Here is a 55393-nt window from a genome sequence, read left to right as displayed (position 1 = left end):
GATCCGGAACGTCGACTTGTGGCCGAGGATGTTGCCACCGATCGGCTGAGTCGGATCGCCGAAAAAGGAATCTGGGTTCGAAGCGACCTGGTTCGTGACGATGACGGCCGCGTTGTAGAGGTTGCCGACCTTGTCGAGGTCGTGGAGGTGCTTGTTGAGCTTCTGCTGTCGGTTCGCGAGTTCACCACGACCGACGTACTCCGCGCGGAAGTGGGCAGTCAGCGAGTCGACTGCGAGGAGACGGACGGGATACTCCGAATCCTCGTGTTCGCTCGCGAGTTCCTTTGCCTTCTCGGCGAGCAGCATCTGGTGGTTGGAGTTGAACGCCTTCGCGACGTGGATCTTGTCGAGGATGTCCTCGATGAGTTCGTCCACCGCCTCCTCGTCGCCGGCCGACCCCTCGATTTCGCGATCCTCGAGCGTCGCGTCGATCGCTTCGTCCGGCAGCCCGCGGACCATGTCGTCGATTCGCTCGGGGCGGAAGGTGTCCTCGGAGTCGACGAAGATCGCGCTGCCGTGGAGACCGCCGACCTCCTTGGGAAGCTGGACGTTGACGGCCATCTGGTGGGTGACCTGCGACTTACCGGAGCCGAACTCGCCGTACACTTCGGTGATCGACTGGGTCTCGATCCCGCCGCCGAGCAGGTCGTCGACCTCGTCGATGTGCCAGGTCAGTTTGCCGATCTCGTTCCGGCGCTCGAGTACCGTCGATCCGGTCTCGAAGCCGCCGATGTCGGCGGAATCTCGAGCGGCACTGACGATGTCCGCGGCCGTGGACTCGCCGACGTCCGCCGTGTTCGAAAGTTCCGACGGGGAGGCGACGGCGAGACTCTGGAAGGAGTCGAAGCCTGCGTCCTGGAGTTTGTCTGCGGTTGCCGGTCCGACGCCGGGGAGCGTCTCGAGGTCTGCTTCTGGCATACTCCGACGTTGTTCCGGACACCCCATAAAGGCTCGTTAACAGGGGAGTGAAAGTGAAAGTGCCCGAGGGCGAAGGGACGCTCGAGAGCGAAACGGAGAGTTTAGGTGTGAAGGGGAATGCGCGCGGACGGCTCGAGTACCACTCGAACACTGCCTCCCGTCGCTCACCACACCAAAAGTTAGCATCCTAACGTTTTTTACGATTGGTTGCGAACCCAATAAACGCGCACGAAAGTGCGCTGAGCCGGAGTTATCGCCACCAAGCAACCACTCCGGCTCATACACGACTCCCGCGTAGCGGGAGCAATCCACCATTGACGCTGGCGAAATAAAGACCTGCCGACGTACCGTCGGCTCGGAACCCGTCGGCGGCTCGCCGGGTCAGCCAGGACGACTGCGGCGTTTCGGGTGGGTTGTGCTCCGCTGTGTCGGGTCAGACGGAGAACACATGGTCACGAAACTCACCATCCATTGCGACTGTGGAACCGACGTCCGAACCGAGATCACCGACGGGACGATCGCCTGCCCCGACTGCGAGTCGGCGTTCGAGACGCCGATCGTCGAGTTCGTCCCCGACCGCGATACGCCCGGCCTTCGCTCCGGCCTTCGCTCCTGTCGCGGCCCGTGAGCAGCGCCGCTTCACGGTCCTTTCGCCGCGCCAGGGTTTCGCCGCGTCAGGGCTTCGGCGCGCCGGGCGTCCACTCGAGGCAGTACAGCCGCTCGCCGTCGGTGCCGGCGTAGAGGCGGTTCTCGCCGACCGCAGGTGGCCCCGTGAGCGATCCCTCGAGCGGGAAATGCCACAGGTGGTCGTACTCGTCGGCGTCGATGCCGTAGAGCGACCCGGTCGAATCGCCGACGCAGACGACATCGCCGACGACGACCGGACTCGAGCACACCTCGCCGTCGAGTGCGATCCCTTTCTTCGAGAACAGCCAGCCGCGCACCTTTCGGCGACCGAAAGACGTGTCGGTGACGTGGAGGTAGCCGTCGTCCGCGCCGACGAACGTCGTGTCGTCGTCAGGAACGTCCTCGTCGTCGTCCTCGACGACCGTCGCCGAGGTAGTAAACGAACCGCGGATCTCGTAGGTAAACCACGTCTGGCCGGAGTCGCCGGAAAGCGCGAGCAGCGTTCCGCCGTCGTCGCCGACGTAGACGCGGCCGTCGGCGATCGTCGGACCGGCGGTGATCGCGCCGTCGGCCGGTGCCTCCCAGACCTGTTCGCCCGTCTCCGCCTCGAGGGCGAGGACGGTTTCGTCCGCGGTGCCAGCGAAGATCCGCGGTCCGTCCCACTCTCGGTCGTCGTCGATCGCCGGGGAGCCGCCGACCGGCGCGTCGGTCTCGTGGCTCCACAGGAGTTCGCCCGTCTCCGCCTCGAGCGCGGAGATCCCTTCCTCGTGGCCGGCGTAAAACCGGCCGTCCGAGTACGAGAGGGGGGTCGTGGCCCCGCCCGGAAGGTCGGTTTCCCACCGCGGGTCGCCGGTCGCCGGATCGACCGCGTGAACCGTCCCGCCGGCCGTCGCGAACGCCACCAGATCCCGCGTGACGATCGGGGCGAGGTCGGTCGCACTGATCGTTTCGACCACCCAGCGACGACGGCCCGTGTCGGCCTCGAGCGCGTACAGGGTACCCCGGCTCGTGCCGACGAAGACGGTGTCGCGGGCGAGAACCGGCGATCCGACCGACCCGGCGAGGTCGGTCGTCCACCCCTCCTCGATTCGGTACGGCCCCTCGAGGTCCCGGGCGAGACCGGCGTTTCGACGATCGGCCTTGAACTGGGTCCACTCCGTCACTGGATCGACGTAGTGAGCGAACCGACATAATGGATCCGACGTCCGACGGGACGTCGGGACTGCAATCCGTCCAGCTGTGGATGCCAGTCACTCCCACGGGTAGGTACCGTTCTGACTCGGCCACAGCGGGTACCAGTACTCCTTGTCGCGTTCGATCTCGAGTTCGCCGTCGAGCGCCGCCTCGAGTTTGAACTCCGCGCTCGAGTCGCGCTCGCGGCCCGACTGCGGTGCGAAGGGGTAGAACGCGCCGCGACGGAAGGAGTAGATCCAGTAGGCCGGATCCCCGCTCCGGCGTTCCTCGTAGCCAAAAACGGCGGCGAGTAGCCGCGAACCGTAGCCGTGTTCGACGAACGTGTCCGCGGCGAAGTGCATGCTCGTGATCAGGTCTTCGGGGTCGTCGTCCGTCAGGATCACCCAGTGATAGCCGTGGTCGTCTTCCGAGACGGAGAAGTCGGTCCCGGTTTCTTCCCGGCCCGCCTCGAGGATCGCCTCGACGTCGTCGACGGCCTCGTGAAAGCTACTCGAGTCGACGCCGGAGAAACAGAGCGCGCCCACCCCGATCGAGTCGTAGCCGAGTTCGGCCTCCATCGTGAGGTAGGCGGTGCTCATCCCGAAGAGGTCGTCGGGATCGGCGTCGCGTCTGGCGTCGGCCTCGGCGCGCAATCCGAGGGCGGCACGGAGTCCGTCCAGCAGTCCCATAGTGGGAGAACGGCCGCGGACGTTTAGAAAGCACCTGTTGGCGGTCAGCCGCGGGATCGCACGACTACCGAAGCGATAATCGCGTTTCATACGGATTACTGTAACTGTGTACCGGCGCACCCGTCACCCGGGTCGCGGGTGCGCCGGTAATGATTTACAGTAAACCGTATCAGGCCGTTTCGCCGATGTGAGCCGCATCTCGAGCGCCGTCCTCGAGGGCTGGAAGACCGTCGAGGAACGCCTCGCGAACCCGCTGGTCCGGCGGCTACTGCGCTCCCGGGCCCACCGGATCGCCAGCCACGCGCTCGCGGTACTCGCCTACGAGGGACGCGTCAGCGGGCGAGGATACGAAATTCCCGTCGCGTACGCCCGCCGGGACCGGACGGTCGTCGTGCTCACGCCGCGGGAAGCGACGACCTGGTGGAAAAACTTCCGCGAACCGTCGGAGTGTACCCTCCACGTCCGGGGGCACCGACGCTCCGCCGTCGGCGAGGTCGTGACCGATCCCGCCGAGGGACGCGCGCTGGGGGCGATCTACGCTCGACAGCGGCCCGTGCTGTCCCGACTGCTCGGGGTCGACCCCGCTCCGAATCCGTTCGAATCGCGAGTGACGCAGGATTTCGCGATCGTTCGATTCTCGCTCGAACGCCGATAGCGGCGTTCAGGAATCCGTGAAATACCGGCGGTGTGACGGCCAGCGTGGCCGTTATACGCCTCGAGCACCTACCACGGTCGAATAGCCAACCGACCGAATTCACGTCGACTATCCGACGCAACCCATGAAAACAATAGCGTCACCGAAAGCACCGCTTCCCGTTCCGACCGCCGATCACCTCGAGGAGCGCTCGCGCCGGGCGCGGGCCGAACCGATGTCCGTCCTCCCGCTCGGCGACGGCCTCTACGAGGTCGAGTCGGCCAGCGACCACACCTACCTCGTCGACCTCGAGGCGGGCCGCTGTACCTGTCCCGATCACGTCTTCCGCGGGGCTCGGTGCAAGCACGTCCGGCGAATCGCGATCGAAATCACCGAGGGACGAACGCCGCCGCCGGGAGAGGTCTCCGTCCAGTGTCACGACTGCGGCGAGACGACGTTCGTTACCGAGAGCGATGCCGCAAAGCGGCACCGAGGAGACGGCGAAGCCGTCGCCGGTCCGTTCTACTGCGACGCACACGCCATCGCGCCGGGCGATACGGTCAGGGATCGCGAAACGGGCGGCCGCCTCACCGTCGTCGACGTCTCCGACCGCCGGGCCGACGCCGTCCGGATTCGGGCGGCCGACTGCACCGTCGCCGAGTACGAGACGAACGCGGCGTACGATCCGGACGTTCCGGTCGTCGCCGCGGTGTACCCCCACGCCACCGTGAAGCGAAACGGCGTCGTCCCGTCGTCGCTTACGGTGTACGTCTTTCCGCGGACGCGACTCGAGGCGGTCGTCCGCGACGAGGTGACGGGCTGAGACGGACCGTCGTGGTTCTTTGCCGGTGATCGCCGACTCCGTCCGAGTGATTACCGAGAGAATACGACAACGATCCGTATGAAACGGTCTATTGGAACGATGTACCGGACCGCAAACGGGTCGCGGTTCCACCGAAAATAGTAGTCCGTACGACCACCCCGGCGCGATCACTCGAGTAACTCGGCGGCCTCCTCGACGTCCATTACACCCTGTTCGACGGCGTTCAGGACGCGGAGGACGTCCTCGTCGGGACCGTCGTCGCCGCTGGCGTTGGCCGCTTCCTCGAGAGTTACCTTCTCCGAGCGACCGACGAACTCCGGGAAGTCCGTGCCCTCCGCGATCGCGGTTTCCTTCTTGACCCGGTAGTTACCGCCGTCGGTGACGTGGAGGTCGGCCGGATGGAAGAAGTACCACTCCTCGCGGTCGAAACGGACGCCGATACGGGGTTTCGCGCCGAAGTTTTGCGCGAAGTAGATCAACGCCTCGACCTCCTCGCCGGAGAGGTAGATCGGGTCGCCGGAGCTCGATTTGGCCTCGATCGCGTAGAAGATTTCGCCGTCGCCGGCGAGGACGTCGGGGAGTTCGCGCTCTGTTGCCGAACCGCTCGCGGGCGCACGCATCACCGCGAAGCCGGCCTCGTCGAGTTCGTTGACGAGTTCCCGCTCGCGGCGGTCGCCCTTCGCATGGGACATGTCCACCACTCGCCTGCGGGCGATATTAAAAGGACGGACGCGGGTCCGCCGGAGCTGGCAAGCGAACGCGGAGTCGCTGTGAGGATAACCGGAACCCGGAGGGTGTCATAGAAGGCTTCTCATGGGATTAATTTCTACCTCTCTCAGACGAATAGCACGGTCATTACACGTGCGTATATACCAGCAGGAGGTCGTTGTCACGTCCCTCCGAAGACGCTACGACCTCACACGCCCCCGGTGCCATCAATAGTAGAGGAGTCGGAAACTACGACTCGTTCGAGAGGTTCGCACATGGAACGTATAAGAACGAAAAACGGTCGTGTACAGCATTAAAATCCCGATTTTCGTCTGTTTTAGGGGGAACTGTTTTACTACCTCGTATTCTCACTCTCGTATGGCTGGCGAACCCGACCCAGATGAGGAAGCAACGTCTAACGTGTCCGCGTCTACGGAAAAACAACTGCCACCGCCCGCCGTTTTGGAAATCGAACCGGTGTACGAGGCGTTGGGACACTCCCGACGACGCTACCTATGCTACACCCTCTTGGAAGACACCGAATGGTCACTGACCGACTTGGCGACGAAAATCGCCGCGTGGGAGAATGACGTTTCCGAACACGAAGTAACGGAAAACCAGCGCGATAGAGTGTACGTTTCGCTGTATCATGCTCACGTCCCGAAACTGGTGGATGAAAGCGTAATTACGTTCGACGAGGCGACCGAGACGATTACGACCGCCGAACACGCCGAACAGGTCATGACCGCTCTCGAAGGATTAGGTGCCAGCCTTGACGCTAATCAGGAAACGCACGCCCGGAGTGAGATGGATGAGTAAGCGGACTGATGATGGAATCATGAACGGAGACGGCTCCACCAGTACCGATACGCACTGGTCACAGCTAGCACAGCGCCATTACGAACCCAACGGACAGGGAGAACTCACGACCGCGCTCGTATTCGCCATCGCGGAGGCGAAAGGCGTCTCCCCGCCTGAGGTGAAATCCCCACCGGTGTACGAATCTGTGGACATACCAGCGATTGAAGACGCGTTCTTCGGGCCAGACCTGGCCGGTGATTCTCGGCAAGGTGTCGGCACTGTCGAGTTTCAGTATACAAATTACCTCGTGAAAGTTCGGAGCGACGGGTGGATTCAGGTCTACGAGCCAACCGAAGCAGACCTATCGTAGAAAGTCGCTGCGGAGCCACTACGTCCTCGCACGTCGGATACTCGGGCACTCAATGTGTTTGTATAGCACCTTTTTGCTGCGGGTCCTCGTTCGCTTCGCTCACTCGAACCGCTTGCAAAAATCTACGCTAGAAAGGCCACCTCCGCGGGCATCGCTCGCTTCGGCAGTGAACCGCTCACTTCATTCGTGGATGCTGGCAGCGGTAAGTCCTTCACCTGTACTAACCGTTCGTCGGGTAGTCCCAAAGGGAGTATGCGCACCGTTCTATGACACCCTTGGAACCCGATCTACACTGGAACGACCGCGAGCAGGTCGACGAGCAGCGACTGTACGGGTTCGCCGGTCTCGAGGTCGAACTCGAGGGCGAGATAGACGAGGCCGAACTGGAACGCGTTGAACGCGGCGTGGGCCGCGGTCGGAACGACGAGGTTGTCGGTTTTGGCGTACACGTAACCGAAGATGACCGAGCCACCGAAGACGACCACGAGCGGGACGGTGGTAGCAAGCAGGTCGGAGGGACCGATCGCGAGGGGGTCACCGGAGGCGGCCAGGTACACCGGGAAGTGGATCAGGGCAAAAATCGCGCTCGCGACGAGGACGGCCTGGAATCGGCTGAACGCCTCGTAGAGTCGTTTCTGGATGACGTTCCTGAAGAGGAACTCCTCGGCGGGGGCGTTGAAAAAGAAGACGATGAGGATCATGACCAGAATCATCGTCTGATCGCCGGCGATGTACTGCATCACCTGATTGTCCGTGGCCGGTAACGAGAGAAGTTGAATCAGGATACTCACCAGAAAGTAAAACACCAGACTTCCGACGATCCCCGCGAGAACGTAGAGCCAGCCGCGTTTCGTCGGCATGCGAAGATCGACGTACGACCAGCCCCGATCGGTCGCGGCGAGGTAGATCGCACCCGCGAGAGCGAACCCGAGGAAGTTGAGTGTCATGAGAAGTGCTCGCGCGCCGATGGACGTGTCGCCCGGTGACTCGATCAACGCCGGCTCGAGGAAAATCGCCGGTAACGTGGTAAACTGGGTCGCGACGATACCGAAGACGGCGAGACCGAACGCGACGAGCGTCGCCCAGAGAGGGCTGGCCGAACGCACACGGGAGGGAGTTTCCATGCGCGGACTAGATCGGCGATGTCCTTGTGCGTTCCTTTCTTCGACGCTACGTGATTCGAATCGTCGTCGAGTCGGCGGGCTGATACCGGCCCTCGTGAGTCGCGACGAACGCCCGAATTTCGTACTCCCCCGGCTCCGGCACGACGGACTCGTGGCGGCCGCGCGTGCGCTCGAGTCGCCCGTTCCAGGTGAACCTGATGCGTTTGCGCTCGCCGCCGCCGAAGGAAAACGACGAGGGGCGATCCCTGACGTACAGCCGTTCGTCGCTCGCCTCGAGTTGCCCGTCGATACTCCATCCCCATCGTCGCTGACGCGGCGTCGGGATGTCGACCGGAAGCGGTAGTCGGTTCTTGAAGTCGATCGCGATCTCGATGGAGTCGTCCCGTTCGTAGACGTCCCGATCGGTGTCGATCGACACCGCGATGGCTCGCCGCGCGAGCGTCACCGGAACGAGCGCCGAGAGGAATCTCGCGATCGTCCACCGCGACGTATCGAGTCCATCGTCGCCCCTCGAGGACGATCCAGCGCTCCCACCGCGTGGCTGCCGTGGGCCGACCATGCGCCGAAGAAGTGATGCGTCGATACTAATACTGTCGAACAGACGTCGGCGGGCCCTGCGGTGTGACAGAGGACCTATCGTTACCGTTGAAACGATGGTATCCGCTCGTACTCGAGTGGTCACGGTGGGTGTGCTGGCCGCCGATACTGCCGGACGAAACTATGTGACGGTCACCTCCCGCGGCCGTCTCCGTGGCGACGGCCGCGAATTCCCGACCGACGTCTCACTGACTGCTGACCGCCAGTATGAGTCGCGAGCGGAGTACGAAGACGGTTCCTGGCTACGATACACTCCGGCGAGACCCCCAGTTCCCTGCCCCCGCAGTTATCGCCAGGCTGTAAGTGTCGGTGCAGCCTCGGCCTGCATCGAGAGCCACGCGTCGTCCGCAGAGATGTCCGCGATGACGTACTCGTCGACGTCGCTCGAGCCGGCCGAATCGATCGATCCAACGATCGTATCCCGATTCGTCGTGGCGTGGGGGTTCGTCGCCATGTATGAGAGTCACAAACACCCACATATAAACTCGTCGAATTGATTGTCCGGCCAAGCGATGGGTCAATTTGTAGATGGTATCGCACGCGGGAAACACTGGGTTTATACTCATTTTCGCCGTACCGTGGTGACATGAACGTAGCCGACGCGATGACGCCCCGCGAGGACGTGGTAACCGCCGAACTGCCAGGCACCAGATCCGACGTCCTCGAGTACCTACAAGAGCGATCGTTCTCGTCCGTTCCGGTCGTCAAATCGACCGACGACGGTCCGGAGTACCGCGGACTGATCTCGCGGGACGTCCTGATCGAACAGCCCGACGAAGACCAGCTGGTCATGCTCATGGACGACGTGCCGACGACGACGGCGGACACCGCGCTCCCGGACGTCGCGCGGACGATGGTCGAAGAGAACGCGCGGCGGGTCCCCGTCGTCGACGGGGAGTTCGAGGGAATCGTGACCGTGACCGACGTCGTGCACGCGATCGCGGCGGGCGACCAGGAGACCGACGAGACGGTCGAACGGTACGCAAGCGGTGACGTCAACACGACCTACGAGGGTGCCCCGCTTCCCGTCGCCGAGCGCGAACTCTCCTACGCCAACGTTCCCTACACGGTCGCGCTCGACGACGACGGCCGGATGAGCGGCGTCCTCACCGAAGTCGACATCATCGACGTCGCCCGCATCGTCGAAGGCGAGGAAGAGACCGGGAACAACTTCCCGGATCAGGACTCCCAGTGGTCGTGGGAGGGGATCAAAGGCGTCGGCAGCCGGTACCTCCCGACGCGGGACATCGAAATTCCGAACGGTCCGGTCAGCGAGTTCATGAGCGAGGACGTCGTCACCGCCTCCTCCGGAACGGCCGTTCAGGAAGCCGCACAGCGAATGATCAGCAACGACATCGAACAGATCCCGATGGTCTCGGCCGAACAGCTCGTCGGCGTCGTCCGCGACGTCGACCTCCTGGAGGCACTGTATGAGTAACGCCGAATCCGAACCGCCCGAAACGGGCGAGGCGATCGGCGAAAAGCTCACCGAACTCGCGAAGCGACGTGGCTACTTCTTTCGTTCCTCGGGATCGTACGGCGGCGTCGGGGGGTTTTACACCTTCGGCCCGCAGGGAGCGTCCCTGAAAGGGAACGTCGAAGACGCCTGGCGGGATCGCTTTGCCATCGCGGAGGGCAACATGGAGATCGACGCGCCGACGATCATGCCCGAACCGGTCTTCGAAGCCTCGGGGCACCTCGACGGCTTCGACGACATGCTCATCGAGTGTCCCGACTGCGGGACGAGCAGCCGGGCAGACCACCTCGTCGAGGACGAAACCGAGTACGAAGACGCCGAGAGCCTCCCCATCCACGAGGTCGAAGAGATCATCGCGGAGTACGAACTCGTCTGTCCCGAGTGCGGTGCAGGGCTCGCCGGCGTCGCCGTCGAGGAGTTCAACCTCATGTTCGCGACGAACATCGGTCCCGGCGACTCACAGCCGGGCTACCTGCGCCCCGAGACGGCACAGGGTATCTTCGTCGAGTTTCCCCGACTCAAGGAGTACGCTCGCAACCAGCTTCCGTTCGGCGTCACCCAGATCGGCCGGGCCTACCGCAACGAGATCAGCCCGCGGCGGTCGATCATCCGCACCCGCGAGTTCACCCAGGCCGAACTCGAGTACTTCGTCGATCCCGAGGCGGACGAACCGAATCTCGAGCGCGTCGAAGACGTCGAACTGACGCTCTACCCGGCGAGCGAACAGCGAAACGACGACGGGTCGGAGGTCGAGACGACGATCGGTTCGGCCCTCGAGGACGGGATCATCGGCGATCCGTGGGTCGCGTACTTCCTCGGCGTCGCCAAGCCGTGGTACGAGGCTGTCGGCGTCGACATGGATCGGTTCCGCTTTCGCCAGCACCTCTCGGGCGAGCGCGCCCACTACGCGGCGGATTGCTGGGACGCCGAGAGTGAAATTGATGGTAACTGGATCGAGCTGGCCGGCTTCGCCTACCGGGGCGACTACGACCTCTCGAAACACGCCGACCACTCCGGCGACCGGTTTACCGTCTTCAAACAGTACGACGAGCCACAGACCGTCGAGCGCGCTACGGTCGATCCCGACATGAGCTACCTCGGACCGGAGTTCGGCGGCGACGCGGGAGCCGTCGCCGAGGAACTCGAGGCCCTCGCCGGTCGTGATCGGTCCGCGTTCGAGGCCGACGCCGTCGAGATCGAACTCGAAGGCGAAACCCACGAGATTCCCGCCGAGAAGACCGGCTTTGCGGTCGAAGAACAGACCGAAGCCGGCGAACACGTCGTCCCACACGTCGTCGAACCCTCCTTCGGGATCGACCGGCTCGTCTACACCGTCCTCCACCACGCCTACCGCGAGGACGAGGTCGACGGGGAACAGCGGACGTATCTCGAACTCGAGCCCGAAGTCGCACCGACGTTCGTCGGCGTCTTCCCGCTGCAAAACGACGACGCCCTCGAGGAGCAGGCCCGCGAAATCGTCGCCGACCTCCGCGACGCGGGGCTCTCCGTCACCTACGACGACTCGGGCAACATCGGCCGGCGCTACCGCCGGCAGGACGAGGTCGGCACGCCCTTCTGCGTGACGGTCGACTACGAGACGATCGAAAACGAGGAGACGACCGTCACGGTTCGTGAACGGGACACCACCGCCCAGAAGCGCCTGCCCGTCGGCGACCTCGCGGAGACGCTGTCGGCGATTCGGGCCGGCGAAATGGCCTTCGAGGAACTGTAGCCGACTCGAGTGACCGGACGGGCAGTTTCGATCTCCGGTACGTTCGATTCCCACTTCTTTCGATTCTCGGCGCGTATCAACTGGCTCGCTGTAACTCGACGACGAACACGGCACCCTCGGGATCGTTGTCCTCGACCCAGACGTCGCCACCGTACCTGTCGACGAGCGTCTCGACGAGGTACAGTCCGATTCCGGTGCCCGCACTCTCGAGTCCCTTTTCGCCTTTCCCGAAGATCGTTTCTTTCCGTTCGTCCGGAACCCCTGGACCGTTGTCGGCGACGGAAATCGCGACCCGATCGTCGCGCTTCTCGGCGGTGACGGTTATCTCGGGAACGTCCTCGTCGTTGTGCTGGACGGCGTTTTTCAGGAGGTTTCGAAACACCGCAGCCAGCATGTCGTCGGCGACGACGTCCGTTCGTGGAAGCGTCCCCTCGACGGTCACGTTCGCTTCCGGATGTGTCGATCTGATCTCTGCAATCTCCCGGTCGATCGTTCGGTGGAGGGCGATCCGTTTATCGTCGACGTCGACCTGTAACATTACGTCGGCCAGGTCGCGCGCAGTCGTCGTGAGTTCGATCGCGTTTTCGGCGCTCTGTCTAACCGTTTCGAGTTCGTCTTGCATCCCCTCGCTGACGTTCCCTTCGAGCATCTCGGCGTACGCCTGGACGAGCTGGAGATCGTTCCGGATGTCGTGGCGGACGACCTCGTTGAGGATCTTGAGGTTGTCCCGTTGCTCTTCGAGTTGGTTCTCGTACTCGACCCGTTCCGTGATGTCGTGGACGATCGAGAAGAGGAAATCGTCGTCGGCTATCGTAATGGGCGAGGAGTGGACCTCGACCGTTCGGACCTCGCCGCTTGCCAGTTCGTGATGGAAGACGAAGTAGTTGCGATCTTCCCGCTCGGCACGCGTGCGTTCCCGTGCCACTTCCTCGGGCGAGAGCCGATTGATCGACTCGATATTCCTCGCGGTGAGTTCCTCGGCCGCGTAGCCGTAGAACTCGGTCGCGGCCTCGTTCGCATCCTGGATCGAACCCGACTCCGGATCGATCAGCAACATTGGCGCGCTATGTCGCTCGAACATCCGACGGAACCGCTCCTCGCGTCGTCGCAACGCTGCTTCCATCTCCTTGCGCTCGGTGATGTCCTGGATAACGCCGTCGAAGTACGTCTCTCCATCGACCGTCGTGGCGATCGCGGTCACCGACCCCCAGAACCGTTCGCCGGAGAGCGTCTCGAGTTCCAGTTCGGATTCCGCGATGCGGCCGTCCGCCTCAAGGCGGTCGGCAAACGCCTGTCGTGCCGTCGGATCAGCGTACAGGTCCCGCACGTCGTAATCGAGCAGTTGCTCGGCGGAATCCGCGTCGAACAGGTCGACCATTGCCGGGTTGGTCTCGAGGAATTTACCCGCTTTCCCCGGCGTGTTCCGATAGATTCCCACGGGGACGTTGTCGACGAGTTCCTTGTACCGCTCTAACTCCTGTTCGTACTCGACGGTCTCGGTGACGTCCCGACAGATCGCGATGAACAGCGGACCGGCTTCCGCTTCTGGCGTGACTTTGCTCACCCAGACGTCGACGGGGTAGGTCGACCCGTCCCGTCGTCGATGGGTCCCGTCGACCTCGATGTTGTGTATCAATCCCGGTTTCATCGACTCCCACCGATCCCGTAATTCCGTGACGTCGACGCCAACTTCGAAGTCGGGAACTGTCATCGAACGCAGTTCGTCCCGCTCGTAGCCGAGCATATCGGCGAGCGTCTCGTTGACGTCGTGGACGTTCCCGTCGGCGTCGTGAACGACGATTCCGTCCGGCGCTTTTTCGAACAACACCCGGAGTCGTTCTCTGTTTCGATCTAACTCCCGCTCCCGTTCTTTGCGATCGGTGATATCGATACCGACACCGATCATTCGATCGGGGTTCCCGCCGGCGTCGGCGATCAGTTCTGCGCGTGTGATGTTCCAGATGTACTCGCCCGAGTCGTGGCGGATCCTGAATTCGTGTTCGAACCCCTCCGCCTGCTCGAGGGCAGTTTCGACGACGCGCCCGAGTTCGTCTCGGTCGTCCGGATGAACCCGGTCGATAAACGCCTCGTAGGTCCCCTCGAACGCCCTGGGTTCGAGCCCGAGTAACTCCGCCATGGAGTCGTCCCAGATCACGGCTTCGGACTGGAGGTCCCACTCCCAGACGCCGGCGTCGGCGGCGTCGAGTGCAAGCGACAACCGCTGTTCGATCCGCCGGCGCGCACGTTTCCGGGCGTTCCGGTCGGTAACGTCTCGAGCGACGCCAACCAGTTGCGTTACCGCGTCGTCCTCGACGATCGGCGTGAGTTTCGTGTGCCACTCGACGGTCCCGGATGGATGGTCGAGCGTCTCCTCGTACTCGATTGTCTCCCGCTTTTCGACGCAGTCGCGATAGTTGACGACGACGGCCGCCGCGTCTTCGCCGTCGAGGATTTCGTGTGGCCGCGTCCCTCGAATCTCCTCGGTCGACAGTCCGGTTAGCGCTTCGTGGGCGGGATTGTTCCGGCGAAACGTGAACGTGTACGTCGATCCGTCGTGACCGACATCGACGAGAAACACTGCGTCGTCGACGGTATCGAAGATCGTCTGGTACTCGATTTCGATCGCCGACGATCCCCGTCCCGACCCGGACGATCGATCGGATGGCCGGGAGCGATCATCCCGGTACTCGGATCCGTTTTGCCCAGTCATACCATCCTGTTGTTCTGAAACCGCTAAAATTCACTGATATGGCGATGGCGACCGCTGATACGTTTACTGTACGTCAGTACCGGCGAACCCGCGACCCGGGCGACGGATGCGCCGGTGAACAGTTACAGTAAGCCGTATGAGAGTCCACTGGATCCCGATCCTGATCTCGTTCGTAGTCGGTGGACTCGTGTCATCGGTGCGATAGCAGTGAAGCGATAGCTCACCACTTCAGGGGTGTGCCAGCGCGCTCGAAAACGACGCGACGGTCGGAGACAGCAGGTGTGCAGTGACGTGTAGTGGCTACCATACCGACGGACTGAAGGTCACGTCGTTCGACGGGAAACACAGACAGGTATCGATGGCCGACGAACTCAAACGCCGACTCGTCCACGCCAGCGGCTCCGGACTGGTCGCGCTCTATCTGCTGGCCCAGTACCTCGAGTTCGGGCTCACCTGGGAGTACTTCCGGTATCTCATGGTCGTCCTCTCGGTGGTCGTCGTCGCCCTCGAGTTCGTGCGACTCCGCGTCGGCCTCGAGTGGTGGCTCTACGACAAACTCACTCGAGAGTACGAACAGGATCAGTTCGCCGGCTACGGCTACTACATGCTGAGCATGACGGCGGTGGTGCTCGTCTTCCAGCCCGCGATCGCCCTGCCGGCGATGTTGATGCTCGCGATCGGTGATCCGATAAGCGGGGCCGTCTCGGACGACTCGCTCAAGCGGGTGAAAGGACCGAAAGTCCTCGTCACGATGTTCGTCGTCTCGGCGGCACTGGCCGCGCCGTTTCTCCTCGAGTACCCGCTGGCCGTCCTCGCGGCGGCGCTGGGGTCGACGATCGCCGACGGCGTGAAGGTACAGGTCGGGGAGTTCATCGTCGACGACAACCTGACGATCCCGATTTACGCCGCCGTGGCGGCCTGGATCGTCCTCGAGTTCGCCCCCGTCTAACGGCGCGGACGGCTCGGGGCGTCTACGGCCGGCTCGAGGTGTCTATTCCACCGTATCAGCTGTTGAGCCGCCACAGCTCGAAGTTGAGTACCGTAGCGAACGTTACCCAGACGAGATAGGGGACGAGCAACGCGGCGGCCCGCCGATCGACCCGTCGAAACGCGGCGATCGTCGCGACGACCAGTATCCAGAGGACGAGGATGATTCCAAGCGCCGCGAGCGGGGCCTCGAGCGAGAAGAACGCGGGCGTCCAGACGACGTTGAACGCCATCTGGGCGACGAACAGTCCGAGCGCCAGCCGGCGGCCGCCGGCGTCGGCCCGCCAGACCAGCCAGAGGGCGATTCCGAGCAGCGTGAACAGCGCCGTCCAGACGACCGGAAACGCGATCTCCGGCGGGTAGAACCACGGCTTCTCGAGGGCTCGGAACCAGGGCGAATCGGGACTCGAGAGGACGCCGGGGACGCTGCCGACGACGTTCACCAGGAGCACGAATCCGAGCGCTCGCAACACGTCGCCACCCGGCGGCAGCCGACTGGAAGCCGTTTCGAACGCCATACCGAACGGACGCGCTCGAGCGGCTTGAGTCCCCGTGGTGGCTCGTGTTTTCACTCGATGACTGCGCCGAAAGAGCCACTGCCGGCGTACGGCGTCGCCCGCTATACTTTCACCGCGGTACGGGAACCCTTATTCGAAGCGAGGATGAACTGGCGACAATGGCAACGACGGACGAGAGCGGCGAACCACCGTCGATCGAGCATCCGCTTCTCGAGTCCGACTTCCTCGAGCGTCGGCTCTACCAGTTGAAGCTGGCGGGCACGGCGGCGAACCACCACACGCTCGTCTGCCTGCCGACGGGGCTGGGAAAGACGACCGTGAGCCTGCTGGTCACCGCCCGCCGGCTCGAGGAGGTCGGCGGCACGTCGCTGATGCTCGCACCGACGAAGCCGCTCGTCCAGCAACACGCGGACTTTTATCGCGAGGCGCTGCGGATTCCGGACGACGAGATCGTCGTCTTCACGGGCGACGTCAGTCCGGACGACCGCGCCGAGATGTGGGCCGATGCGACGGTCGTGATGGCGACGCCGCAGGTGATCGAAAACGACCTCGTCGGGAGCCGCATCTCGCTGGCCGACGTGACCCACTTGACTTTCGACGAGTGCCACCGCGCGACCGGCGACTACGCGTACAACTACATCGCGGAGCGCTATCACACCGACGCCGAGCGGCCGCTCGTCACCGGAATGTCCGCCTCTCCCGGCGGCGACGAGGAGGCGATCCTCGAGGTCTGTGAGAACCTCGGTATCGCGGAGGTCGAGGTGATGACCGAGGAGGACGCCGACGTCGCCGAGTTCACTCACGACACCGACGTCGAGTGGGAGCGCATCGACCTCCCCGAGGAGGTCATAGAGATCCGGGACGCGTTGAACGAGGTGATCACCGACCGCCTCGAGTCGCTGAAGGAACTCGGGATCGCGAGTTCGACCCAGCCGGACCAGTCCCAGAAGGACCTGAACCGGATGCGTGCCCAGCTACAGGAGTTGATCGACAACGACCAGTCGAAGGGGTTCGAGGGGATGTCGATCCACGCGGAGGTGATGAAACTCAGGCAAGCGGTCACGCTCGTCGAAACCCAGAGCGTCGAAGCCCTCCGGCGGTACTTCGAGCGCCAGCGCAACCAGGCCCGGTCTTCGGGGGCGTCGAAAGCCAGCCAGCGGATGGTCTCCGATCCGCGGGTTCGCGAGGCGATGCGCCGCGCGGAGAGTTTCGACGAACTCCACCCAAAATACCGGAAGGCGCGGATGCTGCTGGCCGAGACGCTGGGTCTCGAGGGCGGCGAGCGCGTCATCGTCTTCACCGAATCCCGCGACACGGCAGAGGCGCTGACGGCGTTTCTCTCCGAGAGCTTCGAGGCGAAGCGCTTCGTCGGACAGGGCGACCGCGAGGGCTCCGACGGGATGACCCAGAACCAGCAACAGGAGGTCCTCGACGACTTCCGGGCGGGCGAGTTCGAGGTGCTCGTCTCGACCTCCGTCGCCGAAGAGGGACTCGACGTTCCCGAGGTCGATCTCGTCCTCTTTTACGAACCCGTCCCCACCGCCATCCGGTCGATCCAGCGGAAGGGACGTACCGGACGTCAGTCGGAGGGCCGTGTCGTCGTCCTCATGGCGGACGATACCCGCGACGAAGCCTACTTCTGGATCTCCCGGCGGCGCGAGAAAGAGATGGAACGGGAACTCCGGGATCTCAAGGGAATGGCCGACGACCTCGAGGCCGAACTCGACGACTCCCAGCAGTCACTCGCCGACTTCGACGGCGCGAGCGAGAGCGTAGCGAAAGTGGACGGCGACGCCGGGAAACCCGATGCAGTCACCGACTCTTCCAGTGGAAGCGAGGGGGCTGGGAACCAGCCCGGATTGCAGGAGTTCGCCGGCGAAAACGCGGGTTCGAACGGCGAGGACGAAGGAAGCGCAGGGGACGACGGCGACGACGAGGTCGAAACGCACGAGCCGTCGGCCGACGGCGATACCGTCGAGATCGTCGCCGACCAGCGCGAGATGGACGCGAACATCGCACGGGAGCTCTCGAGGCGAGACGAGATCGACATTCGCCTCGAGACGCTCGAGGTCGGCGACTACGTCTGCTCCGATCGCGTCGTCGTCGAGCGCAAGTCGGTGGCGGACTTCGTCGACTCGCTTCTGGACGGCGACCGGTCGCTGTTCGAGCAGGTCGGAGCCATGGCCCGACACTACTCGCGACCGATCGTCGTCGTCGAGGGCGACGGGCTGTACGACCAGCGCGACGTCCACCCGAACGCGATACGGGGTGCGCTCTCGAGTCTGGCGGTCGACTTCGACGCGAGCATCCTGCGAACCGACGGCGAGGACGAAACGACGGAACTGCTCGCGGTGATCGCGGCTCGCGAACAGGAGACCGCCGACCGCGAGGTATCGGTTCACGGCGAGAAGGGGACCAAGACGCTCGCGGAGCAACAGGAGTACGTCGTCTCCTCGATCGCCGAGATCGGACCCGTCACCGCCCGCTCGCTGCTCGAGGAGTTCGGCACCGTCGAGGCGGTGATGATCGCGACCGAGGACGAGTTGCAGGCGGCCGACGGCGTCGGCCAGGTGACCGCCGAGCGAATGCGCGAGGTCATCGGCAGCGAGTACACGGGGTCGAAGTGACCGCGGGAAGCGAAGACGATCTCGGTCGCCGGAGAATTACGAGACGCTCCTCGAGCGGCGGCGTGGCCGCGAAAGCGGGCGCAATCCCCCAGTACGTGGGCCACACTCCATCCGGATCGAGACGCCGAGACAACAGCCCGTCGGAGACCGCCCGCCGGTGACGAGTCGTCGGAATCAGTCCGAACGACGGTGAACGGAAAATATATATCGAACGGCTCTCGATACTTCGGGAGACGCCCGATCCGCCCTCCAGCGTCGGCACCGATGGCCGACTCCCGATCGGGATTCGCTCGATCACACGGATCGGGACTCGAGTGCGAACTGATCCCCTCACGATGACGATCCAGACAGCGACCACGAACGGACCGATTCGAGACGCACACGCCGGCCGGATACCCGCCGGTTCGACGGTCACGAATCAATGATACCGGAGTTCTCCGCCTCGCGTTCGGACCAACTGGCGCGGGTTCGGCGCGGTCTCGAGGATCGCGTCCGGATCGATACGCGAACCCTCGCCGTGTTCCGGGTGTTCGTCGGATTGCTCATCGTCGCCGACCTGTTTCTCCGGAGTCGGAACTTTTCGTTTTACTACAGGAACGACGGCGTCGTCCCGCAGTCGCTCGCTCAGGATATGACCGTCGACGGCGCGTTCTCGTTCTATCACTTCACGACGGATCCGACGCTGATCGCCGCGCTGTTCGTCCTGCAAGGGCTCATCGCCATCCAGTTGATCGTCGGCTACAAGACTCGTATCGCGACGGTTCTCTCCTTTCTGTTCGTCATCTCGCTCGACTATCACAACCCGCTGGTGACGAGTTACGCCGACATCCTGTTCCGGTTGCTCCTGTTCTGGGCGATCTTCCTCCCGCTCGGCGAACGGTGGTCGATCGACGCCGTTCACGCCGATCGGGAGCCTCGAGCGAGCATCGCGAGCGCCGCCTCCGCGCTAATACTGTTCCAGATGGTCTACATGTACTTCCACAACGGGGTCCACAAGATGGAGTCCGAACTGTGGACCAGCGGGGAGGCGACGCCACAGATTCTGGGACTCGACGACATGACGTTTTTCCTCGCCGAACCGATCCGGCAGTTCCCGACGCTGCTCCAGCTCGGCGGTCTGAAGTGGTACTACATGTTGTTGTTCTCGTGGCTCCTTCTCCTGCTCGTCGGCCGAAAGCGGATGCTCTTTGCGTTGCTGTTCGTCGGCGGCCACGCGACGTTCGCCGTCACGGTTCGGATCGGGGCGTTTCCCTACGTCGCGTGGGCCGGATTGCTCCTGTTCTTCCAGGCACAGGTCTGGGAGGACGGAAAGACGCTGCTTCGGTACGCGAACGTCGACCCCTCCCGCCTTACGGAACCGTTCTCTCGACTGGAACGGGTCGCCGCGTCCGTCCCGTCGCTCCGACTCGATAGCGAGCAACAGCGACAGGTGAAATCGGCGGCGTACGACGTGAGCCTCGCGGTCGTCGCCGCCTCGATGGTCGTCTTCCTGCTCTTTGCCCACGCTCCGATGGGCGCAGTCGTCGGCGACGACGTAAATCCCGACGACGAGATCAGCGGCGTGGCGTCGAAAGTCGCCGCCCACCAGCCGTCGTGGACGGTGTTCGCGCCCACGCCGCGAACGACCGATCGGTACTACGTCTTCCCGGCCAGAACCGCCGACGGGGACCTGATCGACGTCTACAACGAACGCCCGATGACCTACGACAGACCGGGCGACGAACTACAGAAACAGTACGGCACGTATCGCGAACGGTTCTACATGAACAGCGTCCGACGCGGCGGCTCGAGTAACGACGTGCCGACTGTCCTCGCCGAACACATCTGCGAGACGTGGGAGGAAGAACACGGCATCGAGTTGACCCACGTGAACATGTATCAGGTGACCGAAGACATCACGATGGAGACGATCAGCGACCACGAAAACCGGGAGCGAAACGCGTACCTGATCCAGCAAAACGCCTGCGGCGACAACGAACCGGAAGAGATTGCACCGCCGCCGGACGATCTGTAGCGACCGGAACCCTGAACTGGCGTCTTCCCGTACGTGCGAACAACGCGATGAGCGAAGATATACCGGACGACGGGGCGATCGTCCTCTTCGACGGCGTCTGTAACCTCTGTACCGGATTCGTACAGTTTCTCATCCCTCGAGACCCGGACGGGGTTTTCTACTTCGCCTCCCTCCAGTCCGACGTCGGCGAGCGGCTGGTCGCCGAGTACGGTCTCGACGACCACGACCTGGATTCGATCGTGTTGATCGAGGGGAATTCTGCGTACGTGAAATCCGCCGCAGTCATCCGGATCGCCTCCCTTCTCGGCGGAATCTACGCACTCGCACGACCCCTCCGCTTGCTCCCACAACGGCTTCGCAACTGGGGGTACGACGTCGTCGCGGCGAACCGGTACCGCGTGTGGGGCAAGAAAGACCAGTGTATGATGCCGAGCGAGGACGTTCGCTCGCGGTTTCTGGACTGAAAGCGTTACCGTAGCGTGTTCAGCGTCTCGCTCGCCTCTCGAGCGGCCTCGAGACACTCGGTCGCGTACCGGGGGTCGTCAGTTTCGGCGGCTTCGCGGGCGAACTTCTCGAGGGCACGAACCAGCGAGTCCCGAGCCGTCTCGAGGTCGCCGTCGACCGCCGGCGGCGTGGACGACGACCGCCGGGTCGTGGTCTCGCTCGAGCGCGGCGGGGAGCGGCCGGACCCCGTCTCCGTTTTCGACGACCGGACCGCCTCGTCGCCGCCGCGCGGCGTGGCCTGATCGGCCGAACGATCGTCGGACGGCCCCTCCTCCGTCGACCGAGAGGATGTGACGGGTTCGTCCCCGCGATCCTCGAGTTCGATCGTCGCCGATCCGTACGGTGGGTCCGCCGTCGATCCCGCGTTCGCCCCGTCCGTTTCCTCGGTCGGGCCGTCGCCGGCGGCGTCGGACGGCCCCGTCTCTGCCGGCGGTTGTTCGGCCGGCTGGGCCTCGAGGTCGGTCCCCTCGACGGCGTCGGGGGTACCGTGACAGCTCGGACAGAACGTCGTTCCGTCCTGTTGAAACAGCGGATCGCCGCAGGTGCCACAGTGGGAGTTCGTCATCGTCGCCCCCTTGAGCAGGAGATCGCTCATCCGCTGGGTGGCCTCGCGTTCTTTCTTGTCGCGTTCGTACTTCTCGCGGAGCTTTTCGCGCTCGGCTTCCTTGTCGAAGTCGCTCATACCTTCCGTAACGTCGTCGACCGTCGAAAAAGCTGCGAAGCGTTCGCTATCGGCAGAAACGATCGTCCGCTGGGGAGGCGAGCCCGAACGGCGACACCGTGTCGACTCTCCGAGAACGACGAGAACAACAGTCGGTCGCTCTGTCACCGGGCTCTGGAGGATTGCCGGTCGGTCGATCACACCGCCTCGAGGCGACCGAGACGACCGCCGTCCGGATCCTGGAGGGTGATCGTTGCGGACCGGGGGACGAACCGGTTCGGCCGATCGAACTGCTGTGCGACGGTGTACTCGAGTCCCTCGGCATCGGCGAGCGAGTCGGGGAGGTCGCCCCACGGCTCGACGTCGACGACCGTGGACAGTCCGCGGAGGCCGGCGCGCTCCGGTCCGCCCAGTTCGAACGAGAGTGACGCGGCGTCCGCGGCGGGTCGGTTGATCTGGACGACAACGAGGCCGTACGACTCGAAGTCGGTTTCGCGAGCGAAGTCGGGGGCTGCTTCGGTTCCCGCGATTCGGTCCGTCTCGCTTTCGTCGATGAGAATCGCCGCGATACCGCCGTCGTCCGACGGATCGCGGTCGTCGATGGTGACGTCGCCGGGACGATGGAGCGACCCGACGCCGGCACTCCAGGTGATCCGGGAGACGGCGTCGAGACACCCGGCGGTCGCACCGACCACCCCGACAGCGCCGGCCCGGAGGAGGGCTCTGCGGTTCACGATCGATAGTTAACAGTCTGACACTATATAGGTTGCATTTTCCCACGCTCGAGGACGCCAGCAACGCACTCGAGGACAGTTCCGGTCGAAGCTGTGAAACGGCGACGCTCGAGGACGGCTCCGACCTTCCCACGACCCGAACGACCTGCGCAACAGTTATCCGGAAACGGCGTCCTCGAGCGCCTCGACCGCCGCCTCGGGCGTCTCTACGACCTCGATCTCGAGGGCGTCGATCTCGTGGGTGCCGAGGCCGACGATCGGTCTATCGTAGACCGCCGCGAATCCGATTTCGGAGAGGGTGCCGGCGCTGCCCGCGAGCGCGACGACGGCGTCGCCGTTGAGCGGAACGAGCGCGTTCCTGGCGTGGCCGAGTCCGGTCGCGATCGAAACGTCGACGTGCTCGTTGGCCGCCTCCGGATTGTCGCCGGGGAGAATGCCGATCGTCGTTCCATCTTCACGTTTGGCACCGCGACAGACGGCCGCCATCGTGCCGCCCAGTCCGCCACAGACCACCGTGTGCCCTCGAGCCGCGAGTTCGCGACCGATCGCTTCGGCGAGGGCCCGTTCGCTGTCCGTGATCGTTCCGCCACCGACGACGCTTGCGCGCATACGACCCCGTTGGGAGCGGGAGTTCTTCAGACGGTCGATTGGTCCGATTCACCCTGTGACCGCAGAGTCGCGGTCCCTCCGGTACACAGTTACAGCAATCCGTCTCAGTCACTCGAGCGGCCGGAGGTAGTTGGCGAGAATCCACTCGCCGATCCGTTCGCCCTGCTCGCGGCTGTCCTCCATCGTGAACCGGAAGTGGTTCCCGACGTAGATCCGGCTATCGACCGACTCGGAGAGCGCGTCAGCGAGGCTGTCGAACGAGCGGACCACGCCCTCGTCCTCGCCGGAAGTGCCGGTTCGGATGTCGCCGCCCAGTTCGAAGGAGTAGTCGCCGCCGCCGAGGACTCCCTCGAGGACGTGACAGGCCGCACCGCCGTAGGCCGCGAGCGTCGAACTGTACTCCGGCGATCCGCCGGCGGCAAGCGGGGACCACGTTCCGTCGGCCTCGGTTTCCGGGTTCCCGTCGCGGTCGGCCTCGTGAATCGCCGTCCGGGGTCGCCAGAAACCGAACTCGTACTTGGACTCCGACCCCGAGATACCGGCGTCGACAAGCGCCAGACTCACCAGTGCGAACAGCCTGGCCTCCTCGAGCAGCGAGAGATCCTCCTCGACGACGAGTCGCTGGGCGATGACGTTCCACATATTCGGCGGCCTGGGTGATCCCGGCGCACCGCGCCAGAAGCCCGCGACGTCGACGTGTTCCTGGGGCCGCTCTGCCGCGTCGTTACCGCGTTCGTACACCTCCCACCAGGAATCGGCGTAGACCTCGCTCTCGAGCGGCGGCGGCCCGTCCGGACGAAACTGATCGCGCGCGTTCATCGTCCACGGGTCGACGTGGGCGTGGACCGGATTCCAGTCCCCGCGGAAACAGCCGGGCTGGGTCGAATCCTCGCAGGGAACGTAGATTTCGGTCGCGTACTCGTCGTCGCGGTGGGCCAGCAGTTCCGTCGCCACTTCGCGGCCCCACCGTTCGCCCGCATCGACGTCTCCGCCCTCGCTGGCCGCGAGCGTCGCCTCGAGGGCGGGCTCGAACTCGCTTCCGTACAGTTCCGCCATCGTCTCGTGGGCCGCTCCGGCGAGCGCTGCGACCGGCGACGCGTCCGCGGGTGCGGCGGACGGATCCGCCAGGTACGGCTCGAAGTGGTCGTCGCCGGCGGCGGCGTGGACGCCGTTTATCGCGTCGAACGTCGCGACGTTGAGCAACGCACCGCGACGCGTCGGGGCGATGTTTCCGCCGCGAAAGTGCTGGATGCCCTCGATGAACCGTTCGTTCCACAGACACAGCGGGTCGTCTGTCGGCTCCGCCGCGCCGATGACCTCGGTACAGCCCGCGACACAGAGGAGTCCCGCGGTCCCCGCGGCGGCGAGAAACGAGCGCCTGCTTCGTGAAGACGATCGATCGTTCGTCGCGCGATCCATCCCGGTGTGCAGTCGTGAGTTCGGTCTGGTCATCGTGGGTTCGGTCCGGTCATCGTGGGTTCGGTCCGGTCATCGCGGGTCGGTCTGGTCACGGTCTAGGCGTACGATCGCCGCTCGTCGATACCGTCGGGGGTCACGTGTATCCGTTGGCCGGTTTCGACGTCCTCGAGCGTCAGTTCGGTTCCGTCGGGCCACGTCACCCGGAGTTCGTCGACCGTGTCGGCCTCGCCGAAGCCGAAGTGTAGCGTTCGGGTGTCCTGGGACTGGTAATCCGCTCTGGCGTTGCGAACCCGAAGCTGGGAGTCGCCGTCGACGGTCGCTTCCACAGTCGTTCCGAGCGTCGTGTGGTCGAGGTCTTCGGCACCGCCCACGACGACCTGCAGGCTGTCTCCCTGCTCGGCGTCGTTGCTGTAGAGGCGGTAGCTTGCCCGGCTCCCGGCGACGGCGACGTCCATCGAGCCGCTCGAGTCGAAATCGAGGGCGGCGACGCCGCGCTCGTCGACCTCCTCGAGGCCGAGTTCGCTCGCGTCGAGTCGGTGGAACTGGCCGTTTTGCTGGGCGAACACCATCGGCCGCACGAACGTCGGCTGGCCCTCGTCGAAACGCGCCTGAAACTGCGTCGCGTGGAAGACGTCGACCTGCCCGTCGCCGTCGAAGTCCTCGACGGCAGCGCCCCAGCCCCAGCCACCCTCGTTCAGTCCGCGCTCTTCGCCCTGATCGACGAAGCCCTCGTCAGTGCGAACGAGGAGGTTGTTGCCCTGATTGCGGTCGCCGATGCGTGCGGTCATGAAATCGACGAACAGTTGCCGTTGCGTGTCGGGTAGTTCGCCCCACCGATCGCGGGGGTAGTAGATGTTCGTCACGAATATCTCGAGTTGCCCGTCGCCGGTGACGTCGGCGGTACTCGAGGACATTCCGTTCCGGTTCGTCTCGTTGCCGAGGTACTCCCGGTCGAACGTGCCGTCGCCCCGGTTGTAGTAGATCTCGTCCTCGAAGTAGTCGTTGGCGACGTGGATGTCCGGGTGGCCGTCGCCAGTCAGGTCGACGAAGCTAGTGGCCATGCTCCAGTGTTCGCCTTCGATTCCCGCGTCGTCGACTCTGTCGAACTCGCCGCAGTCGCCGGTGTAGAGGGCGTTGAGTTCTCCGTTGTCCTCCTCGGCGGGGAAGTCGAGCTGGTAGTGCCAGCCCCGGGGGTGCTCGTCGAGCCAGTCGCCGTAATCGAGTACGAACACGTCGGGACAGCCGTTGCCGGTCGCGTCGGCGGCGCTCGCCGAGACGGGAACGACGAACTCGTCGTCGAAGCCGACGTCGCGCTCGCGGAACGTCCCCTCGTCGTTTTCGAAAAAGACCGGCGTTCCGCCGCGGCGCAACAGGAGCAGATCCTCCCAGCCGTCGTTGTCGTGATCGAAAAACAACGCCCCCTGAGCCGTTCCCTCGACCGGCGGGAGGTCCCCGGAGCGCTCGAACTCGCCACCAGTATTCTCGAACAGAACCGGTTCACCGCCACCGATCGCCAGGAGATCCGTCTCACGGGAGTTCGTGTAGTCGACAGCGTAGACGCCGTCGTTCCCGTTTACGGCACCGATGTTGATCGACTCGTACTCGAGGCCGCGTTCGGTCGCGACTTCCTCGAAGCCGTAGTCGTCCGTCGTCGGCTCTTCGGCCCCGTGTCCGTCGACGTCCTGGACGGGGACACCGACACAGCCCATCACAATGACAGCGAGCACGACCGCACCCATCCCCATTAGGTAACGCACAACACGGTAGATGTTGGTTAGGCATTATAAATCAATTGATTCGACCCCTCACGAGCGATGAGATATCGGACGGTTCGCTTCCGAGAGTGGACTCGACTTTCGACGATCGACGTCATTATATTCGTCAAACCGCTCGAGAAAGCCCGATTCGACGGATTTAACGCGGGGGCAGGCGGATCGTTACGTGGTATGACGAAAGTTAGCGTGGTCGGCGCGGCTGGAACGGTCGGGGCCGCCGCAGGCTACAACATCGCGCTTCGGGATATCGCAGACGAACTCGTTTTCGTGGACATCCCGGACCAGGAGGACACGACGGTCGGACAGGCAGCCGACACCAACCACGGCGCAGCCTACGACTCGAACACGACGATCCGTCAGGGCGACTACGCCGACACCGCGGGTTCGGACGTCGTCGTCATCACCGCCGGCATTCCGCGCCAGCCGGGTCAGACCCGGATCGACCTCGCGGGCGACAACGCACCGATCATGGAGGACATCGGCTCCTCGCTCGCCGAGCACAACGACGACTTCATCACCGTCACCACGTCGAACCCGGTCGATCTGCTCAACCGCCACCTCTACGAGGCCGGCGACCGCGCCCGCGAGCAAGTGATCGGCTTCGGCGGCCGACTCGACTCCGCACGATTCCGGTACGTCATCTCCCAGCGCTACGACGCACCCGTCCAGAACGTCGAGGCGACGATCCTCGGCGAACACGGCGACGCCCAGGTGCCCGTCTTCTCGAAGGTCCGCGTCGACGGTCGGGATCTCAAGTTCACCGACGACGAGAAGGAGGAACTCTTGGAGGAACTCCAGACCTCGGCGATGAACGTCATCGAGAAGAAGGGCGCGACCGAGTGGGGCCCGGCGACCGGCGTCGGCCACATGGTCGAGGCGATTCTTCGCGACACGGGCGAAGTGTTGCCCGCAAGCGTCACACTCGAGGGCGAGTTCGGCCACGAGGACACCGCATTCGGCGTTCCCGTCAAACTCGGCTCGAACGGCGTCGAAGAGGTCGTCGAGTGGGACCTCACCGAGTTCGAGCGCAACCAGCTCGGCGAAGCCGCCGAGAAGCTCTCCGAGCAGTACGACAAAATCGCGTAATCCGGCTTTCTCTCCCCCGCTTTCACCTCCCGCAGTTCGATCGCCGGAACCAGCGGACGAGCGCGATCGCAACGTTCAACTGATACGTTTGCGTACCGATCCGGCGTGACAGCGTACGACGCAGTGTTGTTCGACAGCGACGGTGTCCTCGTCGAGCCCCCGCCAGCCGAGACGCAGTCGACAGCCACGCGAGCCGCGTTCCGCGAAGTCGGCGTCGACGACCCCGACCGACGACACGTCGAGGCCGTCGTCGACGGCATCACCGTCGAGGAACTCGAGGGGATCTGTGCGGCCTACGACCTCGATCCCGAAACGTTCTGGGAGGCTCGAGAGCACCACGACGAGCGGTCCCAACTGGACGAGTTCGAGCGAGGCGTCCGCGGTCGGTACGACGACGTGTCCGCGATCACCGACCTTCCGGTCGACTGCGGCGTCGTCAGCAACAACCACCACACGACGATCGAGTACGTCTTGACGCAGTTCGGCCTCGAACCCGCCTTCGAGACGTACTACGGCCGCGAGATGACGATCGAGAGTCTCGAATTGAAAAAGCCGAACACGCACTACCTCGAGCGGGCGATGGCAGACCTCGCGGCCGAATCGGTGCTGTACGTGGGTGACAGCGAGAGCGACATCGTCGCCGCAACGCGAGCCGGACTCGAGTCGGCGTTCGTCCGCCGGCCCCACTGCCGGGAGACGGAACTCGAGGTCGCGCCGACCTACGACCTCGGGGACCTCCACGACGTCGCGGATCTCGTGTGCGGCGATGGACGGCGTGGACGCTCCTGAGTATCCGGTTTCGTCGAGATCAGTACGTGCGGACATAGTTCTCGAGTCGCTCTGGAGAGACGTTCCGCGATCGGTCTGGAAATACCGTCCTCGAGTCGTGGTGTATACACGGCGTGATTCCTGACCCCCAGAAAGAGACGCTGGTACGTGCGTCCGATCGCGGCTACTTCGAGTCCCCCCGTCAGGTAACGATGGAAGAACTCGGCGACGAACTCGGAATGTCCCCGCAGGCTGTCGTATCTCGCCTCCGTCTGGGGCCGAAACACATCCTCGAGAACACCCCTCCCGAAACGGACGGTTCGAATCAGTGACTTGCTTAAAAAAGTGTTGTATACCCATAAGTAGTGCTGACGTAGATCCGTGACCAAGAAGAGCACAACATATGCCCGGCGGAGAGAGCGATCGAACGATCGCCGAATGTCTCGACTGCGGCAACGTCTATGCGGTGAAAGAGTGGCCAGACGGGACGATTCAACCGATCGGGATGAGAAACGGATGTCAGTGTGGCGCAGCGGAGTTGCAGGTCATCCAGAAAACGAACATCACCAATCTCCGTGAAGACTGATACGGTTTACCGTCCGTCATTCCCGGCGCACCCGCGATCCGAGCGGCGGGTGTACCGGGACATCGGTACAGCAATCCGTATGAGTTGAACGGATATCGAAACAGATCGGGCGACGCAGGGCAATTCTTCACACTGATCGCACAGCTATCGTGCGATCAGGTGTGCATTGATCTGCAGTGACCACTATCTCAATCGAAGAAATCGGAGAGTCGACTACTTCGTCCGCACTCGCATTTCGACCAGTCCGGGATCGAGCGTGATCCCGACGTCCGTCTCGATCGAGTCGGTGACTCGCTCGAGGTCGACGCGGCGGGCGAGCGTCGCAAGCGTCAGTTGCAGCTCCGTCATCGCAAAGCGCATGCCGATGCAGTGGCGCGGCCCGCCGCCGAAGGGGAAGTAGGCGTACTCGGGCCTGTCGTCGGGGTCGGCGACGAGCGGCAGATCGGCTCCCTCCCCCTCGAGCCACCGGTCGGGTCGAAACTCGTCGGGGTCGTCCCACCACCGCTCGTCGCGGTGGATGGCGTACATCGGAAGCTGGACGGTCGTCCCCGGCGAGATCCGGTAGCCGCCGATCGACGTCTCCTCGTGGGGTTCGCGGTGGAGAAACGGCAGCGGCGGGTACAGTCGCATCGCCTCCCGTCCGATCGCCTCCGTCACCGCCAGTTCGGGGAGGTCGGCCATCGTCGGATCGCGATCACCGCAGACGATCTCGAGTTCGGACTCGAGGCGCTCCCGCGATTCGTCGTCGCCCGCGAGCAGCCAGCAGGCGTAGGTGAGCGCGGTCGCGGTCGTCTCGTGGCCGGCCAGCAGGAAGGTCATGAGCTGATCGCCGATCTCGTCCGACGAGGGTCGGGTTCCGTCGGGGTACTCCCCGGTCGACAGCAGCGTCAGCAGGTCGTCGCCGTCGGCACCCGACGCGCGGCGCTCGGCCACCAGTTGCTCGACGAGCGAGCGCACGTCGGCCGTCGCGTGCTCGAACCGGCGTGCGGTCCGACTCGGCACCCACCCAGGCACCAACGCGCCAGCGCCGAACACCTCGCGGGCCGTGTACTCGCTCATCGCGTGGACCCAGCGACGGACTCGAGCGCCGCGGTCCTCGTCGAGTTCCAGGTCGAACAGCGACCGCGCGAGGACCGTGAGCGTGAGCGCCGACAGTTCCTCCTCGAGGTCGACGACCTCGCCGTCCGTCCAGCCGTCGATCGCCCGGACGGTTTCCTCGACCATCGCGTCGGCGTACGAACGAATCTGATCCGGCGTGAACGCCGACTGCAACATGAGCCGCTGGCGTTTCCACTCTTCGCCCTCTGCAAACAGCACGCCCTCGACGTCGATGACGTCACTGAACTCGTGTTCGAACTCGCCGCGCCAGAACTCGTCGCTCCGGGAGACGAGCACCTGTTCGACGTGGTCGGGATCGTAGAACGCGACGAGGTCGCGCCCGAACGCCTCGTAGCGAACGACGTCGCCGTACTCCGCGTTCGACTCGAGGAGCGCGAGGGGATCGCGGGCGAACGAGAGCGTGCTCCCGATCAGCGGAAGGCCGCGAGGCCCCGATGCCGTCGCGCTCGAGGTCGGTCGTGGGTCGCTCATACCCGAACGGTGGGTGGCCACTACTGTCGTCGTTATCCCGAAGCACTGAACTTCTTTAAGTTGGAAAGACGAGTATGCGGTCTGCCGACCTCACGCTGCGACTCCCGCCGTCGATGCAGATGCCAGTGGCGAACGTTCCCGCCGAGCCGACGTTTCGGGAGGAAGTCCTCTCCTGGGAGATCGATCCGGAGGCGGAGACGATCCGGTTTCTCTCGCTGGTCGTCGGCGATCACGAGGGACTCGCCGAGATCGCAGCGGACCTCGAGATGGTCCGGCGGTACGACATTACGCGCGTCGACGACGACAGTTTCTACGGCTACGTCGAGATGGATCTCCGGGAGGCCGACGCGACGTTCATGGGGTCGTTCGACGTCCCGGGGCTGGTGATCGTCCCGCCGATCGTCTACACCGGTCGGAAGACGGTCCACGTCACTGTCCTCGGGGAGCCGGACGCGCTCTCGGGCGTGCTCGAGGCGTTCCCCGAGGGCGTCGGCGTCGAGGTCGAGCGCGTGAGCGACCACCAGCGAAAAGCCGAGACGCTCGCCGGTCGACTGACCGCCCGGCAGTTCGAGGCGATGGAAGTCGCGAGGAGCGTCGGCTACTACGACGTCCCACGGAGCGGGTCGCTCGCCGACGTGGCGGCTGAACTCGAGTGTTCGGAAAGCGCGGCGTCGACGCTGCTTCGGACGGTCGAGTCGGAACTCGTCGACGCGGCGTTACGGCGGTGAGAACGAAGGCTGATCGAGTGTCATACGGTTTACTGTAAGTCATTGCCGGCGCACCCGCCGCACGGGTCGCGGGTGCGCCGGTACACAGTTACAGTAATCCGTATCAGGGAATTATCTGCTCGCCGTCATCGTCGTAGATCGTGATCGCGTCGACGGGACACGTCCGCGCGGCGAACTTCGCGTCCAGTTCCGCGTCTTCCGGAATTTCGCGGGCGAAGATCCCGTCTTCTTCCTCCTCGCTTCCCTCGAGGATCGCCTTCCCTCTGTCTTTGTCCTTCGAGAAGGCGTCCCACTCCGCGACGCACTGGTACATCCCGATACAGGTGTCCTCGTCGAATTCGACACGCATGGCCGACGGTTGGATCGATGCGGGTAAAGCACTGACGGGATCGGAAACGAGAGCGGTCACGCACCGCCCCCGGCGGTCGAACCGTCCTCGTCGGACGCAGATCGCCGGGCGCGAAACCGGAAAAACAGCCACGTGAACCCCAGCCAGAGCGCGACGTTCGCACCGACGAGCGGGATCAACGGCAGTCGAAATCCCCAGACGAAACTGAGTGCGACTCCGACGAGGGCCGCGAGCACGTACGCATCGATTTCCCCGCCCCTCGAGAGATACCGATCGTAGACGACGCCGAAGATGACGGCGACGACGAGGTACGCGCCGACCGTAATCGGCGGCGTGGTTAGCAGTATCAGGTGGTACAGTTCCTCGACGGCGAACTCGGCGAGTTCCGGGTGCGTCTCGAGGGCCGCCTCGAGTTCGCCCTCGATCTCCGTTCGGGCGCGGACGATGGTGAGCGCGTGGATCACTCCCGCGAGCACGGCGAGCGGAACGCCGGACCGAACGCTCGTCCCGATGACCTGGCGGAGTGGCCGCGTCTGCGTCGTCATGCAGGATCGATATGGTGACAACCACCTAACTCCTTCGCGATCGCTCGAGACGAACCGAGCGGAGCGTCGGGGTGGGGATAGCCAGACGAACGTTTATCCGACGGCCCGTCGAATCCTGCCTGACGAGATGGTCGCTGCGTCGTTCGTCGTTCTGGTCGGGACGGCTATCGTTACCTGTCTGTTTATGGCGTGGGTACTCGGCGCGAACAGCAACTCGCCGCCGTTCGCCCCCGCGATCGGCGCGAACGCGATTTCGACGATGCGGGCCGCGTTCGTGATCGGCCTGCTCGCGGCCGCCGGCGCGCTGATGCAGGGGGGAAGCATCTCCGAGACGGTCGGCGCGGACCTGATAGACGGCGTCGCGATCACGCCGCTGGCGGCGACCGCCGGATTGCTCACCGCGGCGACGTTCATGGCCGTCGGGATCTACACCCGGTATCCGATCCCCGCGGCGTTCGCGACCACGGGCGCGATGGTCGGCGTCGGGCTCTCGCTGGGCGGCGATCCCGCGATGGCGACCTATCGCCGACTGGGGACCTTCTGGCTGCTCGTCCCCTTCATGTCCGGCGGTCTGGCGTACGCCACCGCCGTCACGCTGCGCCGCGACGACATTCCCGAGTCCGTTGGCGTCCCACTGCTCGCCGGCGTCGTCGGCGCAATCGTCGCAAACGTTCGCCTCGGCATCGTCCCCGATCCGGTCGCCGACCAGGGAACGCTCGCTCGCTTCGTCTCCCGACAGTTCGGTGGCGGTCCGACCCTCGCTTACGGCGTCGACGTCGGGACCGTCCTCGTGACCGTCGCCGTCGGCGTCCTCGCGTTCTACTGGGTTCGAAAGCGCGTCCTCGAGTCGGTCGAAGGCGGCATTCGGTCGTTTCTGCTCGTCCTCGGCGGAATCGTCGCCTTCTCCTCCGGCGGCTCCCAGGTCGGGCTCGCGACCGGCCCGCTCGAGAACCTCTTCCGGGTCGAACTCGGACTGCCGGGAATCACGCTGCTGGCGCTCGGCGCGACCGGCATTCTCGCCGGTGCGTGGATGGCCGCACCGCGTCTGTTACAGGCGACCTCGCGGGAGTACGCCCAGCTCGGCGTCCGTCGGTCGATCGCGGCGCTGGTTCCCGGCTTCGTCATCGCACAGCTCGCGATCGCGCTCGGGATTCCTATCTCGCTCAACAACATCATCCTCTCGGGAGTTATCGGCGGTGGACTGGCCGCGGGATCGGCCGGCGTCTCCCGGCGGAAGATCGCCTTCACGGTCACGTTCTGGCTGCTGACGCTCGCGAGTTCGATCGCCGTCGGATACGGCCTCTACCGGGCGCTCGCCACAGTGATCGGCGGGTGAACGCGAACCGGACACCGTCCCCGGTGTGCGAGGCTTCTGGTGCCGAGGATCAACCGGCGGGAGATGCGAGGTAGCTTCCACAGATAGCGAGAACTCCGACGAACACCAGAAACAGGTCGATCGGAGGCGACACGAAGACGATCGGCGTCCCGAAGATCAGCGCCCCGACCCCGATCCGCCAGACGATCGACTGCGGGTAGTATCCACAGTGTGGACACTCGTCGGCGGTTCGCGAGATCTCCTCGTCGCATCGACGGCAGTAGTACACCGGTTTCACTGGTTCCTCCGTGTCGTCGGTTCGTTTTGGCTTCGACGCGTTTCGATCCTGGTTTCGTCCGCTTCACGCTCGCTCGCTGTGCGGTCGTCGACAGCGCCCACGCGGTGACCGGCGGTCGTGGACAACGCCCACGCGGTGCCTGGCGCCCGTCTCGAGGCCGGTAGCACCCGAACCGTACTGGCTGTCGGCCGGCAGTTCCGGTGCAAGCCGGGTGGGCTGCGGTCGCGCCGGGTAGCCGGCACCGGCGACCGCATCATACGGATTGCTGTAACGATTTACCGGCGCAACCGCCGCCCGGGTCGCGGTTGCGCCGGAAATGACTTACAGTAAACCGTATCAGCCCAGAACCGTCACCGGACGGTCGGTCCGCTCGACGACGGTCGTGGCGACGGTTCGACCGAGAAGCCGCCGAACGAGACCGCTCGTTTCGGTCCCGTGGCCGTACATGACGACGTGATCGACTCCCTCGTCGCTCGCGTACGTCGGAATGACGTTCGCCGGACGGCCCTCGCGAACCTCGATCCGGACGCGATCCGTCGCGGCCCCAGCGTCGACGGACTCGAGCAGTTCCGCCGCACGGTCGCGCGCTCGTGCCGTCCGTTCGTCGTCTCGCTCGAGGACGCCCCCCTCGCTCAGCGGTGTGCCGATCGGGGTCACGACGGCGAGGACGATTACCTCCGCGTCGGGATACGCCTCGAGAGCGTACGCGAGCGCCTCGTCCTCTCGAGGACGGCCGAACGTGGGGACGAGGACGCGAGTGGGATCGGCCATCGGGCACAGTTCGACCGCGAGCCTCATCGATCTGTCGCCGCCGGGCCAGTGTGGCACATCGACCTGTCGCCACCGGGTCCGTGTGACACATCGATCTGTCGCCGCCAGTATGATCTCAGAGAAACGGCGTTCGGTGGACAGACGACACGCGCTGGGCGGGAGACGACAGTTTAAACCCCGGGACGCGCCAAAGGCGGGTAATGAACGTCGAGGAGCTGTCGGGGCTCCCGCCCGGTGCCGTCTCTCACTTTCGGGAGGAGGGCATCGAGGAGCTCTACCCGCCACAGGCCGAGGCCGTCGACGCCGGTGCGACCGAGGGCGAGAACCTCGTCGCCGCCGTCCCGACCGCAAGCGGGAAGACGATGATCGCGGCGCTGTCGATGCTCTCTGCAGTCCAGCGAGGGGGGAAGGCGCTCTACATCGTCCCGTTGCGAGCGCTGGCCAGCGAGAAAAAGGCCGAATTCGACGCCTACGACTCGTTCGGCGTGACGACCGGCGTCGCGACCGGCAACTACGAATCGACCAGCGAGTGGCTCGCCACCAAGGACGTGATCGTCGCTACCAGCGAGAAAGTCGACTCTCTGGTGCGAAACGGCGCGGCCTGGCTCTCGGATCTCACCTGCGTCGTCAGCGACGAGGTCCACCTCATCGACGACCGAAGCCGGGGACCGACCCTCGAGGTGACCCTCGCCAAGCTCCGGCAGCTGAACCCGCAGTTGCAAGTCGTCGCGCTCTCGGCGACGGTCGGCAACGCCGACGAGATCGCCGACTGGCTCGACGCCTCGCTCGTCGACTCGGAGTGGCGACCGATCGACCTGCGAACAGGCGTCCACTACGGCAACGCGCTCAACTTCGACGACGGGTCGACGCGGGAGGTGCCCGTGGAAGGCTCCGAAAAACAGGAGGCGGCGCTCGTCCGCGACATCTTACAGGAAGGAGGGTCCTCACTGGTGTTCGTCAACTCCCGGCGAAACGCCGAGGCCGCCGCTCGCAGACTGGGAAGCGTCTCGAGTCCCGAACTGACCGACGACGACCGAACGGCGCTCGCGGAACTCGCCGAGGAGATCCGCGAGGACAGCGACACGGAGACGAGCCGCGATCTCGCGGACTGCGTCGAGCGCGGCTCCGCGTTTCACCACGCCGGCCTCTCGAACACCCAGCGGAGCCTCGTCGAGGACGCCTTCCGCGACCGCCTGTTGAAGGTGATCTCCGCGACGCCCACCCTGGCTGCAGGCGTCAACACGCCCGCCCGACGCGTCGTCGTCCGGGACTGGCGGCGCTTCGACCCCAGCGCCGGCGGCATGGCTCCCCTCGACGTCCTCGAGATCCACCAGATGATGGGGCGGGCGGGACGACCCGGCCTCGACCCCTACGGCGAAGCCGTTTTGCTCGCAAAGAGTCACGACGAGAGCCAGGAACTGTTCGACCGCTACGTCTGGGCCGACCCCGAGGACGTCCGCTCGAAACTGGCGGCCGAACCCGCCTTGCGAACGCACGTCCTCGCGACGATCGCCTCCGGGTTCGCGCGAACCCGAACGGGGCTGCTCGACTTTCTCGAGGCCACCCTCTATGCGAGCCAGTCCGCCGAATCCGGCCGACTCGAGTCGGTGACCGACGACGTGCTCTCCTATCTCGAGCGCAACGACTTCGTCGAACGCGAGGGAGCGTCGCCCGGTACGGGATCCGGGAGCGATTCGGTCGAGGCGGACGACGCTGGGAGTGCCTTCACTTCCGCGGCAGACCTCGCCGAACGCGACGACGCGGCCGTCGAACTCGAGGCGACGAACCTCGGCCACACCGTCTCCCGGCTCTACCTCGACCCGATGAGCGCCGCCGAGATCGTCCACGGCCTCGAGTCGGCCGACGACCGCCCGACCGCGCTCGGGCTCTACCAGCTCGTCTCGCGGACGCCGGACATGTACGAACTCTACCTCCGCTCGGGGGAAGACGAGAAATTCGGCGAACTGTACTACGAGCGCGAAGCCGAGCTGCTCGGCGACGCTCCGAGCGAGTTCGAGGAGAATCGCTTCGAGGACTGGCTCGCGGCGCTGAAGACGGGCAAACTGCTCGAGGACTGGGCCGAGGAGACCGAAGAGGAGACGATTACGGAACGCTACAAGATCGGCCCGGGCGACCTCCGCGGGAAGGTCGATACCGCCGAGTGGCTGCTCGGAGCCGCCGAATCGCTCGCCCGCGAGATCGACAGCGAGTGGACCGTCGCGGTCCGGGAGGCACGGGCACGAGTCGAACACGGCGTCGGCGAAGACCTGCTCGAACTCGTCTCGGTCGGCGGCGTCGGCCGGAAACGAGCCCGGCGGCTGTACGAGGCGGGCATCGAGGAGCCCGCCGACCTTCGAACGGCCGACAAGGGCGTCGTCCTCCGGGTGCTCAAGGGGAAAAAGACCGCCGAAACGATCCTCGAGAACGCCGGCCGGGAGGATCCGTCGATGGACGGCGTCGATCCGGTCGATCCCGGCGGCGGGACCGGTGGCTCGAGCGCCGAAGGCGAAAGCGGGACGGGGGACGGCCCGAACGGAGACGCCAGTACGACCGAATTCGAGGACAGCCAGTCGAGTCTGGGTGACTTCTGATGGAGCTACTCGAGTGCCGGCTGTCGGTCGACGACCTCGACGCGTTCGTCTCGCGACTGGGCGAGATCGGCGACGATCACGGCGTGACGATACAGGCGTTCGATGCCCGGTACGTCGCCGACCGAAACCACCTCGAGCGCGCGGTCGAACTGGCCGACCGGTCGATCGAACGCGGGGAGAACGTGGCTCGCGATCGAGCCGTCGAGATCCTGCTGTACGCCGCCGGGCGGCGACAGATCGATCGTGCGCTCGAGATGGGCGTCGGCGAGGGCGGGAACCGAGCCGTGATCCTGATCGCCGGCGACGAGACGAGCGAAGTAGACGACGCTCGCGAATCGGCGGCGCTCGAGGCACTCGAGGAACTCGAGGCGGTCGCCTCGCTGGAGGCGACGCTCGCGGAGCCGGACGAGCGGACGCTGTGTGACTTCTTCGAGATCACCGACGCCGAGCGGGCGGCGACCGATGCCTCGCTGTCGGCGCTGGTCCGCGAGCGGGTGGCGTTGCTCGAAGTCGAAAAATAACAGCTCTGACAAACTCGAAGAAACGGGTAGGGTGTTTCGGATCGACAGGCCTCGAGGGCCGAATAGATAACGGAACGACAACAATGGTGAGATCCACCAAGTATATTGTACTTCGATTCGTGGCGTCCGGACACATGATCAAGAAGGTGGTGGCGGTCGTGTTCGCACTGGGGATCGGTTCCGTCGGGATACTCGGCGGACTGTTCGCCGCGGGCGTGATCGGCGTTCCAGACGCCGGCCTCGAGGACAACGCCTGGGGCGAGGTCGACGACGAGCGGATCGAGGTGATCACGACGGTCTGGATCGACAATCCCAATCCCGGGATCAACGTCGACGAGCTCGCCGTCGAGTACGCACTCGAGATGAACGACGTCTCGCTCGCCGACGGAGACGCGGCGGACGTCACGGTTCCGTCGGGCAACTCCACGACCGAGCTTCGGACCGGCCTTCGCTACCAGCAGATTCCCGTCTGGTGGGCGTCCCACGTCGACAACGGCGAGGTGAGCGATCTCGAGGCCGACGTCACCGTCCACGCCGAGGTCGGCCCGCTCTCGGGATCACCCACCCACACCCACGAAGACGAGATCGAGACCGACCTCGAGCCGATGGTGGCCGAGAGCATCTCGGAGATGGAGGGCGAACACTCGCTGTCGCCAGTCGACTCCGGAGCGACGGGTGACGGAACGCTCGAACCGACGGTCGAGATCACGGACACCGACGCGGAGTGGGGTGCAGTCGATCGGGACCGGACCGAACTACACCTCACGTTCGACGTCCACAACCCGAACGCCTACCCGCTCCCGACGCCGGCGTTCACCGGCGAGATGGAGTTCAACGATCACCTCGTCGCCGAGTGGGACGCCCACGAGGTCGACGCCCTCGAGGGAGGTGACGGGACGAACATTCCACCGGGTGAGAGCCGCGAGGTCACGTTCGTCGTCGACCTCGACAACGACGACGTCGCCGCGTGGTTTGCCACCCACGTCGACAACGAGGAAGTCACCGACGCCGAGATGCGCGCCCAGCTCGCGATGCAGATCGGCGACGAGACGGTGACGATTCCACCCGAAGGAGAGGCGGTCCACTGCGAGTACGACGTGGCGACTGCCATCTTCGTCGACCAGGAGTCCGGCCTCGAGTCCGAGGGGTGTGAGTTTATGCCGTGGGCCACTCCCGACGAGCGATCGCTCGATGGACTCGAGGCGACGGGTTCGGGTGGGGATGACGACACGGGCCTGATCGGCGGCACCGACGCCGACGATCGAACGGTTGCAGACATCGATCTCCGTTCGGTCACCGAGTGATCGGATCGATCGAAATCACCCCGGCAGCACGACGTTGATCGCCGCGACGACGATTCCGGCGATCCCCATTCGGGCGGCGGCGACGTACCACCGCTGGCGGGAGATCGAGGCGAGGTAGACGCCGAACGTCGACAGTATCAGGACGCCGACGGTAATCGAGGCGAGTACCGCCTCGAGCATCGAGAAGACGACCCCCTCGAGCGCCAGCGGAAAGAGCGTGAGCCCGATCGCCAGCAGCGGACCGGACGCGCTCGCGGCGGCGTGGACGATCTGGGCGGCTCGCCCCTCGCGCTGGACGCGCGTATCCTCGAGTTCGGTCAGCATCGCTCGCTCGAGGCGCTGGCGCTCGGCCATCGCCTCCGCGCGCTCGATCTCCCAGACGCTCCAGACGCCCGACGTGCCGAGGCCGACGGCTGCACCGACGCCGATCGCGATCACGGTGAGTCCGTCGTCGATGCCCGAGAGGTAGGCGCCGACGACGACGCCGATGCTGGTGAGCGTGCCGTCGAACCCGTTGGCGATGAAGTACCGCCGGGAGATCGATCGCACCTCCTCCTTTCCGAGAACGCGCCGAAGGCGTGAGAGACGACCGGCCATCGTCAGCCGAGCCAGGGATCGTCGACGGCTCGCGACCCACAGGCGACCTGATCGATGGAGTGGACCGACGCGCTGAGGTCCTCGATCTCGTCGCGAATCGAATCCATCTCGAGATCCCCGCCCTCGATCGTGACCCGCAGCGTCTTCACGTTTTCGTCGATTTCGACGACCGTCGCGGTGGCCGCTTCGATTCCCTCGAGATCGCCGAGACGTGCCGTGAAGGGAACGACGCCGGGATCGTGGGGTTTCAAAACGTCGAGGACGAGTCTCGTGATCGGAGCCATAGTTTCCAGAAGGACAGAGGGACTGATAGGAGTTGCCGTACAGCCCCGTTTCCTCGGTTCGAACGAGCGAGCCGAAACCGGACGCCACGCTCTTGTACGATCCCGTGATAGGGGCGGTATGGCTACCCTCGAGGACCCGATCGAGATCGGGGGCGTCCGGATCCCGAACCGGCTCTATCGCGCGCCGCTGCTCGAGTGTGCGGGCAACGGCTCGGACGCCGTCGATACGCTGATCGAGGACCTCGAACCCGCCGCCGCGTCGGGCGTCGGCCTCGTTTTCCAGGGGGCGACGATCGTTCGCGGCGACGGCGGCTGTGCGGCACCGGGGATGACCCGGGTCCACGACCCGGCGTTCGTCTCGCGGCTCTCGCGGCTCACCGACCGCATCCACGACCACGGGAGCCGGATCTTCCTGCAACTCGAACACGGCGGCCTGCGGAGCATGGAAACCTGGCACGCCGAGCGCCGCCGGGGGAATCCGGACCTCGAGCAACTCGCCGTCTCGCGGCCGCCGTGGCAGTTGCGACTGCTGGATCGGCTGGGATTCCTCTCGTTCGATCCCCACGTCCTCTCGACGGAAGAGGTGTACGACCTCGCGGCTGATTTCGGCCGGTCGGCGGCGTACGCGGTCGAGGCGGGGTACGACGGGATCCACCTCTCGGGGGCGAACATGGGGATCGTCCAGCAGTTTTGCTCGCCCTTTTACAATCGGCGCGACGACGAGTTCGGCGGCTCGCCCGGGGCGCGCCTCGAGTTCCTCGCGCTCGTCCACGACGAGATCCGGGATCGGGCGGGGACGGTTCCGCTGATTACCAAGATTCCGGCGGAGACGCCCGCGCCGCCCGCACCCGTGGTTCGCCGAAAGCTGTCGCTCGGGGACGGCGTCGAGGCGGCGCGTCGACTCGAGCGGATCGGCTACGACGCGGTCGTCCCCGTCCGGGCGTCGGTCGTCTGGGACATGAGTATCGTCCGCGGCGAGTATCCGAAACGGGCGTGGGAGAACGAGGCGCTTCGCGAGGGGTACGACGCCGCGTTCGGCGGTCCCTGGCGACGCCGACTGACCGCGCTCGGGAACCGACTCGAGTCGGTCGTCTACGATTTCGAGCCGGCGTGGAACGAGGGGTTCTGTCGCCGGGTTCGCGAACGCGTCTCGATTCCGGTCCTCGCGGAGGGTGGAATCCGCGGGCGAGGGGAGATGGATCGGCTGCTCGGCTCGAGTGGAACCGAAGGGGTCGACGGTCCGCCGACGGGGGACGGGCCCGCCTGCGACATGGTCGGGATGGCGCGACCGTTCTACGCCGAGCCACGACTGGCCGCGCGGTTGTTAGAGGAGCGTGGCAGTTCCGGCCCTGTCGGTCCCGACGAGCGGGCTCTCTGTGAGAGCTGTAACAACTGCACCGTTCCGCAGGTGACCGGCGCGCCGGGGATCTGCCGAACGCCGAGCGTGCTACGCGAACGGGGGAAACTCGAGCGAGACGGCGCGTACGAACGGTCCTGAGGGACGATCAGACGATCCAGCCGACAAAGCGTCACGATCAGGCGGTGATCACGTCGCTCGTCGCCTCGGAGAGCGTCACCTCGCGGGTGTACCCCGGCGTGTCGACCTCGAGCAGCGAGTCGTCCTCGACGTCCGTGAAGTAAAGCGTCAGTTCGTAGCTCCCGTCCGACTCGACCGCGCTCATCTCGCTTTGATCGCTCTCGAGCGTTCGTACGGTGACGAATTCGCCGGCGTAGGCGGGATCGGATCGACCGCGGACGGTGTACGCGGTGAGACTCTGCGTCGCTTCGCTCCCCTCGATCCGGTATCCCGATTCGAACCAGGCCTGGAGCCCCTCGTCGAGTGCGTAGACGTTCTCGTATCCGCTCGCGATCAACGTCGCCGCTCGCTGGCCGGCGAGCGTGTGCGGACAGACGCAGTAGGTGACGATCCGGTCTTCCTCGGGCCAGGTGGCGACCGGGTCGTTCGAAACGCCGTCCGGCGCGCTACTCAGTACGGCACCGGTGATTCGAATCGCGTCGTACTGGTCGCGCCCCCGCGTGTCGACCATCCGCGCCTCCTGGCGCTGGTACCAGTAGTGGACGTCCTCGAGCGGCGCGAGCGGGACGTCGATTGCGCCGAACGACTTCGTCTCGTACTCGTCCGTGTCGATCGACCGCTCCTCGGGGACCTCCTCCGGCTCCGGACCGTAGCCGTCGGAGCTGTCGTTCCCGCCGAGACAGCCGGCGACGGCCGTCACCGTGGCGGCCACTCCCGCGGCGAGATACTGCCGTCGATTCATTGGGACCACGTAGGAACGGCGTGCAAATAGGGGTTCTGGTGGCGTGATCGAGCGAGCCGACCCCTTCGTTTCAGGTGGAAACCGATAGGCTGGGCTGGGAAGTGTGCTCGAGTCGAAGAAGTAGTCCATCCTGGATTCGAACCAGGGTCGAAGCCCCCAGAAGGCTTCAGGATTGGCCACTACCCTAATGGACTTGACATGATCGGTCGGGGCGTAACTCCGACGTATCAGTCCGTAGTTGATCGCAGTATTAGAGTGTTGCGAACTCGGTCGAGGACCAGTCTGTAGTAACGACTGCAACGAGTTGCACACTGATCGGTGTCCGTCTGGCGATCAGGTGTGGGCGACGTATAGTGAGTTCCATAGCAGGAGTAGGACCCGATACCGTCCGATTGTAAGGGGTATCGGAGTCGCTTTCCGTCAGTACACTCCCACTCGCGAATCAGCGGCCAGCACAACAGTGCTGGCCGTTTGAGTGCGAGAAAGAAGAACCGTTTCAACGGTTACTTGAGGAACGCGGGGGTGCGTAATGTTCCTTCCGATGGCAATTCGCACAGAGAACCTGACAGCGTTCGATCTCGAGGGAAACCCGCTGTTTTGGCTTCGACTCCGAGACGAGTTCCGAGGCGGTCGTCTCCTTGGTATCACCAGGGTGATGGAAATCTAAACACGCTGGATCCGATTCTGCACACCGGCGACAGCCCGCGTCACGTTTTCGGTCGTGAACCCATCGGCGTCGTTCGCGCTCCGGCGAGGAATAGTGAAGCCGTCGGTGACAGTTGGCACACAGGACCTTGCAATTCTCGATCTCTTCACGAAGTGCATCCTTTCCGTAACCGAAGGTAACCATCCGGCTAACCGCCATTTCCTTCGTGTGTTCATTGGTATGGTGAAAGTCCAAACAGGCCGCGGCATCGACGCCACACCGTGAACAACCCCGGTCGCGCTTTCGGTCGTTGAGCCACGACCGAAGTCGAGATCGACGCTGTAACGTCCGCTCACTGTTCCACCCGGTATTTCTGCAATGCCATCGTTGATCGACGGAGAGGTCTGTCCACGACGTACCCGGCGGAAGGTCGACGTCCTCCGGTTTTGGACCGACGCGGGAACCCCTCGAGTAACTGGTTTCCAGCCCTGCGTTTTCTTTCGCAGCGTTCCATCCTCCGACGGTCCGGATGATCGTCGCGGACGCCGGTGTCAATCCCAGCTCCTCGTACTGTGCTTTCGTCGGCGACTCGCCGAGTTCGTCGGCCGCTCGCCGCAAGGCCTCGAGGCACTCGTCCTCGGTCGTCACGACCGGGTTGGCCGCCCCACCGAATATAAACTCGAGGACGAATCGACATCCCTTTTCCCACCTCCCGCTCACGTGCGAGTATGTACGTCGGACGATTCGTCGTCGTCGGCCCCGAGGTCGGCGCGTACCGCGTCTCCTCGAGATCGTTCCCGAACCGTGAAATCGCCGCCCGGGACGAGGCCCTGACCGTGGGGCCGACCGAAGACGCCCCGGAGACGGACAACCCCTACGTCTCCTACAACTGTCTGCGCGTCGTCGAGACGCCGATCGGAGAGACGGCCGCGTTCGGCAACGGCTCGCACGTCGATCCGATCGCGGAGAAACTCGAGTTGGGCTACCCCGCACGCGACGCGCTCGCGGAGAGCCTGCTCGCACTGGACTACGAGAAAGACGACTACGACACGCCCCGCATCGCGGCGACGATCGGCGGCGACGGCGAGGCGCTGATCGGCACCGTCCGGAGGGACGCGCTGGTCGTCGAGACCGTCGAGGAGCCGACGCTGGTCGCGACCTACGAGAAAGACTCCCCCGAAGCGTTCGACTTCGAGGCCGAGACCGCCGAGGAGGCTGCGCGGGAAGCGTACGACCTCGAGTTCGAACACGCGGTCTGTGCGGCGGGCGTGGCGCGGACCGACGACGGCTTCGAGACGGCGATCGAAAACGGGGAGTAGACGGGCACGTACTCGTTACGATCCGGCGTCCTCCTCGGGACAGCCAGCGGATGCGAGGATCGACACCTCCCCGCGATCGTCGCCGGATCTCGAGCCAATTCTGATGACGAGGTTCGTACAGGTGTGACCGTACTCGCCGAGGTCGAGCCGTTCCCACTCGGACCGAGGCTGGTCGTCGCGCCACGCGTACAGAACGTACGTTCCGGACTCGGCCGGGAGGCCGTCGAACTCCGCTCCGCCGAGAACGTCGTCGTTTTCCGAATACGCGTCCGCTACCTCCAAACTCCAGTAAACTGGATCGTCGTCGAGAACCAACACGTAAACAGTCCGGGGCTCCGGATCGTAGTTCCAGACCGAAATCTCGTTCAGGCGGGTCGGTTCCGGCGTCTCCCGTCCGAGAGACGTACAGCCTCCGCCGAGAGCCGCGAGTGCGACGGCTCCGGACTGGAAGGCGCGGCGGCGCGTAAGAGCGGACATACGCCAACTCGTCACTAGTTCGAAAACTGTCTTTCGTTCGAACTGTTGGATCCGAATCCCGAGCCGATTCGGTACGAGCCAGGCGAGAGCGAACCGAATGCTCAAGTCACGGGAAGACGGCATCCGGACAACCTACAAACCCTTCCCACCCGTTAGTCCCGAGTATGAACATGAAGGTCGGACTCATCTCGGACGTCCACGGGAACCGGGTCGCTCTCGAGGCCGTCCTCGAGGCGATGGCGCCGGTCGAAAAGGTGCTCTGTGCAGGGGACGTCGTCGGCTACAACCCCTGGCCGGGCGACTGCGTCGACGAACTCCGAAGGCGGGGCGTGCCGACCGTAATGGGAAACCACGACGCCGCGGTCGCCGACGAAGCGCCGTTTCGGTTCAACGGGATGGCCCGGGCGGGCGTCGAATACGCTCGGGAAGCACTCACTGACGACCAGCGCGAGTGGCTCGCCGACCTGCCGGCCGAACGCCTCGAGTGCGACGGCCGGATCAAACTCGTCCACGGGCACCCGGACGATCCCGATCGGTACACCAGATACACGTATCCGAAGGAGTTCTCGCCGCGACTGCTCGAGGACGAAGACGTTCTGGTGCTCGGCCACACCCACGTCCAGGGAGTCGAACGGTTCGCGGAGGGAATCGTCGTGAATCCGGGGAGCGTCGGCCAGCCCCGCGACGGCGATCCACGCGCGGGCTATGCGGTCGTCGACCTCGAGGCGCTGACAGTCGAAACCCACCGCGTCGAGTACGACGTCGACACGGTCCAGACGGCGGTCACCGAGGCCGGCCTCCCCGAACGGATCGGTCGTCGACTCTCACGGGGAAAATAACGCGCGCCACTGTGGCTTCGGAGACGACCGCCGACGAGGAAACAACCGTTTTAAGCGGGTTCCGCGGATACCCTCGGGTATGGTGCCACCAGGCGACACCGCGAGCACAGGCAGAACCCGACCGCGTCGCGCTGTGGCCGGGTGTTGGCGCTCTCACGGCGGCGTCTCGAGAGGACAGCGCCGCTCCACCAGCGTCTTCGCGAGGTCGACGAGTGATGTTCGGACAGCTTCGTGAGGACACGCGGGCGATGTGCGAGCGAGACCCGGCGGCCAAACGGTGTCTCGAGGTCGCACTCAGCTACCCCGGCGTCCACGCCGTCTGGGGCCACCGGATCGCACACCGGCTCTGGAATCACGGGTTTCGTCTCGTCGCCCGCCTGTTCGCACACGTCGTTCGCCTGTTGACCGGCGTCGAGATCCATCCCGCGGCGACGATCGGCCGCCGAGTGACGATCGATCACGGAATGGGCGTCGTCATCGGCGAAACGGCCGAGGTCGGCGACGACGTCCACATGTACCACGGCGTCACGCTCGGTGGGAACGTCAACAAGCCAGTAAAGCGCCATCCGACCGTCGAGTCGGGCGTCCAGATCGGTGCCAACGCGACGCTGCTCGGCGACATCACGATCGGCGAGAACGCCGCGGTCGGTGCCGGATCGGTCGTCACCGGCGACGTCGACCCGGGAACGACCGTCGCCGGCGTGCCGGCGCGACCGGTCGGCGAGTAAGCGAGTGAGCGAACCTCTTCCAGTATGAGTACTGGCGAAGCCGGTTGAGCGGCGACTCGAGGTGTCGGTCGAGCCATCGAATCCGGATCGACTCGTCGAACCGGTCGGAGACCTCGAGCCCGCCTGCGAAGTCGGGATCGGGGAAACCGCTTATCTGAACAGGTCGGGGAAACCGCTTACCGCCACAGCCAACTAATCCCGCCGCCGCAGATTGCCGAACTGCTCATTCCTGACCCGTCGGAGAGCGTGAGCCTGTGTTCCTGTCCGCGGCTCTCGCACGTAACTGGTCGCGTCGAAACGTGCGTTCTGTTCTCGCCTTCCTCGACGACGTAGATCGTCACGTCACCGTGCTCCCAGCCCTCGAGAGCGGTCGTGGTGTTTTCGCCGGGATCGACCTCGATCTCGTGGCTAGCGATCCCCTCGTCGACGAGGGTTACGTTTCGGTCGTAGTTCGGCCAGACGAGGTCGGCGAAACTCACTAGCCGTTGCTCCCCGTCTTCCGTCGTCACCTCGAAGTTGAGATACCCCGCCGTATCCATGTCTTCGATGGTGTAGGCAGTCACGTGGTGGGACACGTCGTCTTCGTTTTCGATCGTCACTACCGGTTCGGGAGTGCCCGTCGCGGCGGCGAAGCCGACGAGCGAGACGGCGAGGAGGACTGCAGCCAGGAGGATCGCGAGGCGGCGGACCATACTGACAGTTCACTCAACACTGGTAAAAACACGTTCATTTCTCGAGGGAGGGAAGCCTCGAGAGAGAAAAGCGAGCGGGCGTTCGACTCGACGACTCGAGAGACCGTCGTCGTGTGCCGGTACAACTCGTACCGGTCGCTGTCGTCTCGGCGACGACCGACAGCGAGCCCTCGACAGCAGCCCGTCGCGACCTCGAGCGGGAGAACAACTTTCAAGTAATCAATACGAATACCGGAAGACGATGCCCTCCAGACGTCAGTTCGCCGCCGGCGTCGGAATCGCCCTCGTCGGGGGAACCGGTGGCGCGCTCGCCACAGCGAACGCAGCGTCAGCGACGTCGGTTTTCGACTGGCCGATGTCGCAGTACGATCCCGCCGGAACCGGCTACAACCCCGAGGCGTCCGGACCGCGCGAGGACGTGCGGGTCGCCTGGTCCCACGAATCGACCGAGTGGTTTCGCGGTGCGGCTCCACCCGTTCGACTCGGGGAGACGATCTACGCGATCGGAGACGGACTGGTGGCGCTCGACGTCGACAGCGGCGAGCGACGGTTCGCCCACCGCGGACCGTACACCTCGAGTCCCGCCCGAGCGCGCGCTTCCGCCTACCGAACCGACACTCTCGCGGTGACCGCGACCGGCGGCGTGTACGGACTCAACGCCGGCGGCGGAATCGAGGTTCCGGGACTCGACCGGGCGATCGGCGGCCAGCGCTGGGAAGGTCCCGGCCGCAACTCGCCGGTCGAGACGGTCGATCACCGTCCATCCGTCGATCCCGTCACCGCGGACGGAACGATCTACGCGGCCGTTTCCGGGACGAACGCCATCGTCGCACTCGAGGCCGACGACGGGAGCGAGCGCTGGCGCGTCACACACCACGAGGACGACGCGGTGAGCGTCTCCTACGGGCGACCGGCCGTCGCCGATGGAACGCTCTACGTTGCCAACTGGCCCCACCAGGTGACCGCCTACGACGTCGCGGACGGGACGATACGCTGGCAGCGCGAACGCGAGGATCAGATGCAGTTGAGTTCGACGCCGACCGACGAGGGCGTCGTCGTCACCTCCCGCAACGGCGTCGCGTTGCTGGCGACCGACGACGGCGACCCCGTCTGGCAAACCGATCTCGAGGGGAACGCGGTCGACGGCACGTCGGCCGTCGCCGACGGCGTGGTGTACCTGAGCGACGGTCGCGAGACCTTTTACGCGCTCGACCTCGAGACGGGAGAGGAGCTGTGGTCGGCACCATTCGACGGGGAGACGACGCCGGTCGTCGCCGACGGGATGGTGTACGCCGTCGAGGGGGATCGGGCGCTGATCGGGTTCGACGCGGAGACGGGCGAGCAACGGTTTCGGTACGAGCCGACGCAGGTCCCGCTGTCGCCGCCGATCGTCGGCGACGATATCCTGTTCGCGGTCAACCGACATCGAATCGTCGCGCTGGAGGAACGATGACGGGAGACCGCGACGCCGATTCGGGTGACCGCGGTGGGGGATCGAACCAGGAAGCGAACGGCCGGGGGACGGATTCGAACCCCGAATCCGGAGGACAAAGAGCGGAGGCAGATGATGGAACGGCGTCTTCTTCGCCGGGCGAGAACGACACACCTCCGGAGACGCCAGACGCCCCGCCGGGAACCCTCCTCGAGTCGGACGCCCCGCCAGGAAGCGAACCGAGACGGACGCCGAACGACGAATCGGGCCAAAACGGCGGGAACGGAAACGGCTCAGTGCTTCGAGCGGCGTTCGGCCGACTCTATCGAGACCCTTTCCTCTGGATTCCGTTCCTCGTGGCTGGCGTCGTCCTCCTCGCGGCCGAGTGGCTTCGCGAACGCGACCCGCTCCCCACCGCGCCGGGAATCGACGGTTCGACCATTACCGTCTCGTACACGTTCTATCCGACGGGGACGCCGACCATCGTGCGGCCGCTGGGGGCACTCGTCGACCTTCCGCGGTCGACGCTCGTCTACGGCCTCGGTCTCGAGGTGGTCACACTGGTCGTCGTCGCCGGAGCCGGCTGGCTCACAGTCGCTCGAGCCGGCGGCGTGGAGCCTCGGCTGGACCGCCTCGGCGAGTACGTCGGCTTCGTGCTCGCAATCGGCTTTTCCGGCCGGTTGTTCGAGGAAATCGGCCTCGAGTACACCGGCGGGAGCCTGCTGGTCGCGCTCGCACTGCTCGCGGTCGTGGCGTACGTCTTCGTCCGGCTCTTCCTGTGGCCGGTAGTGATCCTCCTCGAGGGGCGTCCCGTCCGATCGATCCGTACGAGCTGGCGAGGCTCTCGGGGCCAGGGGACGACGCTCTTCGGACTCGTCGTGATTCTCGGACTGGGCTCGTGGGCGCTCGCACAGGTCCCCCACGTGGGGACCGCTCTCAGCGTCGCGGTCGTCGGCTCCGTCCACGCCGTCGTACTGGTCGTCCTCGTCGACCGCCTCACTGCGGACTCCGAGGACGGCCGTTTTTCGGATACGGGCTGACTCGAGGGGAAAACTCCTCCCTCGAGTCTCGTTTCTCCCACTTGTTGCTGTCACTCAACAATAGATATAAGTAACTAACAGTCAACAATTAGAATGGAAGCTACACTCCAGCCGTCGCAGGGGGCATGCGCCGAAATGCCCCGGGTGGAACCAGCACCCGAGACGTGGCTTCCATCGCGGTTGCAATGGTTGCCATGATTTGGTATAGACTACCGAGACATAAACGTCTCGCACGAGCGACGAATCGCCCGATACGAGCAGCGACGGCACTCAGCGGTTTGATGTCTATCTTCAGACAGTACGTCCCCAGAATATCGACCTCGAGCGCGCCCGCTTGCCCCCGGAGGGGGCCATGACGGACTCGAGCGAAGCTGACGCCGACGGCGACTCGATCCCTAATCCCGAAGAGTCGTCGCTGCGGCCCTGCCCGATCTGTGGCTATCCAATCGCCCGGACGACGATAGTCGGCCCGACGGACGCGATTGCCGGCCCCTGTGGGTGTCACATCGCGCCGCCGATCCCCGATTCGGCGTCCGACCACGAGTAGGGGCGTACGGCCACAGGGGTATATCGACCACGAGTAGGGTCAGACGGATTGCTGTACCGACGTTCCGGCGTATCCATACCGTGTCACGGGTACACCGGTACTGACCGACAGCAATCCGTATCAGACTCCGGTCACTGCCTCGGCGAACATCGCCAGTACCCGGCGCGCTCCCGGCGGCCGTATCCACACTCCTCGAGCACCCCCCTGATTTCACCTGGAACGTCGCGCTCGAGTTCGTCCCCGTGAGGTTCGACGAACACGACGGGGCCGTACCGCTCGAGGGTCCGGCGAGCGCCGCGGAGGACCTCGGGGGCTGCGCCCTCGACGTCGATTTTGATCGCGTCCGGGGGCGGAAAGTCGTTCTCGATTCGTCGTTCGCCCCCGAGTCCCGACGCGAGCGCGTCGAGCGGGCGAACCGGGACCGTCCGCACGTCGACGACGGTCGCGCCCCATCGGGTTGCATTCGCCCGATCGAACGCGGAGAGTTCCGGGTTCGACGACCGGTAGAACGACCGCTCGCCCACTCGTTCGCCGATTCCGAACGCTTCGACGTCGATCCGATCCTCGAGACCGTTCAACCGCACGTTCGCCCGGAGGCGGTCGGCGACGGACGGCGACGGTTCGAAGGCGACAACCCGGCGACCGGCACTCTCGCTCGAGAGCGCGAGCGCGTAGATGCCGACGTTCGCCCCGACGTCGTAGACGACGGCCTCGGGACCGCAGGCGTCGTCCAGTTCCGCCAACATCGCGTCGTTCCCGTGGCGATTGATCGGCTCGAGACAACGGAAGTTCCCCGCCGGCGTTCGGTTGCGCCTCGAGATCCATTCGCGCTCGTAGTTTTCGCCCGCCAACCGGTGATACGTCTCTCGAGCGACGCGATCGACCGTCGAACGAACGCGCGACGTCGCGGCCGACGGATCGAGCGGCATAGTCGTCCCGACCCACGATACCGACGCAGTTGTACGTTCGGCCTCGAGACAGGGCTCGAGAACGGCCTTCTTGCATCCATCAGCCAGTGATCGGTTTCAGTTGGTCTGCTGGAGTAAACAACCTCGGGCGCGGTGGCCCGAGGCTTTTGTAGTTCCCTCAGCCGTGCGCTAGCACTCCCTGCTCGGCGAGCGAGCGGGATGAGGCTGGGCGGCTTACGCGCCCCGACCCGGACAGACGCACCACCCGCACCTGCGGCTGGGTTTTGTGAGTCCGGTAATTCGTTGTGTTCCCATCGAGTTTCGCCTTCTCACGCCACGCGATGTTCACCGATGCATTCCGGTCAGCGTGGTCTTGCACCACGTCACACTCGTCGTTCGGACAGCGGAACCGCCGTCCCTGCCGATCTCCACGCCCACCACAGCACGAACACGTCTGCGAGTTATAGTACGCATCCACCGTATCCGTGGGAATCTCTCGCCACGTCGCCTTGTACGAGACAAACTTCTCGAACTTGTGGAACGGTAGTTTGTGCAATCGGCGGTTCATATACGTCCCGTACTTGATTTCGTCGCGGATGCCGCTCATATCCTCGAACACGATAACCGGATTCGAGAACTGCTCTGCGAACTCCACGACAGCACGGGAAAGCCGATGCAACACCCACTCGGTGAACCGCTCCTCCTTGTCACCGAGTCTGTGGTGGATGCGCGTTTTGCCGTGTTCTTGACAGCGAGTGGTGATAGTGTGGTAGCGTTGGCGTTCCTGCTTGACTCGTCCGTAATCGAGGACGAGTGTACCTTTCGTCTGCATCGTCTCGCGGCCAAGGGCGGTGAGTGCGACATTGCGCTCGTTGATGTCCACGCCAACAAGCGTGTCGCTGGTGTCGGGTTCGGGCACGTCGAACTCGCGTGTGACCGTGACGTGTAGGTAGTACACGCCATCGCGGTATCTCGAAGTGCCGTGGCACTTCGATGACTCGTCGAAAATCTTTGATTTTCGAGACAGGAGTTCGGCCTGCCCCACATCCACCTCATCCGACGTGAGGGCATCTCGAAGTTCGTCCATCGCGTCCGGCTCGCCGCGCAGATGACCCTTCACCTTCTTGTAGGGTTTCGGGCTGATGCGGAACTGGATGCGGTTCGTGTCGTCGTCCACGGTGAGGCGGTAGCCTTCCGTGTGCGCCATCACAAGCGGGTATGCACCAGATTTGTCCGTACTCGGCGGCGTTGGCTTCCCGCCGTCAGGGTCGTCTTGGTTCTCCCACCATTCTTTGAGTGATTGGTAGGAGTCCCATGTTTGGAGGGCTTTGCCGACGACAGCGCACTTGTTGTTCCGTAAGAAGTCGTCGCGGTCAACCTCCTTCTGTATCTCGGTGCGATTGTACCCTTGTTGTTTGAGGCGGATGGTTTGGTTGAAGAGCTCGCGTGAGGCGAGACGGGCGTCGTGAAGCCACGATCGTTCACCAGACGCTATGTGGAGGCGCGTCTGGATCGTCTTCGTGGCTTCTTCACCCATGCATTGACAATCGTTCCAGATTGTCATAAATGTAGGGATTAGGGATGGAAGAGTACCGCAGTCACGCACATTCGGTTAGTTCCTGTAAGTATCATTTTGTCTGGTGTCCCAAGTACCGACACCCGGTTCTCAACGTGGCTGAAGACGATGTACGAGAGTTTTTTGATGAGACTTCCGACCACTTCGGGCAGAAAATTCTGGCGTTGGAGATTGCAGACGACCACGTACACCTGTTCGTCCAGTGCGACCCAAAACACAGCCCAGCCGACCTCGCCCGGCAGTTCAAGTCGTACTCGGGTAAGCACTTGCTAGAGCGGTATCCCGAGATTCGGGAGTCGTATTTCTGGGGTGGCGGATTCTGGAAGGTTGGGTACTACGTGGGAACGACAGGTGCGGTGTCGGAGGAAGTGGTTGAACGGTATATCGAAGAGACGGAACACGCGCCGGAGTGACGCGCTTCACCCCCGGCCACGGTGTTGACGCAAATCGAAGATTTGCGAAAGCCGAAAACCGCAGGTTTTCGGAAGGGCGGGGAACTCGCGCTGCTTTTCGTTTAGATTTTGCCGGTTGCTGAAAGGCAGTTTAACGACTGGATCGTTCCTTATGGGAGGCCAGCGATTACGTCACGGTATTCGTCCTCGGGGAACGCTTTGAGTGTCTCGGTCGTGACGGCCCCTTCGCTGGCGACACCAAGGGAGAATTTCGCTGCTGTCTCGTCGTCCGGAAATTCCGTGATTGCTACGATGTCGTACTGTCCCATCGTCAGGAAAAACTCCTCGAACTCGCCATTCAAGGACGTAGCCAGTTCCTTGGCGTTATCGAGGCGATCGGGGCTCTCCGTAATGTTCTGGACGCCGTCTCCGGTAAAACTCGTGAGGTGGATGTACGTTGGCATTGGGTTGTCTCTCCTCGCGTTCTATACGACAGCCACGTCACCGCCCACCGCCCGGCACGAAGAACGCTCGCCTGTCCGACTATGCGAGACGGTAGCATAAACTCATCTCCTGAAAAATCGTCAGGGTCTGATGAGGGGTGGGACGTGACATAGCTTACTCAGTTCTGGTAGTTGCGTGAAGGCGTTGTGTCACGTCGGCCCAAACACTCATGGGCGGACGTAGACGATAGTTCCGCAGCCAATAGGTGACACGGACTGTATGGAACCGGACGATGAGGAGGACGTGATACGGCTGCTGTGGATCGGCGACGAATCCGACGTAACGACGGCCATGGTAGCTCGACTCGATGGTACGGTGGAGATCGTATCGGTCCCTGCCGTCCCCGAATCGATCCTCGACCACCTCGAGGACAGCGATGGAATCGTCAGCGGACACAACCCACCGGAGATGGATGCCCTCGCGTTGTTGCGCGCAGTGAGAAAGCGCAATACCAACGTCCCCTTCGTGCTCGTTCCTGCGGTGATAGCCGAGGAGGAAGTCACGGAAGCACTGAACGCCGGAGCAGACGCCTGCATCGAACGTCGGAACGACGGCACACAGGCGACACGCCTCGCTCGTCGGGTCGAACGGGAGGTCCAACGATATCGAGCACAGCAAACGAACGCGGACGAGCGTTACCAGTTGCAAACGCTCGTCGAGACGACCGAGGACGTGCTCTGGATGTTTACCCCGGACTGGATGGACTTGCTCTACGTGACTGATTCCTACGAGGACGTGTGGGGACAATCGATCGACGAGCTTCGAACGGATTCGACGGCGTTTCTGGAGGCGGTCCATCCCGACGATCGCGAACGGGTACGGGAAGCGATGGAACGGCTCTCCACCGGCGAATCGATCGATCTGGAGTATCGAGTCAACGCTAAAGAGCAGTTCAGCCGGTGGGTGTGGGTGCAGGGAGAGCCCGTTTTCAGCGACGACGCGGTTGAATACCTGATCGGGTTCGCACGGGACGTGACTGAGCGCAAAGAACACGAACGACGGCTCGAGGAATCGAACGAGCGCCTCGAGCAGTTCGCGTACGTCACCTCCCACGATCTGCAAGAACCGCTTCGGACAGTGTCGAACTACACGGAACTCATCTCGGAGGAGTACGGAGACGAACTCGACGACGAAGCCGATCGACTCATCGACATCGTCGTTACCGCCACCCAGCGGATGCAGTCGATGCTCAACGGCCTCCTCGATTACTCGCGAGTCACAACTCGCGGTAACGAGTTCAGCCCGGTCGATACCGACGAGGTAGTCACGGACATCGTCGACGACCTGGGAACACTCCTCGAGGAACACGACGGAACGGTCACGTGGGACGAGTTACCCACCGTGATGGCCGATAAAGATCAACTTCGACAGCTGTTCCAGAACCTCGTCAAGAACGCACTCGAACATTCGGGCGAGGCCTCCGTCGAGATGCAGATCCGGGCGCACGAAGACCAGGACGGATACCGGTTCGAAGTCGCCGATGACGGTCCCGGTATCGAGGAACGCCGACAGGAGAAGATCTTTCGCATCTTCAAAAGCACCGCGCAGTATCAAACGTCCAGCCAGGCGAAAGGGATCGGACTTGCTATCTGTGACAATATCGTCCAGCGACACGGCGGTGAGATCTGGGTCGAGTCCGAACCAGGAGACGGTTCGACGTTCGTTTTCACTATCGCAAACACGGCCACACCGGCCACGGCTACCGAGGTTGAACGATGAATCCAGACGACACGACAGCAGAAACGACGAGAAAAGGTAACACAGTCGAGATCTTGCTCGCCGAAGATAATCCCAACGACGTCGAGATGACCCGGCGAGCCCTCGAGAAAGGACGTATCGTCAACAATCTCTCGGTGGTTACCGACGGCGTCGAGGCGATGGCGTATCTCCGACAGGACGGAGAGTACGAGGACGCCCCGCGACCGGATATCATCCTGTTGGACCTGGAGATGCCCCGGAAAGACGGGAAAGAGGTCCTGGAAGAACTCGCAGACAGTGACTCGCTCTCGCAGATTCCGGTCGTCGTCCTCACGAGTTCCGAAGCAGAACAAGACATCGTCGAATCGTACAGGCACAACGCGAACGCGTATATGACCAAACCCGTCGGCTATCAGGCGTTTCAAGAGACAATCAGGGAGTTCGAACGGTTCTGGTTCGAAGTGGTAAAGCTCCCGGAAAGTCCCACCAATGACCGGCCAACTTGACGAACTCACGGTTCTCCTGGTAGAGGACAATCCGAACGACGGCACTGTCTAGTTCAGCACCTCCTCGACCGGTGTTCGACCATTGAGCGCTTGATTCGGTCGATCGTGGTTATAATGGTGTCTGAAGCGTCTGAGCCAGCGTCTTGCGCTGGCCGGACTGCCCCGCCAGAAGGAGTGAAAGCGGTCGATCCGCATTGAGACGGTCTGAAACCACTTTTCGACGTGGTTTCGGTCGCTGTAGTTGAG

59 protein-coding genes and 1 tRNA gene (1 of these 60 cut by a window edge) are annotated in these 55393 nt (G+C 64.2%); 30 read left to right on the top strand and 30 right to left on the bottom strand.

Annotation, left to right across the window (positions count from 1 at the left end):
- Window positions 1-918: the 5' portion of a DNA repair and recombination protein RadA gene (gene radA / locus EA473_RS08955; RefSeq protein WP_124195323.1), read on the bottom strand. 114 nt of this gene lie to the left of the window's left edge; 918 of the gene's 1032 nt are visible here — the first part of the coding sequence; its start codon is at window positions 916-918; the stop codon falls past the left edge of the window.
- 448 nt (window positions 919-1366) lie between these two features.
- Here radA and EA473_RS08950 point away from each other — a divergent pair, with 448 nt between their 5' ends.
- Window positions 1367-1546 (top strand): hypothetical protein, encoded by a 180-nt coding sequence (locus EA473_RS08950; protein WP_124195322.1) that lies wholly within the window; start codon window positions 1367-1369, stop codon window positions 1544-1546.
- A gap of 46 nt (window positions 1547-1592) precedes the next feature.
- Here the strand turns inward: EA473_RS08950 and EA473_RS08945 are convergent, their stop codons facing one another.
- The gene (locus tag EA473_RS08945) at window positions 1593-2708 is read right to left on the bottom strand and encodes an outer membrane protein assembly factor BamB family protein (RefSeq protein ID WP_124195321.1); all 1116 of its coding nucleotides are present in this window, start codon (window positions 2706-2708) and stop codon (window positions 1593-1595) included.
- Window positions 2709-2795: 87 nt separating this feature from the next.
- Window positions 2796-3407, bottom strand: a complete 612-nt coding sequence (gene pspAB, locus EA473_RS08940) for a PspA-associated protein PspAB (protein ID WP_124195320.1) — start codon at window positions 3405-3407, stop codon at window positions 2796-2798.
- Between the two features lie 187 nt (window positions 3408-3594).
- Between pspAB and EA473_RS08935 the strand changes: the two genes are divergently transcribed.
- Complete coding sequence (locus EA473_RS08935; protein WP_124195319.1) at window positions 3595-4062, top strand: hypothetical protein; 468 nt, start codon at window positions 3595-3597, stop codon at window positions 4060-4062.
- Window positions 4063-4186: 124 nt separating this feature from the next.
- Window positions 4187-4864 carry an SWIM zinc finger family protein gene (locus EA473_RS08930; protein ID WP_124195318.1) on the top strand — a complete coding sequence of 226 codons (678 nt, stop codon included), beginning with the start codon at window positions 4187-4189 and terminating at the stop codon, window positions 4862-4864.
- Window positions 4865-5031: 167 nt separating this feature from the next.
- On the opposite strand, the gene hjc is transcribed toward EA473_RS08930, so the two are convergent.
- Window positions 5032-5556 (bottom strand): Holliday junction resolvase Hjc, encoded by a 525-nt coding sequence (gene hjc / locus EA473_RS08925; protein ID WP_124195317.1) that lies wholly within the window; start codon window positions 5554-5556, stop codon window positions 5032-5034.
- A gap of 394 nt (window positions 5557-5950) precedes the next feature.
- Here hjc and EA473_RS08920 point away from each other — a divergent pair, with 394 nt between their 5' ends.
- Both EA473_RS08920 and EA473_RS08915 read left to right on the top strand, forming a co-directional pair.
- Complete coding sequence (locus tag EA473_RS08920) at window positions 5951-6391, top strand: DUF7344 domain-containing protein (RefSeq protein ID WP_124195316.1); 441 nt, start codon at window positions 5951-5953, stop codon at window positions 6389-6391.
- Window positions 6384-6743, top strand: a complete 360-nt coding sequence (locus EA473_RS08915; RefSeq protein WP_124195315.1) for a HalOD1 output domain-containing protein — start codon at window positions 6384-6386, stop codon at window positions 6741-6743. The genes EA473_RS08920 and EA473_RS08915 overlap by 8 nt, the downstream gene beginning before the upstream one ends.
- A 287-nt stretch (window positions 6744-7030) precedes the next feature.
- Here the strand turns inward: EA473_RS08915 and EA473_RS08910 are convergent, their stop codons facing one another.
- The 3 genes from EA473_RS08910 to EA473_RS22240 all read right to left on the bottom strand — a co-directional run bounded on the left by EA473_RS08910 (window position 7031) and on the right by EA473_RS22240 (window position 8918).
- Complete coding sequence (locus EA473_RS08910) at window positions 7031-7867, bottom strand: CPBP family intramembrane glutamic endopeptidase (RefSeq protein WP_124195314.1); 837 nt, start codon at window positions 7865-7867, stop codon at window positions 7031-7033.
- A 46-nt stretch (window positions 7868-7913) separates the two neighbouring features.
- Window positions 7914-8426, bottom strand: coding sequence for a hypothetical protein (locus EA473_RS08905; protein ID WP_124195313.1), 513 nt, complete (start codon window positions 8424-8426; stop codon window positions 7914-7916).
- 324 nt (window positions 8427-8750) lie between these two features.
- Window positions 8751-8918 (bottom strand): DUF7556 family protein, encoded by a 168-nt coding sequence (locus tag EA473_RS22240; RefSeq protein WP_165875240.1) that lies wholly within the window; start codon window positions 8916-8918, stop codon window positions 8751-8753.
- A 132-nt stretch (window positions 8919-9050) separates the two neighbouring features.
- On the opposite strand from EA473_RS22240, the gene EA473_RS08900 reads away from it, so the two are divergent.
- Window positions 9051-9902 (top strand): CBS domain-containing protein, encoded by an 852-nt coding sequence (locus EA473_RS08900; protein WP_124195312.1) that lies wholly within the window; start codon window positions 9051-9053, stop codon window positions 9900-9902.
- Window positions 9895-11673 carry a glycine--tRNA ligase gene (glyS, locus tag EA473_RS08895; RefSeq protein ID WP_124195311.1) on the top strand — a complete coding sequence of 593 codons (1779 nt, stop codon included), beginning with the start codon at window positions 9895-9897 and terminating at the stop codon, window positions 11671-11673. Before EA473_RS08900 ends, glyS begins: the two co-directional genes overlap by 8 nt.
- Window positions 11674-11749: 76 nt before the next feature.
- Here glyS and EA473_RS08890 read toward each other — a convergent pair whose 3' ends face one another.
- Entirely contained in the window at window positions 11750-14383 is a 2634-nt protein-coding gene (locus tag EA473_RS08890; protein WP_124195310.1) for a PAS domain-containing sensor histidine kinase, read from the bottom strand.
- A 358-nt stretch (window positions 14384-14741) separates the two neighbouring features.
- Here EA473_RS08890 and EA473_RS08885 point away from each other — a divergent pair, with 358 nt between their 5' ends.
- Complete coding sequence (locus EA473_RS08885; protein ID WP_124195309.1) at window positions 14742-15332, top strand: diacylglycerol/polyprenol kinase family protein; 591 nt, start codon at window positions 14742-14744, stop codon at window positions 15330-15332.
- A gap of 55 nt (window positions 15333-15387) precedes the next feature.
- Here the strand turns inward: EA473_RS08885 and EA473_RS08880 are convergent, their stop codons facing one another.
- Window positions 15388-15888, bottom strand: coding sequence for a TspO/MBR family protein (locus EA473_RS08880; RefSeq protein ID WP_124195308.1), 501 nt, complete (start codon window positions 15886-15888; stop codon window positions 15388-15390).
- 158 nt (window positions 15889-16046) lie between these two features.
- On the opposite strand from EA473_RS08880, the gene EA473_RS08875 reads away from it, so the two are divergent.
- The 3 genes from EA473_RS08875 (at window position 16047) to EA473_RS08865 (ending at window position 20993) form a co-directional block, all read left to right on the top strand.
- Entirely contained in the window at window positions 16047-18515 is a 2469-nt protein-coding gene (locus EA473_RS08875) for a DEAD/DEAH box helicase (RefSeq protein WP_124195307.1), read from the top strand.
- A 421-nt stretch (window positions 18516-18936) separates the two neighbouring features.
- Window positions 18937-20529, top strand: coding sequence for an HTTM domain-containing protein (locus EA473_RS08870; protein WP_124195306.1), 1593 nt, complete (start codon window positions 18937-18939; stop codon window positions 20527-20529).
- A 47-nt stretch (window positions 20530-20576) separates the two neighbouring features.
- The gene (locus EA473_RS08865; RefSeq protein WP_124195305.1) at window positions 20577-20993 is read left to right on the top strand and encodes a thiol-disulfide oxidoreductase DCC family protein; all 417 of its coding nucleotides are present in this window, start codon (window positions 20577-20579) and stop codon (window positions 20991-20993) included.
- Window positions 20994-20998: 5 nt separating this feature from the next.
- Here EA473_RS08865 and EA473_RS08860 read toward each other — a convergent pair whose 3' ends face one another.
- The 5 genes from EA473_RS08860 to EA473_RS08840 all read right to left on the bottom strand — a co-directional run bounded on the left by EA473_RS08860 (window position 20999) and on the right by EA473_RS08840 (window position 26201).
- Window positions 20999-21715, bottom strand: coding sequence for an Sjogren's syndrome/scleroderma autoantigen 1 family protein (locus EA473_RS08860; RefSeq protein WP_124195304.1), 717 nt, complete (start codon window positions 21713-21715; stop codon window positions 20999-21001).
- A gap of 176 nt (window positions 21716-21891) precedes the next feature.
- A complete protein-coding gene (locus EA473_RS08855) occupies window positions 21892-22428 on the bottom strand; it encodes a hypothetical protein (RefSeq protein ID WP_124195303.1) in 537 nt (178 codons plus the stop codon).
- A gap of 156 nt (window positions 22429-22584) precedes the next feature.
- Window positions 22585-23037, bottom strand: coding sequence for a TIGR00725 family protein (locus tag EA473_RS08850; RefSeq protein ID WP_124195302.1), 453 nt, complete (start codon window positions 23035-23037; stop codon window positions 22585-22587).
- A 108-nt stretch (window positions 23038-23145) separates the two neighbouring features.
- Window positions 23146-24456 (bottom strand): vanadium-dependent haloperoxidase, encoded by a 1311-nt coding sequence (locus EA473_RS08845; protein WP_124195301.1) that lies wholly within the window; start codon window positions 24454-24456, stop codon window positions 23146-23148.
- Between the two features lie 95 nt (window positions 24457-24551).
- Window positions 24552-26201 (bottom strand): CRTAC1 family protein, encoded by a 1650-nt coding sequence (locus tag EA473_RS08840; protein ID WP_124195300.1) that lies wholly within the window; start codon window positions 26199-26201, stop codon window positions 24552-24554.
- 201 nt (window positions 26202-26402) lie between these two features.
- Between EA473_RS08840 and mdh the strand changes: the two genes are divergently transcribed.
- The 4 genes from mdh to EA473_RS08820 all read left to right on the top strand — a co-directional run bounded on the left by mdh (window position 26403) and on the right by EA473_RS08820 (window position 28671).
- Window positions 26403-27317: a malate dehydrogenase gene (gene mdh, locus EA473_RS08835; protein WP_124195299.1), complete on the top strand. Its 915-nt coding sequence runs from the start codon at window positions 26403-26405 to the stop codon at window positions 27315-27317.
- A 105-nt stretch (window positions 27318-27422) separates the two neighbouring features.
- Window positions 27423-28106, top strand: a complete 684-nt coding sequence (locus tag EA473_RS08830; RefSeq protein WP_124195298.1) for an HAD family hydrolase — start codon at window positions 27423-27425, stop codon at window positions 28104-28106.
- 113 nt (window positions 28107-28219) lie between these two features.
- Entirely contained in the window at window positions 28220-28417 is a 198-nt protein-coding gene (locus EA473_RS08825; RefSeq protein WP_341538992.1) for a helix-turn-helix domain-containing protein, read from the top strand.
- A 71-nt stretch (window positions 28418-28488) separates the two neighbouring features.
- Complete coding sequence (locus EA473_RS08820; RefSeq protein ID WP_124195296.1) at window positions 28489-28671, top strand: hypothetical protein; 183 nt, start codon at window positions 28489-28491, stop codon at window positions 28669-28671.
- Window positions 28672-28884: 213 nt separating this feature from the next.
- On the opposite strand, the gene EA473_RS08815 is transcribed toward EA473_RS08820, so the two are convergent.
- Window positions 28885-30261, bottom strand: coding sequence for a cytochrome P450 (locus EA473_RS08815; protein ID WP_124195295.1), 1377 nt, complete (start codon window positions 30259-30261; stop codon window positions 28885-28887).
- A gap of 74 nt (window positions 30262-30335) precedes the next feature.
- Here EA473_RS08815 and EA473_RS08810 point away from each other — a divergent pair, with 74 nt between their 5' ends.
- Entirely contained in the window at window positions 30336-30989 is a 654-nt protein-coding gene (locus EA473_RS08810) for a helix-turn-helix domain-containing protein (protein ID WP_124195294.1), read from the top strand.
- A 103-nt stretch (window positions 30990-31092) separates the two neighbouring features.
- Here EA473_RS08810 and EA473_RS08805 read toward each other — a convergent pair whose 3' ends face one another.
- Entirely contained in the window at window positions 31093-31338 is a 246-nt protein-coding gene (locus tag EA473_RS08805) for a ferredoxin (protein ID WP_124195293.1), read from the bottom strand.
- Window positions 31339-31394: 56 nt separating this feature from the next.
- Window positions 31395-31883, bottom strand: coding sequence for a hypothetical protein (locus EA473_RS08800; protein WP_124195292.1), 489 nt, complete (start codon window positions 31881-31883; stop codon window positions 31395-31397).
- A 127-nt stretch (window positions 31884-32010) separates the two neighbouring features.
- Here EA473_RS08800 and EA473_RS08795 point away from each other — a divergent pair, with 127 nt between their 5' ends.
- Window positions 32011-33219, top strand: a complete 1209-nt coding sequence (locus EA473_RS08795) for an inorganic phosphate transporter (RefSeq protein ID WP_124195291.1) — start codon at window positions 32011-32013, stop codon at window positions 33217-33219.
- A 49-nt stretch (window positions 33220-33268) separates the two neighbouring features.
- Here EA473_RS08795 and EA473_RS08790 read toward each other — a convergent pair whose 3' ends face one another.
- Together EA473_RS08790 and EA473_RS08785 are read right to left on the bottom strand one after the other, a co-directional pair.
- The gene (locus EA473_RS08790) at window positions 33269-33496 is read right to left on the bottom strand and encodes a hypothetical protein (protein ID WP_124195290.1); all 228 of its coding nucleotides are present in this window, start codon (window positions 33494-33496) and stop codon (window positions 33269-33271) included.
- 336 nt (window positions 33497-33832) lie between these two features.
- Window positions 33833-34267 (bottom strand): universal stress protein, encoded by a 435-nt coding sequence (locus tag EA473_RS08785; protein ID WP_124195289.1) that lies wholly within the window; start codon window positions 34265-34267, stop codon window positions 33833-33835.
- 200 nt (window positions 34268-34467) lie between these two features.
- Here EA473_RS08785 and EA473_RS08780 point away from each other — a divergent pair, with 200 nt between their 5' ends.
- The 3 genes from EA473_RS08780 (at window position 34468) to EA473_RS08770 (ending at window position 38683) form a co-directional block, all read left to right on the top strand.
- Entirely contained in the window at window positions 34468-36858 is a 2391-nt protein-coding gene (locus EA473_RS08780) for an ATP-dependent DNA helicase (RefSeq protein WP_124195288.1), read from the top strand.
- On the top strand, window positions 36858-37379 hold the full coding sequence (gene cgi121 / locus EA473_RS08775) for a KEOPS complex subunit Cgi121 (RefSeq protein ID WP_124195287.1): 522 nt from the start codon (window positions 36858-36860) through the stop codon (window positions 37377-37379). Before EA473_RS08780 ends, cgi121 begins: the two co-directional genes overlap by 1 nt.
- A 134-nt stretch (window positions 37380-37513) precedes the next feature.
- Window positions 37514-38683 (top strand): LEA type 2 family protein, encoded by a 1170-nt coding sequence (locus EA473_RS08770; protein ID WP_124195286.1) that lies wholly within the window; start codon window positions 37514-37516, stop codon window positions 38681-38683.
- A gap of 15 nt (window positions 38684-38698) precedes the next feature.
- Here the strand turns inward: EA473_RS08770 and EA473_RS08765 are convergent, their stop codons facing one another.
- On the bottom strand, window positions 38699-39280 hold the full coding sequence (locus EA473_RS08765) for a hypothetical protein (RefSeq protein WP_165875239.1): 582 nt from the start codon (window positions 39278-39280) through the stop codon (window positions 38699-38701).
- Between the two features lie 2 nt (window positions 39281-39282).
- Window positions 39283-39564 (bottom strand): DUF211 domain-containing protein, encoded by a 282-nt coding sequence (locus tag EA473_RS08760; RefSeq protein WP_124195457.1) that lies wholly within the window; start codon window positions 39562-39564, stop codon window positions 39283-39285.
- Window positions 39565-39682: 118 nt separating this feature from the next.
- Here EA473_RS08760 and EA473_RS08755 point away from each other — a divergent pair, with 118 nt between their 5' ends.
- Window positions 39683-41062, top strand: coding sequence for an oxidoreductase (locus EA473_RS08755; protein ID WP_124195285.1), 1380 nt, complete (start codon window positions 39683-39685; stop codon window positions 41060-41062).
- A gap of 37 nt (window positions 41063-41099) precedes the next feature.
- Here the strand turns inward: EA473_RS08755 and EA473_RS08750 are convergent, their stop codons facing one another.
- From EA473_RS08750 to EA473_RS22750, 3 genes are all read right to left on the bottom strand, one after another.
- The gene (locus tag EA473_RS08750; RefSeq protein WP_124195284.1) at window positions 41100-41843 is read right to left on the bottom strand and encodes a rhodanese-like domain-containing protein; all 744 of its coding nucleotides are present in this window, start codon (window positions 41841-41843) and stop codon (window positions 41100-41102) included.
- A gap of 121 nt (window positions 41844-41964) precedes the next feature.
- Window positions 41965-42037: transfer RNA gene (locus EA473_RS08745), tRNA-Gln, on the bottom strand.
- 302 nt (window positions 42038-42339) lie between these two features.
- Complete coding sequence (locus EA473_RS22750; RefSeq protein WP_124195456.1) at window positions 42340-43137, bottom strand: homing endonuclease associated repeat-containing protein; 798 nt, start codon at window positions 43135-43137, stop codon at window positions 42340-42342.
- 80 nt (window positions 43138-43217) lie between these two features.
- Here EA473_RS22750 and EA473_RS08735 point away from each other — a divergent pair, with 80 nt between their 5' ends.
- Window positions 43218-43808, top strand: a complete 591-nt coding sequence (locus tag EA473_RS08735; protein WP_124195283.1) for an IMP cyclohydrolase — start codon at window positions 43218-43220, stop codon at window positions 43806-43808.
- 15 nt (window positions 43809-43823) lie between these two features.
- Here EA473_RS08735 and EA473_RS08730 read toward each other — a convergent pair whose 3' ends face one another.
- Complete coding sequence (locus tag EA473_RS08730; protein ID WP_124195282.1) at window positions 43824-44285, bottom strand: hypothetical protein; 462 nt, start codon at window positions 44283-44285, stop codon at window positions 43824-43826.
- A gap of 170 nt (window positions 44286-44455) precedes the next feature.
- On the opposite strand from EA473_RS08730, the gene EA473_RS08725 reads away from it, so the two are divergent.
- Together EA473_RS08725 and cysE are read left to right on the top strand one after the other, a co-directional pair.
- Complete coding sequence (locus EA473_RS08725; RefSeq protein ID WP_124195455.1) at window positions 44456-45124, top strand: metallophosphoesterase family protein; 669 nt, start codon at window positions 44456-44458, stop codon at window positions 45122-45124.
- Window positions 45125-45339: 215 nt separating this feature from the next.
- Complete coding sequence (gene cysE, locus EA473_RS08720) at window positions 45340-45852, top strand: serine O-acetyltransferase (protein ID WP_124195281.1); 513 nt, start codon at window positions 45340-45342, stop codon at window positions 45850-45852.
- Window positions 45853-46028: 176 nt separating this feature from the next.
- Here the strand turns inward: cysE and EA473_RS08715 are convergent, their stop codons facing one another.
- Window positions 46029-46544, bottom strand: coding sequence for a hypothetical protein (locus EA473_RS08715; protein ID WP_124195280.1), 516 nt, complete (start codon window positions 46542-46544; stop codon window positions 46029-46031).
- Between the two features lie 241 nt (window positions 46545-46785).
- On the opposite strand from EA473_RS08715, the gene EA473_RS08710 reads away from it, so the two are divergent.
- The 3 genes from EA473_RS08710 to EA473_RS08700 all read left to right on the top strand — a co-directional run bounded on the left by EA473_RS08710 (window position 46786) and on the right by EA473_RS08700 (window position 49563).
- A complete protein-coding gene (locus EA473_RS08710) occupies window positions 46786-47997 on the top strand; it encodes a PQQ-binding-like beta-propeller repeat protein (RefSeq protein WP_207890163.1) in 1212 nt (403 codons plus the stop codon).
- Window positions 47994-49016 carry a hypothetical protein gene (locus tag EA473_RS08705; RefSeq protein ID WP_124195279.1) on the top strand — a complete coding sequence of 341 codons (1023 nt, stop codon included), beginning with the start codon at window positions 47994-47996 and terminating at the stop codon, window positions 49014-49016. The genes EA473_RS08710 and EA473_RS08705 overlap by 4 nt, the downstream gene beginning before the upstream one ends.
- A gap of 352 nt (window positions 49017-49368) precedes the next feature.
- Window positions 49369-49563 (top strand): hypothetical protein, encoded by a 195-nt coding sequence (locus EA473_RS08700; protein WP_124195278.1) that lies wholly within the window; start codon window positions 49369-49371, stop codon window positions 49561-49563.
- Between the two features lie 131 nt (window positions 49564-49694).
- Here the strand turns inward: EA473_RS08700 and EA473_RS08695 are convergent, their stop codons facing one another.
- Window positions 49695-50492 carry an FkbM family methyltransferase gene (locus EA473_RS08695; protein ID WP_124195277.1) on the bottom strand — a complete coding sequence of 266 codons (798 nt, stop codon included), beginning with the start codon at window positions 50490-50492 and terminating at the stop codon, window positions 49695-49697.
- Window positions 50493-50649: 157 nt separating this feature from the next.
- Complete coding sequence (locus tag EA473_RS08690; protein ID WP_124195276.1) at window positions 50650-52008, bottom strand: RNA-guided endonuclease TnpB family protein; 1359 nt, start codon at window positions 52006-52008, stop codon at window positions 50650-50652.
- A gap of 44 nt (window positions 52009-52052) precedes the next feature.
- On the opposite strand from EA473_RS08690, the gene tnpA reads away from it, so the two are divergent.
- Entirely contained in the window at window positions 52053-52460 is a 408-nt protein-coding gene (tnpA, locus tag EA473_RS08685) for an IS200/IS605 family transposase (protein WP_124195275.1), read from the top strand.
- A gap of 149 nt (window positions 52461-52609) precedes the next feature.
- Here tnpA and EA473_RS08680 read toward each other — a convergent pair whose 3' ends face one another.
- Window positions 52610-52903, bottom strand: coding sequence for a GYD domain-containing protein (locus EA473_RS08680; protein ID WP_124195274.1), 294 nt, complete (start codon window positions 52901-52903; stop codon window positions 52610-52612).
- A gap of 259 nt (window positions 52904-53162) precedes the next feature.
- On the opposite strand from EA473_RS08680, the gene EA473_RS08675 reads away from it, so the two are divergent.
- Complete coding sequence (locus EA473_RS08675) at window positions 53163-54662, top strand: sensor histidine kinase (RefSeq protein WP_124195273.1); 1500 nt, start codon at window positions 53163-53165, stop codon at window positions 54660-54662.
- The gene (locus EA473_RS08670) at window positions 54659-55147 is read left to right on the top strand and encodes a response regulator (protein WP_124195272.1); all 489 of its coding nucleotides are present in this window, start codon (window positions 54659-54661) and stop codon (window positions 55145-55147) included. Before EA473_RS08675 ends, EA473_RS08670 begins: the two co-directional genes overlap by 4 nt.
- Window positions 55148-55195: 48 nt before the next feature.
- On the opposite strand, the gene EA473_RS08665 is transcribed toward EA473_RS08670, so the two are convergent.
- Window positions 55196-55393 (bottom strand): integrase core domain-containing protein (locus tag EA473_RS08665; protein WP_165875238.1); only part of this gene is annotated, 198 nt, incomplete at its 5' end.

The sequence above is a fragment of the Natrarchaeobius chitinivorans genome, assembly GCF_003841505.1.
GTDB classification, from domain to species: Archaea; Halobacteriota; Halobacteria; order Halobacteriales; family Natrialbaceae; genus Natrarchaeobius; species Natrarchaeobius chitinivorans.
Note: the sequence above shows the minus strand (reverse complement) of the source record. Positions and strands in the feature narration are given on the sequence as shown.

Coding starts and splice junctions, on each gene's coding strand:
- EA473_RS08950 (WP_124195322.1), top strand. CDS start 1,367: ATGGTCACGAAACTCACCATCCATTGCGACTGTGGAACCGACGTCCGA.
- pspAB (WP_124195320.1), bottom strand. CDS start 3,407: ATGGGACTGCTGGACGGACTCCGTGCCGCCCTCGGATTGCGCGCCGAG.
- EA473_RS08930 (WP_124195318.1), top strand. CDS start 4,187: ATGAAAACAATAGCGTCACCGAAAGCACCGCTTCCCGTTCCGACCGCC.
- hjc (WP_124195317.1), bottom strand. CDS start 5,556: ATGTCCCATGCGAAGGGCGACCGCCGCGAGCGGGAACTCGTCAACGAA.
- EA473_RS08920 (WP_124195316.1), top strand. CDS start 5,951: ATGGCTGGCGAACCCGACCCAGATGAGGAAGCAACGTCTAACGTGTCC.
- EA473_RS08915 (WP_124195315.1), top strand. CDS start 6,384: ATGAGTAAGCGGACTGATGATGGAATCATGAACGGAGACGGCTCCACC.
- EA473_RS08910 (WP_124195314.1), bottom strand. CDS start 7,867: ATGGAAACTCCCTCCCGTGTGCGTTCGGCCAGCCCTCTCTGGGCGACG.
- EA473_RS08905 (WP_124195313.1), bottom strand. CDS start 8,426: ATGGTCGGCCCACGGCAGCCACGCGGTGGGAGCGCTGGATCGTCCTCG.
- EA473_RS22240 (WP_165875240.1), bottom strand. CDS start 8,918: ATGGCGACGAACCCCCACGCCACGACGAATCGGGATACGATCGTTGGA.
- EA473_RS08900 (WP_124195312.1), top strand. CDS start 9,051: ATGAACGTAGCCGACGCGATGACGCCCCGCGAGGACGTGGTAACCGCC.
- glyS (WP_124195311.1), top strand. CDS start 9,895: ATGAGTAACGCCGAATCCGAACCGCCCGAAACGGGCGAGGCGATCGGC.
- EA473_RS08890 (WP_124195310.1), bottom strand. CDS start 14,383: ATGACTGGGCAAAACGGATCCGAGTACCGGGATGATCGCTCCCGGCCA.
- EA473_RS08885 (WP_124195309.1), top strand. CDS start 14,742: ATGGCCGACGAACTCAAACGCCGACTCGTCCACGCCAGCGGCTCCGGA.
- EA473_RS08880 (WP_124195308.1), bottom strand. CDS start 15,888: ATGGCGTTCGAAACGGCTTCCAGTCGGCTGCCGCCGGGTGGCGACGTG.
- EA473_RS08875 (WP_124195307.1), top strand. CDS start 16,047: ATGGCAACGACGGACGAGAGCGGCGAACCACCGTCGATCGAGCATCCG.
- EA473_RS08870 (WP_124195306.1), top strand. CDS start 18,937: ATGATACCGGAGTTCTCCGCCTCGCGTTCGGACCAACTGGCGCGGGTT.
- EA473_RS08865 (WP_124195305.1), top strand. CDS start 20,577: ATGAGCGAAGATATACCGGACGACGGGGCGATCGTCCTCTTCGACGGC.
- EA473_RS08860 (WP_124195304.1), bottom strand. CDS start 21,715: ATGAGCGACTTCGACAAGGAAGCCGAGCGCGAAAAGCTCCGCGAGAAG.
- EA473_RS08850 (WP_124195302.1), bottom strand. CDS start 23,037: ATGCGCGCAAGCGTCGTCGGTGGCGGAACGATCACGGACAGCGAACGG.
- EA473_RS08845 (WP_124195301.1), bottom strand. CDS start 24,456: ATGGATCGCGCGACGAACGATCGATCGTCTTCACGAAGCAGGCGCTCG.
- EA473_RS08840 (WP_124195300.1), bottom strand. CDS start 26,201: ATGGGGATGGGTGCGGTCGTGCTCGCTGTCATTGTGATGGGCTGTGTC.
- mdh (WP_124195299.1), top strand. CDS start 26,403: ATGACGAAAGTTAGCGTGGTCGGCGCGGCTGGAACGGTCGGGGCCGCC.
- EA473_RS08820 (WP_124195296.1), top strand. CDS start 28,489: ATGCCCGGCGGAGAGAGCGATCGAACGATCGCCGAATGTCTCGACTGC.
- EA473_RS08815 (WP_124195295.1), bottom strand. CDS start 30,261: ATGAGCGACCCACGACCGACCTCGAGCGCGACGGCATCGGGGCCTCGC.
- EA473_RS08810 (WP_124195294.1), top strand. CDS start 30,336: ATGCGGTCTGCCGACCTCACGCTGCGACTCCCGCCGTCGATGCAGATG.
- EA473_RS08805 (WP_124195293.1), bottom strand. CDS start 31,338: ATGCGTGTCGAATTCGACGAGGACACCTGTATCGGGATGTACCAGTGC.
- EA473_RS08800 (WP_124195292.1), bottom strand. CDS start 31,883: ATGACGACGCAGACGCGGCCACTCCGCCAGGTCATCGGGACGAGCGTT.
- EA473_RS08795 (WP_124195291.1), top strand. CDS start 32,011: ATGGTCGCTGCGTCGTTCGTCGTTCTGGTCGGGACGGCTATCGTTACC.
- EA473_RS08785 (WP_124195289.1), bottom strand. CDS start 34,267: ATGGCCGATCCCACTCGCGTCCTCGTCCCCACGTTCGGCCGTCCTCGA.
- EA473_RS08780 (WP_124195288.1), top strand. CDS start 34,468: ATGAACGTCGAGGAGCTGTCGGGGCTCCCGCCCGGTGCCGTCTCTCAC.
- cgi121 (WP_124195287.1), top strand. CDS start 36,858: ATGGAGCTACTCGAGTGCCGGCTGTCGGTCGACGACCTCGACGCGTTC.
- EA473_RS08770 (WP_124195286.1), top strand. CDS start 37,514: ATGATCAAGAAGGTGGTGGCGGTCGTGTTCGCACTGGGGATCGGTTCC.
- EA473_RS08765 (WP_165875239.1), bottom strand. CDS start 39,280: ATGGCCGGTCGTCTCTCACGCCTTCGGCGCGTTCTCGGAAAGGAGGAG.
- EA473_RS08760 (WP_124195457.1), bottom strand. CDS start 39,564: ATGGCTCCGATCACGAGACTCGTCCTCGACGTTTTGAAACCCCACGAT.
- EA473_RS08755 (WP_124195285.1), top strand. CDS start 39,683: ATGGCTACCCTCGAGGACCCGATCGAGATCGGGGGCGTCCGGATCCCG.
- EA473_RS08750 (WP_124195284.1), bottom strand. CDS start 41,843: ATGAATCGACGGCAGTATCTCGCCGCGGGAGTGGCCGCCACGGTGACG.
- EA473_RS08735 (WP_124195283.1), top strand. CDS start 43,218: ATGTACGTCGGACGATTCGTCGTCGTCGGCCCCGAGGTCGGCGCGTAC.
- EA473_RS08730 (WP_124195282.1), bottom strand. CDS start 44,285: ATGTCCGCTCTTACGCGCCGCCGCGCCTTCCAGTCCGGAGCCGTCGCA.
- EA473_RS08725 (WP_124195455.1), top strand. CDS start 44,456: ATGAAGGTCGGACTCATCTCGGACGTCCACGGGAACCGGGTCGCTCTC.
- cysE (WP_124195281.1), top strand. CDS start 45,340: ATGTTCGGACAGCTTCGTGAGGACACGCGGGCGATGTGCGAGCGAGAC.
- EA473_RS08715 (WP_124195280.1), bottom strand. CDS start 46,544: ATGGTCCGCCGCCTCGCGATCCTCCTGGCTGCAGTCCTCCTCGCCGTC.
- EA473_RS08710 (WP_207890163.1), top strand. CDS start 46,786: ATGCCCTCCAGACGTCAGTTCGCCGCCGGCGTCGGAATCGCCCTCGTC.
- EA473_RS08705 (WP_124195279.1), top strand. CDS start 47,994: ATGACGGGAGACCGCGACGCCGATTCGGGTGACCGCGGTGGGGGATCG.
- EA473_RS08700 (WP_124195278.1), top strand. CDS start 49,369: ATGACGGACTCGAGCGAAGCTGACGCCGACGGCGACTCGATCCCTAAT.
- EA473_RS08695 (WP_124195277.1), bottom strand. CDS start 50,492: ATGCCGCTCGATCCGTCGGCCGCGACGTCGCGCGTTCGTTCGACGGTC.
- EA473_RS08690 (WP_124195276.1), bottom strand. CDS start 52,008: ATGGGTGAAGAAGCCACGAAGACGATCCAGACGCGCCTCCACATAGCG.
- tnpA (WP_124195275.1), top strand. CDS start 52,053: ATGGAAGAGTACCGCAGTCACGCACATTCGGTTAGTTCCTGTAAGTAT.
- EA473_RS08680 (WP_124195274.1), bottom strand. CDS start 52,903: ATGCCAACGTACATCCACCTCACGAGTTTTACCGGAGACGGCGTCCAG.
- EA473_RS08675 (WP_124195273.1), top strand. CDS start 53,163: ATGGAACCGGACGATGAGGAGGACGTGATACGGCTGCTGTGGATCGGC.
- EA473_RS08670 (WP_124195272.1), top strand. CDS start 54,659: ATGAATCCAGACGACACGACAGCAGAAACGACGAGAAAAGGTAACACA.